Source organism: Mucilaginibacter sp. A3364, assembly GCF_059690715.1.
Map to the genome: position 1 here is coordinate 807,399 of NZ_JCAWED010000001.1, position 57,671 is coordinate 865,069.

The following is a 57,671-nucleotide window of genomic DNA, read 5'->3' on the forward strand; positions in this document are numbered from 1 at the left end:
AAAAGTTACAAAGGTTGATGATTTGTGTGCTGCACCTGGAACGATTGCGTTAAGTACGGAAGCCGATCCCGAATTATACAGCATTAGATATAATAATGCGATATATCGTATAAACTACACCTACTTTAATCTAAAAGCGGGTAAACATCAGTTCTTTGTTTTAAATAAAGCGGGATGTGAGATTGACGTGCTGGAAGTATTTTTGACGAAATGTGAAATCCAGCCTGAAGCACCCGACGTGCAACCGGAGTGCGATATGATATTTAAGGGAAAGGTAACCATAAAAACAAAGCCTCATAGCGCAGTGTACACGTATAAAATGGGTACTATCACAAACCAAACCGGTGTTTTTAATGGCTTGGGAAAAGGAACCTATAAAATTATCATAACCTCGCCCGACGATGAGAAGGAAGTGAACGTAGCAGTGCCCGATTACAAGGCCCTTGCACCGCAGGTTACGCATAATGTAGTTGATGCGATATGCGACATACCGGGCAGCGTGAAACTTACCGTGGAAGACGGCAATGCCGCTGCTTACACGGTAAAGTTGGATGGCACATCATATCCTATAGCTCATGCGTTTAAACTGTTTGAAGGCACTTACAACTTTACCGTATATAAGCCGGATGGATGTATATTAGATGTATACCCGGTAACGCTAAAAACTTTACCCTGCGAAAACTTGTATTTCCCTAACGCTTTTACACCTAATAATGATGGCGTGAATGATGTTTTTTTACCCAACCAGGACGCGACGGCCGCCAAATTTAAATGGAAGATATTTAACAGGTATGGCACGCCCGTTTTTTATTCAGAAGATCCACGTATTGGTTGGAACGGAGAGTACATGGGCAAGCCGGCCGGTATTGGGGTATATTACTGGCTAGCTACCTATCTTAATAACATAGGGAAACCGGCAAGCAAAAGCGGTAGTGTTACCCTGATCAGGTAGCACGGGAAAGCCTCGCTACAAACATCGTATCTGCCTTATTCTCATAACCTGTAAGCACTTTGGTTTCATTCAACTGCAGGCCGCACTCATTCACCAAATAGTTTACCACATCCTCATTTTCGGCCTTAAATGCCGAACAGGTGATGTATATCAACGGCTTGCCGGGCTTTAGGTATTTGATTACGTTGGTAGCTATGCTTTTTTGCAGGCGCTGAAAAAAATCGATCTTTTGCGATGCGAATTGGGCTATCATCTCAGGCGTACGGCCCCAGGTGCCCGAGCCGCTGCAGGGCGCATCCAGTATAATGCCGTCAAACTCGTAACTGTGCAGTTCCTGATCTACGTTCTGCAGCAGGTCTAGTTGCTTTTTCTGGTATTTTAATAATCCCGCTGCACGGAAACGTTCGTCCAGGTTGGCTAATATAGATTCGCGGATATCTGAAACCACCAGGCGGATGTTTGGCTCCAGGTCATGCAGTAACAGCGACTTACCGCCACTTGCCGCACACGCATCCCACCAGGCATCCCATTTTTCGGGTTTGAAATAGTTGGCTGTTTGTTGTGATGAATAATCCTGCACCTCAAACCAGTTTTGAATAGGGAAGATGGTTTCTAACCGGGTGCCGTTGGGCAAGGCAAAACAATTATTGCCTTCATCCCTAAAAATAACACCGGCTTTATTCAATTCGGCTTTCACTAAATGATCATAGCCGTTATGAACGCGGATAAACAGATCAGGCTGTACGAAGAAAGATTTAAGGAAAGCCTTTTTATCTATAGCTATTGATGTTTCGCTAACCCATGGAAATACATCTTCCAACTTAAAATCAGGATGTGTCTTTTTGATAAGCTCAATCTTCTCATCAACAGAAAAGCTGATGCAGGCTGCCCAATCGGGTTTAAAATGCTGGATGAAGGAGTTGGTTTGCGTGTTGCATAAAAACTCGGCCACCATCAGGCGGTCTTCTGCCGTCGCGTTAGCAATAGCATTACCCAGCCTGAAATAGTTGTACACCAACCTGCTGGCGACCCGCCTGTCGGTAGAGCCCATTTGCTTATTTTGGCGATAGAAGCCGGGCAGGAATTTACCCAGCGGGGTTTCGGCCGGGTACTCCTCCAATATACGTTGAAATGTTTTAAGCTGGTTTACCGCTTTCATTCTGCCTGTTTAAGTTCAAAATTAGCATACTTTAAAACATTTACGTGGGTATTTATCCAGCCCAGCCCCGGTTTTTTTATAAAATTAAAATGGTTATGTAAACCGCTGAAATCTTTTTTCTCAATATCAGCCTTATAACCATCTTTATCAGCACCCAAAAGTTTGCCAAAATATAAGCCTTCATCGAAACCTTTAATGGCATAATCTGATGCTTCTACGCGGTAAAGTTTGCGGTAATCGCGCAGGAAACTGACAGTGCCCGCGGCTTTATAGTTTACCTTATCGGCACTGGTAATATGGGCGTTTAAGTGTTGCAGCAGATCAGGCTTTAAAAAGCTGAACTTATCCCAGTTAGGATGCCCAAATAAGGTTACAGGGTATTTGTTGGCCAGCGTATCCAGCGATTTTAGTGTCACCATTAAAAATGCCTGGTTGGTTGATGGCACCACAAACACGTTTTGACTGATTTTAGTTAGTTGCTTAGCCAAAGGCGTTAAATTACCACGGCTAACTGTAAGCGGAATAACCTGAACCTGTTTTTTACCCAGGCTGTCGATAGCTTTTTTAAAGAAGTTGATATACTCGTTCTCTTCGCTATAACCCGATTTTAGGATGAATACTTTTTTAGGTTTCAACTTATCTTTAACGTAAGCGGCGGCGGCCCAGGCATGATACTCTAATGGCGGAATAGCCGTAATAACATTCTGGTTGTTAATAGTTGCGGGAGCGGCAGGAGACAGGGGCGAAACAATAGGTTTGCGCGCGCTTGGTAAAACACTCGCAAAAGCCTTCAGGTCGTCGGGGAAGATGGGGCCTACGATCAGGTCGCTTGCGCGTACTTTGGGGTTATTGGCAAGACTATGCGATTGTGCGGCCGAACCTTTGGTATCAAACACATTCAATTCGTAATTATAGCCCTGCGCGGTAAGCGAGTCCAACGCCAGCTTAAAGCCACGATAATAATCAAGCGCTATATCAGCTTGTTTTAAAGTGGTACTGGTGTAGCTTGAACCGGGATTTAATTGGTCAAGGTTAAAAGGTAGCAACATAGATATTGAAGCTACCACAGGTGCCGGTTTCACAGGCGGCTTGGTTTCGGTTACAGGAGGTTTTTCTGTATCAGTTTTTACCGGTTTTGCCGGAGGCTGTACTTTTGGCGAGCAGGCGCCCGCCAAAAGTATCATACCTAAAAATAATAACCGCTTATTCCCACTCAATTGTGGCAGGCGGTTTTGAACTGATATCATATACTACCCGGTTAATTCCTTTAACGTTGTTGATGATCTCGTTTGATATTTTAGCAAGCAAGTCATAAGGCAAATGGCACCAATCGGCGGTCATACCGTCAACCGATTCAACGGCACGTAAGCAAACTACGTTTTCGTAAGTACGCTCATCGCCCATAACACCTACCGATTGTACCGGCAAATAAATAGCGCCCGCCTGCCAAACTTTATCATAAACACCTGCACTACGTAAATTGTTGATGTAAATAGCATCGGCTTCCTGTAAAATAGCAACTTTTTCAGGCGTAATTTCGCCCAGTATCCTGATAGCCAGTCCCGGGCCCGGGAAAGGGTGACGACCTAAAATATTCGGATCAATACCCAGTGACGTACCCACACGGCGTACTTCGTCTTTAAACAAGGTATTTAAAGGCTCAACTACCTTCAGCTTCATAAAATCGGGCAAGCCCCCTACGTTATGGTGGGATTTAATAGTGGCCGATGGTCCTTTAACCGATAACGACTCGATAACATCAGGGTAAATAGTACCCTGGCCTAACCACTTAGCATCTTCCACTTCGTGCGAAGCATCATCAAATACCTCGATAAACACGCGGCCAATGGCTTTACGTTTTTTCTCAGGATCGGTAAGGCCCGCCAGCGCGTCGTAAAAACGTTGCTTGGCGTCGATGCCTTTTATATTCAGGCCCATGTGTTTGTACGAATCAAGCACTTGCTCGTATTCGCCTTTACGCAACAGGCCGTTATCAACAAATATACAATGCAGGTTTTCGCCAATGGCGTGGTGCAATAACACGGCAGCAACAGATGAATCAACACCGCCCGAAAGGCCTAACACTACTTTATCATTACCCAATTTTTCTTTAAGCGCGGCAACGGTAGTTTCAACGAATGAATCGGCTGTCCAATCCTGCGTGCAACCGCAAATGTCAACCAAAAAGTTTTGCAACAACTGGCGGCCGTCCAAACTATGCGTAACCTCGGGGTGGAATTGTATGCCGTAAGTTTGTGTGCCTTTTACATGGTAAGCGGCAACCTTTACGCTATCGGTACTGGCAATAACCTCATAATCATCAGCAATGCGGGCTATGGTATCGCCGTGCGACATCCATACCTGAGAGTTTGCGGGGATAGATTTAAACAACGGACTAGCTGCATCAACATACTGCAAATTAGCACGACCATACTCGCGGGTGCTTGACGGCAATACTTCGCCACCATTAAAGTGGGCCAGGTATTGTGCGCCGTAACAAACGCCCAACAAAGGTAATTTGCCATGAAACTGCTTAAAATCAACGTGCAAAGCATCATCCTGGCGAACCGAATACGGGCTGCCCGAAAATATTACGCCTTTAACGCTGTCATCAATTTCAGGAATTTTATTGAATGGGTGGATCTCGCAGTAAATGTTGAGTTCCCTAACCCGGCGCGCTATAAGCTGTGTAAACTGCGAGCCGAAGTCAAGAATGAGGATTTTTTCTTGCATGGGCAAAGATAGTTTTTTACGCGGAATTTGGGAAGGGGAATTTAAAAGACTTGCAAAGAACAGGTCCTTTGCAAGTCTTTAATATATTACAACATATGCTTAGGCACCGCATGTAAAGCTACCCGGTTACCTTCGGTGTCAATAAACACACACATAAAACCGTAATCATTTCCTATATCCATCGGTTCAACAATGATCTTTCCGCCGGCAGGTTCAATGCGGGCCGCTACTACTTCAATATCCGGGTTGGCGTTTAAGTAAACCAACGTGCCCGCATCGGCAGAAGGTTTATGAAATCCATCAGTTTTACATAACGTGCCGCCAATACCGTTCATTGGGTCTTCAATCGGGAACATGCGCATTTGCATATCGGGCATGTCCATCGGTATCATTTGCATCTCAAAAACGGCTTCGTAAAATTTTTGAGCACGGTCAATGTCAAGGGCAGGTATTTCAAACCAGCTAATAGCATTTTTAAAGGTCATGGCAATTGGTGTTTGGTTAATAGCTAATCTAAAGCTAAATAAAATAATTAAAACACCTATTGCGTTTAGGTTATATTTGAAACATGATAAAGCGAGCCGTCTTTTTATTTTTTGTGTTGATTGTAAGCGCAACTGCCCATGCCCAAAATGCCGGCGCGGTTTATGAGCAGTACCTTGATTTTAACTTCGCCCGTTTTGAGAACCAACAAGCCAAGGCGCTTGAAATAGGCGAGAAAATATTGCCTAATGCTGTTTTGCTGCCGGCTAAAAGTCGCGTTAGCTATTATAACGGCCTGGCGAAGGTTTATGAAGATGCCGAGCAAGCCGACAAAGCGATAAAGTATTACGAAATGGTGAGCAAAGCCGAGCCGGATTTTTACGTAGCGCACCGTGCCTTGGGCTATTTATATGCAGCGGTCGCTGATGAGCTATATGTAAAACGAAATGCAAGCAGCGATGCTAAAGAAAAAGAAACGCTGAGCACACAATATAGCGAAGCTGTGCGCAAAGCCTTACCTCACCTTGAAAAAGCCCAGGCCTGCGACGCAAGTGATGAGACCCTGGATCTGATCAAAACGCTTTATAGTAACTTGAAGGACAAGGCAGGGCTGGATAGCCTGAACGAGCGCCTAAAAGCCGCGAGCAAAAACTGCCTTGATATTTTAAGCGATCAATAACGCTATTAGACTTACGAAGTTTCGCAAACTTCGTAAGTCTGTCCCACAATTAACTACCATACTAATAGAGATTTTCTTAATTTCGCGGTTCAATACCCAAATAGTATACAATGGACTATCAATTTAAAGATATAGAGCAAAAGTGGCAGCAGTTTTGGGCCGATAACCAAACGTTTAAAGCCGAAGACAAAAGCGCCAAACCTAAGTATTATGTGCTTGACATGTTTCCGTACCCATCAGGCGCGGGCTTGCATGTTGGCCACCCGCTGGGTTATATTGCTTCTGATATTTTTTCGAGATACAAGCGCCTGAAAGGTTTTAACGTGCTGCACCCAATGGGTTATGATAGCTTTGGCTTACCGGCCGAGCAGTACGCCATACAAACCGGTCAGCATCCCGCGGTAACTACCGAAGCAAACATTGCTACTTATCGACGCCAGTTGGATCAGATAGGTTTTTCGTTTGACTGGAGCCGCGAAGTGCGCACTTCATCGCCCGATTATTACAAGTGGACGCAGTGGATATTTATGCAGCTATTTAACAGCTGGTATAATAAGGATGCCGACAAAGCCGAAAGCATTGCCAAACTGGTAGCTCATTTTGAGCAAAAAGGTTCGGCTGATGTTAAGGCGGTTGCTGATGAAGATACTTTAACTTTTAGCGCTGCGGAATGGAAAGCCATGAGCGCTGCCGACCAGCAGAACGAATTACTGAAATACCGCTTAACCTACTTGCGCGAAAGCACCGTAAACTGGTGCGCCGCTTTAGGTACCGTATTAGCTAACGACGAGGTAAAAGACGGCTTTAGCGAGCGCGGCGGCTATCCTGTTGAGCAAAAGAAAATGATGCAATGGAGCATGCGCATTACCGCCTATGCCGAGCGCTTATTGCAAGGTTTAGATAACATTGACTGGCCTGAACCATTGAAAGAAATGCAGCGCAACTGGATAGGGAAGAGTACCGGCGCGTCTGTAAAATTCCCTATCGAGAATCGTCAGGATCATATCGAAGTATTCACTACACGTGTTGATACCATTTTTGGTGTAACGTTTTTAGTTATAGCTCCAGAACATGAATTGGTTGCAGAATTAACCACGCCAGAGCAAAAAGCCGAAATAGAAGCTTACATCGCCCAAACCAAAAAGAAATCAGAACTGGACAGGATGGCTGATGCCAAAACGGTATCGGGTGCGTTTACGGGTAGTTATGTTGTTAATCCGCTAAATAACGAACGCGTACCTATCTGGATCGCGGATTATGTATTAGCAGGCTACGGTACCGGCGCGGTAATGGCCGTACCAAGCGGTGACCAGCGTGATTATTTATTCGCTAAACACTTTAACCTGCCGATCATTCAGATACTGGACGCCCAGCAAATGGAAACCGAAGCCGACCCGACAAAGGAAGGTAAATATGTAAACTCAAGCTTTATTGATGGCCTGGGTTATAAAGAAGCTACCGCCGCGGTAGTTGCCAAACTGGAAGAATTAAGCTTGGGCAGAGCCAAAGTGAACTTCCGCATGCGCGATGCCATATTTGGCCGCCAGCGTTATTGGGGCGAGCCGGTGCCTGTTTATTTTAAAGACAGTCTGCCGCATTTAATAACTGAGCAAGAATTGCCATTGCTATTGCCAGAAATTGATAAATATTTACCAACCGAAACCGGCGAACCACCGCTGGGCCGTGCCGAAGGCTGGAAACACCCCGAAGGCGAGTATGAATTAAGCACCATGCCGGGTTGGGCGGGGAGCAGCTGGTACTGGTACCGCTATATGGACGCGCAAAACGATAAGGAGTTTGCATCAAAAGAAGCTATTGAGTATTGGAAAGACGTTGACCTGTACATCGGAGGTAGCGAACACGCTACCGGTCACCTGTTATACAGCCGTTTCTGGAACAAGTTTTTAAAGGACCTTGATTTGGTAGTTGAAGAAGAGCCGTTTAAAAAACTGATTAACCAGGGTATGATACAGGGCCGATCGAACTTTGTTTATCGTTTGATAGATGAAGAGGGTAGAGGTACTAATAGTTTTGTTTCGCATGGTTTGATTAAACAGTATAATACATCGCCTTTACATGTTGATGTAAATATTGTAGAGAATGAGGTATTGAGTTTGGATAAATTTAAGGCATGGAGACCTGAATTTGCTGATGCTGAATTTATTTTAGAGAACGGAAAGTACGTTTGCGGTGTGGAAGTTGAGAAAATGTCGAAGCGTTATTATAACGTTGTTAATCCTGATGACCTTTGCCAACGCTACGGGGCGGATACCTTACGCATGTACGAAATGTTCTTAGGTCCATTGGAGCAGAGCAAACCTTGGAATACTAACGGTATCGAGGGTGTATTCAAATTTCTGCGTAAATTCTGGAAGTTGTTTCATAATAATGATGCCTGGGATTTCAACGTATCAGATGCTGAGCCTACCAAAGCCGAACTGAAATCATTACATAAGATCATCCGTAAGGTTGAAGAAGACATAGAGCGTTTCTCGTTCAATACTTCTGTATCAAGTTTCATGATAGCCGTTAACGAATTAACCGATCTGAAATGCAACAGCCGCGCGGTATTGCAGGATTTGGTAGTGGTGCTATCATCATACGCCCCGCACATTTGCGAGGAGTTGTGGAGTTTATTAGGGAATGATGCAGGCACTTTATCTTACGCACCATATCCAAAATTCAATGCAAGCTATTTGGTAGAGGACGAGTTTGCCTACCCGATATCTATCAACGGCAAAACCAAAATGAACTTAAACATATCGCTTAGCCTCGAACCCAAACAAATTGAAGAGTTTGTTTTAGCTAACGCAGATGTGCAGCGCTACCTTGACGGCAAAGCCCCTAAAAAGGTTATTGTAGTTAAAGGGCGCATAGTGAATATGGTAGTGTAATTACCACTCTCTCCTTTATTGTCATCCTGAGCGTAGCTAAGGATTTTATACGAGCGAAATGCATATTGTACAAGATACTTCGCTATGCTCAGGATGACAAATATTTTAGGCTGTTCCGTCATCCCAATCTCATCCCACTGTCACAAGCTTGTTCAGAACCATTCTAACTTAAAAATATTCCGGTTTCGCTGTAACAATTAAGGTATTTTCGCCTCCAATTACGAAAATTACTATTAATGAAAAGAATTGTTATACTTATTGCAATATTTTGTTCGGCAATCAGCGCGAAAGCACAGTTTGGCGTAGGCGGAGGATCAACCGTGGTTGGTCGTATCTCGGGTACGGTGATCGACTCACTGACCCAAAAGCCGCTTGACTATGCTACCGTAGGCTTATACCGTGCAACAGGTAAAGCTCCCATCAACGGTGTTGTTACCGATGAAAAGGGAAATTTCAAGATCGATAACGTAAAGCCGGGCAGCTATCGCCTGGAAGTGACGTTTATAGGCTACCCTAACAAGGTGGTAAACGGGGTTGAAACCACGCTATCAAAACCTGATAAAAACGTGGGTACTGTAGTGGTATCTCCGGGCGCTAAAGCGCTACAGGAAGTAGCTGTACAGGGCACCCGCTCGTTGATAGAAAACAAGATCGACAAGATCGTTTACAATGCCGAGAAAGACGTAACCTCAGCTGGCGGTAACGCCACCGACGTGTTGCAGAAAGTGCCATTGGTATCTGTTGATATGAATGGTAACGTAGCTGTACGTGGCGATCAGAATGTTCGTGTATTGATCAACGGTAAGCCATCAGGTGCTACATCAGCCAGTTTAGCAGATGTGTTGAAAACCATCCCAGCCGACCAGATCAAATCGGTAGAAGTTATTACTTCGCCATCGGCTAAGTATGATGCTGAAGGCTCGGGCGGTATATTAAACATCGTTACCAAGTCAAAAAACGCTTCGGGTGTTAGCGGTTCGGTAAGTGGTGGTGTAGGTACCCGTCAAAACAACGGTAACTTAAACTTTAATTATAACCAAAACAGGTTTAGCTTATCGGCAAACGTTGGCGGTAACTCAACCTGGCCACAAACTTCAACTACTATATTTGATCAAACTTTACCGGGCGCACATAACTACAGCAGCTCGCGTAGTCGTATTGCAAGGCATGGTGTGTTAGGCTCGGTAACTGCAGGTTATGAGTTTAATGCTTTCAACAGCTTAAACAGTACCATCAGGTTAAATGATGGTGGTTTTAATATTGATGGCTCGGGCGAGAGTTTTCGTACCAATACGGCAACTAATGTAACCAGTGCTTATACTAACAACAATGTTTCGCACAATAAATTTCAAGGTTTCGACTGGAATTTAGATTACACCCACAAGTTTAAAAAAGAAGGCCACGAGGTTATTGTTTCGGGTCAGTGGAGTCATAGTATCATCAATACCGATTATACCAACTTATACAGCGCGGTTAACCCTAGCCAAAAAGGTGGTAACGACGGTAAAAACAACGAGTACACCGCACAGTTAGACTATGCCTTACCTGTAAGCGCATTGTTAAAACTGGAAGCCGGTGGTAAAACTATCCAACGCCGTATTAACAGCTCGTACGACATTTTTAATACCGACCCGCAAGGTAACAATGCCGTTCGCGATGCGCTTAACTCAAACCTTTACGGTTATAACCAAAACGTATACGCAGGTTATACGGTATTAACCTTTACCTTACCAAAAAGCTACTCGTTGTTAGTAGGTGGCCGGTACGAGAATACCCGTATCAAAGGCGATCCGCAGAACCCGTATCAAAATCCAAGCTCGGGCAACTTCCAGGTATTGGTGCCGTTTACAGCAAGCTACAATACTTATATACCAAGCTTAACTGTACAAAAAGTATTTGGTGCTAATACGTTAAAACTAGCTTACAGCAAACGTATACAGCGCCCAAGTCTGCAGTTATTAAATCCGTTTATTAACCGTAGCCAGGCTCAAAGCCAGTCGGTAGGTAATCCAAACCTGTCGCCTGAGACTTCACAGACAATTGATTTGAACTTCAATACCTTTATCAAATCATCAGTTATCAACGTATCGGTTTTCTACAAAAAAACCGACAACATGATAGAGAGCATTGCTGAGAGCATTACCGAAACTATTAACGGTAACGTGATACAAGGCACACGCTCGGTATCTAAAAACGTTGCCGAAAATAATTCGTTCGGTTCAAGTTTCTTTGGTTCAATAAACCCGGTTAAACCATTAACTATCCGCGCCAGCATAAACGTGTTTACTTACAACCCAACCGTTTACCAGGCTTATACCAGCTATATAAACCCGGATGCGTTGAAAACCCGTGTAATGAGCACCATGTTTGGCAGCGCGTCATACAACCTGCCAAAAGATTTTGTGGTTGAGGCATTTGGTTTCTCAAACTCGGCCCGTCGTACTATACAAGGTACCAGCCCGGCGTTTGGTATTTATGGCTTTGGTTTGAAAAAACAGTTTGCTGATAAAAAAGCATCAATAGGTTTCAATACCATACAGCCGTTTGCGGTTAACAAAGCCTTTAACCAGGAAATATCAAGCCAAAACTTTAAACAAAGTTCACGTACGCAGTTCCCATTCCAATCGTTTGGTGTAACGTTTAGCTACGCGTTTGGTAAAATGAGCTTTAGCAACCCGCAGCAAAAGAAAAAAGGCGTTAACAACGACGACTTAAAACAAGGCGGCGATCAAGGCGGCATGGGCGGCGGCGGTGGCCAAGGTGGCCCCGGCGGTAACTAATTATTATTCTGTTTTTATTAAATACATGAAGGCTCCCCGAATTTCGGGGAGCCTTTTTTTACCCCCTCTAAATCTCCCCCGAAGGAGGAGGCTTTTCTTATCTTGCATCTATGGAACCACGTATCGAAATCTTACCGCAAAAGCACTTTATCGGTAAACGCATCAGCATGTCGTTCGCTCAAAACAGAACTGGTGAGCTATGGCGCAGCTTTATGCCGAAGCGGAGAGAAATGCAAAACGTAATAGGTATCGAGCTCTATTCTATTGAGCAATATCCACCGGGCTTTTTCGATAGTTTTAATGCTAACACGATGTTTGATAAATGGGCGGCTGTGGAGGTAAGTGATGTAGCTGTTATTCCTGATGGGATGGAAACTCTTATCTCTCCCGAAGGTTTATATGCGGTTTTTTTACATAAAGGCACGGCCAGCGAAGGGCCAAAAACCTATCAGTATATTTTTGGTGTTTGGCTGCCGCGATCGGGCTATGTGGTAGATGAGCGCCCGCATTTTGCCGTTATGGGCGACAAGTATAGTAATGATTCGGCTGATTCGGAAGAAGAGTTGTGGATACCCGTTAGGAAGAAACAATAAATTTGTCATTTCGAGCATAGCGAGAAATCTTATACGCGCGACAAATAGCGCGGCATATAAGATTTCTCACTCGTACCTCGTTCGAAATGACAAGAGGGATGTCGGTATATCACTCCGCTTCCACATCAACCCCAATTCGCTTTAGCAGTAAACTGGCATTAAAAGTTTTGCATTCGCCGTGTTTCATTTTATAGTCGAAAAGCATTTCGCCGTCAACTACCTGTATGTCGAAGTAAAAGTTGCGCACATAGTCGGGGTATTTTTGCTCCAACAGGGCAATCTGTAAGTCGTGCGTGGCAACCATACCTACGCAACGCTTTTTGATCAGCTGCTCAATAACCGCTTTCGATCCCAGGTATTTATCTACCGAATTGGTGCCTCGTAACATCTCATCAATCAAAAAGAAAACTTTATACTCGTTCTCCACCGCTGCCAGTAGCATTTGCAGGCGGTCAAGCTCGGCTTTAAAGGTTGAAGTGCTTTCGTTCAGCGAGTCTTTAATGCGCATATAGCTCACTATATTCATAACTGACACCTGCATCGCGCCGGCACAAACAGGTGCGCCACAAAGCGCCAAAACAGTATTAATGCCGGCTGTACGCAAAAAGGTACTCTTGCCCGCCATGTTTGATCCTGTGATGATATCTATCTTGAAAGTATCGCTTAGCTCGTAGTCATTTTCTACACGGTTAGCAGGGTTGATCAACGGATGTGCCAAACCTTTTGCCACCAGGGTATAGCTTTCACCATCGGCAATTTGCGGTAAAACCCACTCCGGGTAGTTTACACGTAGACCTGCCAAACTCATGGCCGCTTCAAAATCGGCAATCACCTCAAAAGCACCTTCAAGGCTTTCCTGGTTGTCGCGTTTCCAATCTTCAATAGCGATGATCTGCTTAAGCGCCCAAAGGAAAAACACATTGAGTACAAAGCCAACTATCATGATCAGATTATACCCCAGTTTGTTGATGAGCCGGGCCAGTTGGGCTATGTTTTTGGATGTTTGCTTGTCCTTTATCTGTTTAGCAAGCGCGGCAGTATAATCGCTTTGCCAATCTTCATTTTCTATCTTATTAAATACGGCGGCATACCCGGCAAGTACCTCGCTGATCTTATCGGCAATAAAAGATGATTTAACAATATAACTCCCCCTGGTAGAAATGATGATCAAATTCGCGGCAGCTGCTAAAATGGCGATAAGCCTTAGCCATGGCGAGAAAAAACTGCCTGCAATAGCCGCGGTTAACAGGTAAGGTGCAACCTTAATATAGCCACGCAACCAATTTTCGCCGGGCAGGTTAAGCGGTGTTTGCAGGTAGGTAAACAGGCGCTGTAGCTGGTTAATATCGCTGCCATTAGCGAACAACAGCAGGGTTTGGGCTTCCAGCTTCCATTGGTTTTTAGCGGCAATTTCTGTTACGGCTTGCTGACGGGATAGGATAACGTCCTTTTTAGCAGGAGCGCTTAACCACGCCGCCAGTTTATTATTACCTAATGATGTGGCGGCACGATTGATTAGTTGAAACAACGATGCCGTACCGAATATATCCAGATCGGAAGTATAAAAATGTTTCTCATTATTAAAGCGCGAGCCGTTATCATACAAATTACCTCTAACGGTAATGCTGGCTATCTCGTTCTCGTTAACACGTTGCAGGTTTTGATAGTACTTTTTTTGCTGCTCGTATTTACTCTGGCGGGATACCAACCAGGCGAAGGCAAATAAGAGTATAATTAACCCCACAGCAATAACACTAAAATCATCCTTAACGGCACCCATGTAAACAACAATGGCCATCAAAAAAAATACGCCGAGGCGCATCAAGGAATATTCATTAGCCTGCTTTCTGTACTTCTCGGCTTCGGTTGCGGCTGCTTCGGCGTTTTGTTTATAGGTATTAATAACGTTGCTTTCCATCTAAAATAAACTCAACTCCAAATAAACGCTTATATTTTATAATTGCCGTATTTTTGTGCCATGAAGATCACTTTTTTAACAGTTGGCAAGACCGAAGACGCTTACCTGAAGGATGGTATTGACAAATATGTAAAGCGCCTGAAGCATTACACCAAACTGGAAATGCTTGATCTGCCCGAACTGAAAAACACCAAGGCCCTTACCCAGGATCAGCAGAAAGCCAAAGAGGCTGAGATGATCCTCAAGAAGATAACACCGCTGGATCATGTTATCCTGCTGGATGAAAAAGGAATGGAGTTTAGCTCCAAACAATTTTCGGCCTATCTAGATAAAAAATCCATCAGTTCAACATCAAGTTTGGTGTTCATCGTCGGCGGGCCTTATGGTTTTGATGATTCTGTTTACAGCAGGGCTAATGATAAACTTTCGCTGTCGCGGATGACATTTTCGCACCAGATGATACGCCTGTTTTTTATGGAGCAGTTGTACAGGGCGTTCTCGATCTCGAAGGGGGAGCCGTATCATCATGAATGATCCGTGCTATAGACTTACGAAGTTTTTAAAACTTCGTAAGTCTGATACTTATACCGCATTTCCAATTCCCCCAACTAAGCCGTAACTTTACCCTATGTCAGGTCACGACCATTCACACCACGGGCACCATCATCACGACCACGCCCCTAAGCTTGATCATCTAAACGCAGCCTTTATTTGGGGTATTATACTTAATTCGGCTTTTGTTATTGTTGAGTTTGCTGCCGGATTTATAACCGGTTCGTTATCCTTGATGACCGATGCCGGCCATAACCTGAGCGATGTAGCCAGCCTGGCCCTTGCACTGCTGGCTTTTAAAATGACCAAAGTGGCTTCAAGCGCAAAGTATACTTATGGCTACAAACGCTCAACCATATTGGTATCTTTCTTTAACGGGGTGATATTGGTGGCTACGGTAGGCATCATCATCTATGAAGCCATTATGCGCTTTATGCACCCCGAACCTATATCCGGCACTACGATGGCCTGGGTAGCGGGCGTGGGTATCCTGATCAATGGCTTTACAGCTTATCTGTTTTTAAAGGATAAGGACAAGGATTTGAATGTTAAAGGCGCCTACCTGCACATGGCGGTAGATGCGCTGGTATCATTAGGCGTAGTGATCTCGGGCCTGATCATTTACTATACCAATTTATACTGGATAGATAGCGCCGTGAGCCTCATCATCGGCATCATTATATTAAAAGGCACCTGGGGATTGCTAAAAGATAGCCTTCGTCTAGAAATGGACGGCGTACCTGTTGCCATGGACGTTGATAAAATACGCGTAGAATTGCTTAAAGCTAAGGGGGTGGTAGATATCCACCATATGCACGTTTGGGCCCTTAGCACTACCGAAAACGCGCTGACAGCCCACGTAGTTATCGCACAAACAGATATCCATCAGTTTGAAACCATCAAACACGATCTGCGCCACAGATTACTGCATTTGGAGATCAGCCACTGCACATTCGAGCCGGAGTTTAGTACGGAAGAGTGCGAACAGAAGGTGTGTTAGTTGATGTGCAAATATGCGGATGTGCAGATATGCAAATGTTTTGATCAACTAATACCAACAAAAAAGCCTGATAGTAAAACTATCAGGCTTTTAATATCATCTGCACATAAGCACATCTGCATATTTGCACATCTACTTATCCGCACATCCAAAAACCTATCCTTTTTTAGATGGATTTTTTACCGCTGCTGCTTTTGGTGCAGTAGCTTTAGGCGCTTTTGCAGGTGCTGCGGCTTTCTTTGGTTTTTCGGTTACCTTAACGGCCTGTTTTTCGGCTGGGGCCTCTTCAGTAGCAGTAGCTGCCGCTTTAGGCTCCTCGTTAAATAATGGCATATCTTTTAAGATGTTGTACCAGGTAATGATCTTCTTCATATCAGAAGCATAAACCTTCTCCTCGTCATGGTCAGGAGCAACAACTCTGAAAAACTCTCTCAGGACTTTACCGTCAGCTTTAGCATCTGGTACGTTACCTGCAGTTTTAATGCGACCGAATACATCAGTCAGCTTAATATCTTCAACATCGCCAAAAATGGTTATCTCCTCCAAAGCAGCAAGCTTAGCAGTTGACAAGTTGGCAATTAATTTAGTTTTTTGCGCATCAAGGCTTTCCAGCACGAAACCGGTTTTGTTTTGTACCAAAGCTTTCCATAAGCCCGGTTTGCCCGATACGGCTACTATTCCGCTTAAATTCATATTTTATGTAATAAGTTGTACGTGATACGTTGTAGGTTATACGTATTCAACGTACAACTTATAACGTACAACGTCAAACGTCAATTAATCTTCAGTTACTTCAATTGATAAAATTCTGTCGCCCTGGCGGATATCGTCAACCACGTCAACGTTCTCGATCACTTTACCAAAGCAAGTGTGGTTACGATCAAGGTGAGCAGTGTTAGTACGGCTATGACACACAAAAAATTGTGAACCACCGGTATTACGGCCAGCATGTGCCATTGAAAGTACTCCACGATCGTGATATTGCAGTTCGCCGGTAAGCTCGCAGTCGATATGATAACCCGGGCCGCCGCTGCCTGCACGGTAAGCCGTAGCATCATCCTTTGAAAACGGACAACCACCTTGTATTACAAAGTTTGGTATAACCCGGTGAAAGGTCAATCCGTTATAAAAGCCTTCTTTGGCTAGTTTTTTAAAATTAGCTACCGTATTTGGGGCGTCTGTATCATAAAATTCAACAGTCATGTCGCCCTTTTCAGTTTTAATAATCGCTTTACTCATTGCCTTTTATAGGGTTGTTATTATTTTTAATGGGACAGCAAATGTACTGTTTTTAGGGTTAAAGGCAAAAGGTAAAAGGCGAAAGGTTTGGCAGGCTTTTACCTTTCCCCTCAAAAACATACTTCGTTTAAAAATTATTCGTTAATTTGAGATAATGATGCGCTTAAAATACCTTTTAGCTTTCGCCTTTCTGCTTTTACCTTTTTTAGGCAAGGCGTCTTCTATTTTAATACCGATGGATGAGGCGCAAAAAAATCATCTTAAATCATACGGCATTGCTTTTTGGGTGTTAAAGAATGGCGAGGATGTGGACTGGCTGCTTAATTACCGTGGCGGCAGCTTTATGGTTAAGTACGCAAAAAACACCGAGGAAGAATGTAAGATACGAGGTATAAGCTACGAGGTATTGGCCGATGCCGCGGTAAGCGAGGTTATAGCCACCGTAAGCGATCCATCTGTTAATATGGACCTGGTGAAACTGCAAAAAGCCCCTAAAATTGCCGTGTACTCGCCAAAAAATAAAATGCCCTGGGATGACGCCGTTACCCTGGTGCTTAAGTATGCCGAAATACCTTTTGATGTAGTATACGACGAAGAAGTTATCCGTGGCGATCTGCCCAAATACGACTGGCTGCATATGCACCACGAGGACTTTACCGGCCAGTATAGCAAGTTTTACGGCAGCTTTGCCGGCGCGCAATGGTATGTAGAAGACCAAAAAGTGCAGGAAGCCATGGCCAAAAAGCTGGGCTTTAAAAAAGTATCCAAAATGAAACTAGCGGTGGCCGAAAACATCCGCGAATTTACTGCCGGCGGTGGTTTCTTGTTTGCTATGTGTAGCGGTGCCGAGACTTTTGATGTGGCGCTGGCTGCTGCCAATACCGATATCTGCGAAGCTATGTTTGATGGCGACCGTGCCGACGCCGCCGCGCAATCAAAACTGGATTTTACGCAAACTTTCGCTTTTCAAAATTTTACTTTAAACACCGATCCATACTCACATCAGTTTAGTAATGTTGATGTGAACAATGTGCGGGTAATAGACCAAAGTTCAGACTTTTTTACGCTGTTTGATTTTTCGGCGAAATGGGACGTGGTGCCAAGCATGCTTACCCAAAACCACGACAAGGTTGTGAAAGGTTTTAAGGGCCTTACCACAGCTTTCAATAAGAGTGTGCTTAAACCCAACGTTACCGTAATGGGTGAGCTTAAAACCGCCAACGAGGCCCGTTACATCCACGGCGAATTTGGCAAAGGCCAATGGACTTTCTACTCGGGCCACGACCCGGAGGACTACCAGCACCAGGTAAGCGATCCGCCTACTGATCTGAACCTGCATCCTAACTCGCCGGGGTATCGGTTGATATTGAATAACGTGTTGTTTCCTGCTGCTAAAAAGAAAAAGCAGAAGACCTAGGCACTGGCTATCATCATTGTTACCAACCTACCGCTAATATCTTAATCCTTTGTTTGTTATATTTGGTATAACATGAAGCGTTTGTTTTACCTCTTAGCTTTCGCTGTTTATCTTTTACCTTCTGTAACGAGGGCAAACTCCATATTGATACCTATGGACGAGTTGCAGAAGGATCACCTCAAATCGTACGGCATCGCTTTCTGGATATTAAAGGCCGATGCCGAGGTTGACTGGCTGCTTAACTACCGCGGCGGCAGTTTCATGACCACTTACAGCAAAAAGGTTGAGGACGAGTGCAAAATACGTGGTGTTAGCTACGAAGTATTGAACGATGCCCGCGTAAGCGAAGTAATAGCCACTGTTAATGATCCATCAGTAAATATGGACCTGGTGAAGCTGCAAAAAGCACCCAAAATAGCCGTGTATTCACCAAAGGATAAAGGGCCGCTGGAGGATGCCGTGGTGCTTGTATTAGATTATGCCGAAATTCCTTTTGATTACATCTACGACGAGCAAGTTATAAAAGGCGACCTGCCCAAATACGACTGGCTGCACCTGCATCATGAGGATTTTACCGGGCAATACGGCAAAAACGGCAATGGCAGTAATATGGAATGGAACCTGCGCAACCGCAAAATGCTGGAAGAAACTGCCACAAAACTCGGCTTTGCCAAAGTATCAAAAATGAAACTGAAGGTAGCGCAAACCATACGCGAGTTTTGCGCCGGCGGCGGATTTTTGTTTGCTATGTGCAGCGGTGCCGATAGCTTTGATATTGCCCTCGCGGCAGCAAATACCGACATTGTTGACAGCAATAATGACGGTGACCCGATAGACCCCGCCGCGCAATCAAAACTGGACTTTACCCAAACTTTCGCTTTTCAAAATTTTATAGTTCCTACCTATCCGCGTTCGCGCCAGTTTAGTAACATCAACACCCGCGAGGGACGTCGCATGAACCAGGCTGATGATTTTTTTACGCTGTTTGATTTTTCCGCTAAATGGGATGTGGTCCCCAGCATGCTTACACAAGATCATCAACGGGTAATAAAAGGTTTTATGGGTTTGGCTACCGCCTTTGATAAAAGCCTGCTCAAATCATCGGTAACCGTAATGGGTGAGATGAGAACCGAGAACGAGGTACGCTACATCCACGGCGAATATGGCAAGGGCCAATGGACCTTTTACGGCGGTCACGACCCCGAAGACTACCAGCATCGGCCCGGCGATCCACCAACCGACCTGAAACTGCATCCCAGTTCACCGGGCTATCGCCTTATTCTGAATAACGTATTATTCCCCGCCGCGAAGAAAAAGAAACAAAAAACTTAAGAGGCTGATAGGAACTAATCTCTATTGATAGAATATCCAGCTCACACCAAACTTTAACTGCGCTTCCTGTTGCGGGTAGCGGTTTACGGTGTAGTAGCCTTTGCTAAACATGTTTTGGTTAGCATAATCGTAGGCTACAAACAGGTTGGTGTTTTTTAATGTCGCTTTAGCAAAAACTGTGGCTACGGGGTATGAAGAAAAGGTTACATCCGGCCCGTTATAAAACTGGCCCAAGCCGATAGCGTATGAAGGCGCCACGTATGAGGTATTGAAACGCACATTAGCACCTGTAGTTAAACGCAGCACTTTAAACAGGAACGAGTTATAGTATAAACTGCTGTAGGTATAAACCTCGGGTACGCGTAGTGTGTTCTGGTAGTCGGTTTTTTCGTAAACCACAAAGTTATCAAAATGGAAATTACCCAGCGCCAGGTTTTTGCCCAGGCTAACTTTAAGCAGATTTATCGGGGTTGACAGCTGTACCGGGTGGGCGTCAATACCATTAAGGCTGGCTTCGTAGTACAGGTAGTCGGTAATTAAAAAGTACTCGGCCTTCAGGTCAAGCTCCAACGCATTGTTAATGTAGTTGAACGACAGGCTGGTAGTTTTTGTATTGCTGAAAGTATTATTAAACTTAAAGTGGTTTGATACCCAATTGGTAGCCACCAAGGGCGGCGAGCTGCTTTGTATGTAGCCGTTCAAAATAATTTTACCTGCTTTGTTGCCACCGGCCAGCAATAGCTTGGCATCATATAAAAAGTCGCCAAAGTTACGGCCGAGGGCTATTTGGTTTACCGCAAAATCCAGGTTTACCCTGTCGCTAAAGCGATAACTCATTTTGCCTTTCAGGGTGATGTTTTGGAAAGCCGCGTGCTGCATCCTGTCGGGGCCTACTACTTTGTAGCCAAATTCGCTCAGGGTGGTATCGCTTACGTATTGATCGTAATTGTATAGCTCGTGCAACAAGCCCACGTCCAGCTTAAATTCGTTTTTTACAAACTGTTTGGCTTTTCCCCTTAGGTAAAAACTGTAGTTAAAATCGTTAGCTATGCGGGTAACACTCAGCGAGTCGCGCGAGCGGTTTGAGCTGTAGTAATAGTCTGGGAAAACGTTGTACAGGTCCTGCTCGTTCTGGATAAAATTAAACTTGCGCCTGCCTATGTTTAAGGTGTGCGATACACGTTGCGTTGGTAATATATTGGCCGCCTGCTTACCTTTTTGTATGGTGGTATCAATGCGACCGATGTAGTAAAACTGCTTTAAGTAAAAATCCGAACTACCATAGTTGGAGTAAGTGGTTTTAAGCCTTGGAGGCTCAGTTGTAGGGTCAAATGATCCTAGTGCGCTGGTGTATATCGAATCATTTAAAATACCGCCGGTTTCGGGTGCTTTAAGGTTATTAAACACCAGGTTGGCCAGCATGTTGTAACGCTTGCTTTTTGATTCGTACCAGCTAAAAACGGCCGCGTTAAGATGGCTTACGTTTTGCGTTAACACCCGGTTGCTGCTATAAAACCCGCGCGAACCGGAGAAATTAAGGTTAAAGCCCATATTCCAGTTAGGCTTTATGTTTTGGGTATGCAGCATTTTAAAGATCTGCTCGGCAGCCCCACCTGTGTAAAGTGTTAGTAGGGTATAAGGTACACGGGCGTTGTAATATTGCACGTCCTGCGGTAATAGCATATAAGTATCCAGTGCGTGCAGGCCCACATCAAAGCCGATGGTTTTGGGCGGCTCAAATAACAAACTTCGCGCCGCGCGACCTGATGCCGCGCTCAAACTTATTTTAGGCGTGCGCGGTTGAAACAGCGGACTATAATTCTCAAAATCCCGCAGGGTGGTGTCCAAAGGCGATAACTGCGTGCTGTCTTTCAGCAAGCCTTCGTTGGTGATCTTAATAAACTTGGTGGTAAATATCACAGAGTCTTGCCGGCGTTCTTCCTGCTTACGCAAGGTATCTATCATTTGGCTGCCGGTAAGCGATTGACGAGGTACCGTATCACGGCCATACCTGTCGGTAACACCGGTACGCTGATTGGGGTAACCGCCATAACCCGATTGGTTGGTACCCGACCCCGTAGTAAATTGCGCTACCGCAACCTGCGCCGAAAAACATATCAGCAATAAAAAAATGTATTTAAGCTTATTGCGCATTTAGTCCGGCAATCAATTCTTTAAGTATCAACGTCAATTTAGGCTCGGCAGCTTCGGCTACAGCCAATATCTCTTCTAACGAAACAGGCACCAGTTCGTCAGTAAACCCTTCGTCTGTTAAAACCGAAATGGCAAATGTAGGCAGGCCCATGTGGTTGGCCACAATAACCTCGGGCACGGTGCTCATGCCTACAGCGTCGCCGCCAATAATACGTAGGTAGCGGTATTCTGCACGGGTTTCAAGGTTAGGGCCCGTAACGGCTACGTAAACGCCTTTATGGCAAGTAATGTTATTTTTTTTGGCGATGTCTAATCCCTTTTTGATCAGGTCGCGCTTGTAAGGCTGACTCATGTCCGGGAAACGCGGACCCAACTCTTCCTCGTTACGGCCCACCAAAGGGTTTGCCGGCTGCAGGTTAATATGATCTTCAATGATCATCAGGTCGCCCTTTTTAATGTCAGGATTCAATGAACCGCTGGCATTTGATACAAACAGCGTTTTAATACCCAGCATTTTCATCACCCTAACCGGGAAGGTAATTTGCTGCATATTGTAACCCTCGTAATAATGCAGGCGGCCCTGCATGGCCACAACTTTAACGCCTGCCAATGTACCAAATATCAGCTTACCTGAGTGAAATTCTAAAGTTGAAATAGGAAAATCGGGGATGTTAGAATACATCAACTGTTTTTCGACCTCAATTTCTTTAACCAAACCGCCAAGGCCGGTGCCTAAAATAATCCCTACTTCGGGCTCAAAATCACCGATGCGGCTTTTTATATAATTAGCGGTGCGTTCTATGTTCTCTAACATATGCTGTTACTATTTTATCAAACTGCTGTTTACTGTTGTTCAAAAAGTTAATGCCAATGGGTAGTACCCAAACCGGCATTTGTTTAACAATAGTAAGCAGTTCATGTTCTCCTAAACGTTGCGCATCCTTTTCTGTTGTGATGATCAATTTTTTTTCTGCCGGATGCGCTGCGAATTCATCGGCAAGTTTAGCGATATTTTTTAAGCTAAAGCGATGATGATCGGGATAATTGTGGTGCACAATGCGCGATGTATGCTTTTTGATATAATCCAACATCGGCGCGGGCTTGGCAATACCGGTAAGCACAAATACAGTAGTATCAGCGTCTATCACAGTAATATCATTGCCGCCACCCATTTTTTGTAGTGGCTGATAATTTATCGATGTGAAAAATACCTGCTGATAGGGCAGTGGCGATATATCAGCGGTTATGTTTTCTTGTTCGGCAACATTTAATTGTTCCGGGCATTTGCTGATGATGATCACATCGGCCCGCCAGCGGCCGCTAAATGGTTCGCGGTAATTTGCTGCCGGAAGCACTACGCGTGGGTTGTTAAGGTTGTTATAATCAAACAATAAAATACTTAAACCGGGTTTTACAGCGCGGTGCTGATAGGCATCATCCAGTAAGATGAGATCATGACCGGGTAGTAATTGCTCAATGCCATCAACCCGTTTCTCGCAAACGGCAACCGTAATATCCGGGAATTTGTGTTTGAATTGGGCGGGTTCGTCGCCTATCTGTGTGGCTGTAGTATTCTCATCAGCCAAAACAAAACCTTTCGTTTGCCTACCGTAACCGCGGCTTAGCGTGGCCAGCTTATATTCGGCTTTTAGCAGGCGAACCAGGTATTCGGTCATCGGGCTTTTTCCGGCCCCGCCAATTTCTAAATTACCTACGGCTATAACGGGGATGTTGAAATACCTGGCCGTAAACAACCCCGCGTCATAACACCAGTTGCGTATCAGTACGATCAGGCCGTATATTAACGAGAACGGAAATAAAAGCAGGCGCAGGTATTTCATATTTTTGGTAAAGATAAGAAAAGGGTGGGGAAATGATGCGAGAGGGGGCTGTCATCCTCAGCTCCGTCGAAGGGTGAGCGTAAAGGCCTTTGCCCACATGCTTCGAGTGCCTCAGCATGACACCCGTTGTTTAAAATCGTAAAGCGCTCCCCTGCACCGGGTAAATAAAATTCAAGCCCAATGTGTTCCCTGCCTTCAGCTGCGCTTTAATTTTGACTATACTGCTGTAAGGTGGCTTTAAATGCGTTACCACCACATTGAAATTTTTTAACGCCGATGTGCCCGTTAGCTTGCTTAAGTTAGCCATCTCGGTCATTAGCCATTTTGGCGTAAAGTGGCCGAAAAGTGTTTTGTCGGGCTGTTCGTTGGGGAACGATACCTCTATCATGATAGCTTTTAGGCGCTTGCTTTTAACAAGCGGGGCGATACTTTGCCAAAGCTTTTGCAGGTTTTGGCTTTTCTCAACTTCGTCAGGTCCGGTATCGCCAAAATATAAAATGTAATTACCCTTGTTGTTCACCAAAAAGGCAGTGCTTTGCAGGTTGCTGTGGGCAAGCGGGTAGGCTGTAACTTTTAACTCAGTGTTGAGGATGGTGATCTCTTCGCCTTCGGTTAGTGGCTGATAGGTATACTTTTTTAGCGCCGGCGCTTCGCCTTCATTGGCGAAATTGGCCCAGCTATCCCAGGCAAAATAACGGTTTTTAAAGGTCTCGATACATTTTGGGAAAGCATAGATAGGCTTGTTGCTGTCCTCGGGCGAATTGATGATCAATCCCGCCAGGTGATCTAAATGCGAGTGGGATATAAAATAAGCTTTGATATTGTCTTTAAGCACCTTTTCTGCCGAAACGGTGAACACTTTATTGGTGATGGCTTTTTCAATACCGTAATGCAGGGTGCCTGCATCTAAGCAGATATAATTTTTGCTGCCCGGTGGCGCTATCATATAAGCTGATAGGTTGCTTTCGTCAATGCCGCCTAATACGCCTAAAGGCACTACGGTAAAACTTTTGTTTTGCTGCGCAGATGCACGGTTAAGCTGCGCGGATAACAGTAGCAAAAGGAAGAGTTTGATGTACCGCATGGCTATTCGGTTTTCATTTTCTTTTTGGCCGATCCTTTTTCTTCGTAGTCACCACCTAACAGGTAACCCCAGGCTTTGGTGCTTTCCACACGGTCGAAAATTATTTTAAATATAGCTAGTACGGGGATAGATAGGAACATGCCCGATAGACCCCACATCATTTCGCCTACGATAATGCCTATAAAGGTGATGAGCGCGTTTAACCGAACCTTTGATCCTACGACAGTAGGCAACAGCAAATTTGAATCAACAGCGTGAATAATAACCACGCTTATACCTACGGCAACGGCATTATTGATTGGCCCGGTGGCAAATGTTATCACTACACTTAAAACTAAGGCCGTAAATATGCCCAGGTAGGGGATAATGTTAAACAAGCCGACGATAATACCCAGCAGGGCAGCATATTTGATGCCTATCATCCAAAACGCGGTACAAGCAACAGCTGCTACTATAACCATCTCAAATATTAACCCCAGTATGTATTGCCTTAGTATACGCTGAATGTTTTGTACAATATCGGCCACTACAGGTTCATTTTCATGCCCAAACGCGTGCACAATAAACTTGTATAACAAACGCCTGTAAAACAGCATGAAAAAGGTGAATATAAGTATGAATGTATAAAATAATAGTAACGATGATATGGCCCCAAAAGTAGTACCCAACACCGCCGTGCCCGACGACATGATCTTTTGCGTGGTATCATGCACATAGATCTTTTGCCGCTCCATGTTAATGTTGAACGATGACTGTATCCACTCGGAAACGCTGTTTAATGACTGAGTGATCTGGTTTTGCAGCAGCGGCCAGTCGTTTGCCAGTTTTGATATTTGCGAACCTACCAGATATAGCACGCCGCTAATAAAGCCCACCAATAACAATATAGATATAAACGAAGCGATACTGCGCGGCAGGCGCAGTTTTCGCTCCATAAAACTGCAAATGGGTAGCAGCAGTATGGCAAACAAAAAACCAAATAGTAGCGGGCTCAAAATTTCTTTACCCTGAATTACAAGGTAGCCCAATACCACAAGGCCTATCAGTATCAGCGCCAGGCGCTCGTAAAAAGGTGCTATCAGTTTTTTTGCTGTCATTTATACCGGGTGCTCAAATTTTGTTTAGGTAACGTAGCTATGGGTGTTATGTTTTACAGATATCAAATTGTGACCAGTTGTTGCAAAATGTGTTGAATATATTTATCCATAACCTTGCCCGGCTGCGTGCTAAAGGTATTGGTAGCGCGGTTGGCTAGTATAACATTGCATGATATGGCATTGTGGCCAAGGCTGGCAGCTAAGCCGTATATGCCCGCGGTTTCCATTTCAAGGTTGGTTATTCGCTTGTTTTCAAAGCTGAAGTTTTGGAGCAGGCCCATTAAAGCCGGCACGGTTGCAATAGCGCGAACCTGCCTGCCCTGCGCCGCGTAAAAACCCGGCGCCGTAACCGTTATGCCTTGTTGTTGCCCCGTAGCCAACAGGTTTAATAAACGCGCACTTCCTGAGGCAAAGTAGGGGTTAAAGTTTGCTGGCAGAAGCGTTTTAAAGGCGGCGAGCAATTGTTGATCGGCTTCGCTTATTGTTTGTTCATAATAGTGCATCAAGGGATCCAGGCCAATGGCAGCTTCTGAGAATAACAGGCTATCCACAGGAATATCATGTTGTACAGTTCCCGATGTGCCGATGCGGATGATATCAAGACTTTTAAGCGACGGATTAATAGTGCGGGTTTTAAAATCGATGTTTACTAAGGCATCCAGTTCGTTAAATACAATGTCAATATTATCGGTACCAATGCCGGTTGAAATGACAGTTAATCTTTTTTTTCCGATGAAGCCGGTATGGGTAATAAACTCGCGTTTACCCTTCTTCAATTCGATGGTATCAAAATAGCGGCTCACTTCGCTAACGCGATCGGGGTCGCCAACGGTTATCACCGTGTCGGCAACATCGCCGGGTAGCAGGTTTAAATGGTAAATGCTGCCATCAGCATTTAAAATCAAATCAGTTTCTGATATCCTGTTCATCCATGTAAAATTGGCAAATTATTTGTATCAATCTACATCATTTACTAAAAGAAAAACATCATGGCAAAGTATTCAGAAAAAGCAAGCGAGAAGGTTGAAGAAACCATGCACGAAATGAAAAAGGGTAAACTAAAATCGGGCAGCGGTAAAAAAGTCACCAGTAAAAAACAAGCCATAGCCATCGGCTTATCCGAAGCCAGAAAAGAGGGCGCAAAGGTGCCGAAGAAGAAGGATTAGTGTGCGCCGCTAAGGCGCACACATTAGTGTTTTAGTTGCAGTTCGGTAAGTTTTTTCTTTTCGCCGAAAAGCCTGTTAGCAACAATATTTATATAGGCATTAAGGGCCTGGGATAATACCATTAAAGCAGGCTCGATATATACCGGGTTGTTAAAGTAAACCCATTTTTTTGAAAGATATTCTTCCAGGTGTTTCTTTTGTTCAGGGGTGATGTATGGCGCTGCGTCGCTATCATCTAACAATGCCTGTAGCTTTGGCTTAAGTTCTTTTTCCTTGTCGTAGATATTCTCGATCGTAATTTCAATATCTGCAAATTTCATGGTTGTATAAACCGGGTTAACAACCGTGGTAAATTCCTGGTGATAACTGAAATGCGCTGTCGATTCCTCTTGTAGCTTAAAGAATGCGCTGTAAGCCGATTTGAGAGCTTCCGGATCTGGAGACTGGTGATAAAACATTTGAAATGCTTGTTTATCCAGCAATGCTAATTGTTCTTCGGCTTTCTTAAGTTCAGTTTCCAGTGTGGTTTTAATTTCGGCAGCATCAGCCTTTTTGTGGCGGGTCCCGTTATAATCAAAGCTTTTTACGTCCTTGCCGGTAATTATATAGTCAAGCAAACCGATATCGGTTTGCAGAACACTAATTTTGTTAGGTGTATTGCAATTGTCTGTTGAAAAAATATCGTTAAAATCAGCGCGTTGCCACTCCTGGGTGGCAGCCTCATCAATATCAAATGCAGTTATCAACCGGCCATTATAAAAACCTTTGTAAACGCTGTTCAACGAATTTTCTGAATTGAACTTGGTGTATTCACTATCAACCGTTTCTTTATCGGCTATGTTATAAGGTTCGGGCGTGTAGGCGTAAATAATATCGGTTAAGGCTACCTGTAACTTCTCCGCATCATCAAAAATAGACCATGCCGATAAATTAGTGAGCGGTGCTGTAAAGCTGATCTGTTTTAACTGATCTTCCCTATCGGCCATTGACGGATGCGACGCCCATTGGTTTTCGATGTTAATTTGGGTGTTATTTAAGGCTGCCAGCTTTTTATCTATCACAGGGATGCCTAAGTCATCGCAGACTAGCTGTTGTGTTTCGCCAAAAAACTTCATGGCGGCGAAGTGATACGGATAAATATTTTCGGGACGTTTCTTATCCTCAGCCAGTTTGTTTAAAAAAGAGAACAGCTCGGTATAACATAAATGCGAAAACTCGATCCTGCGTAAGCAACTAATGCTATGGTTTGATCCTGCAACGCATGCAGCCATCGAATCGGCATGAAATTCCATTTCGCGAGATAAACGCATGTAATCTTTATTTACGATGTTGTAAATAAAGAGCATCAGTTTCCTTACCTGTTTTACTAAAAATATGTTGACATAGATAGGGATACTCAATATGCCATGAATTTGTCCTACAGATCGTAATACGTTGTCATAGCCATCATTTTCATAAAGCATGTTATAAATAACGCGGTGCATGTTATGGCTGTAGATACCCACTTTCATACTACGTTGCGAAAAATGGCCAAATTCATGCGCCATAACCGCTTTAAACTCTGATAAATTGAGCGCGTTAACTAAGCCCAAACCTATTTGCAAATTCTTTTTTGCGGGGAAAAATATATTCCAGAATGATGAAGAATCATAAGAAACCGCTGCGTTAACATCGGCTGTAAGGAATATTCTTTTGGGGAAAGGGCATTCGGTTTCGCGTGTTAGCTCCCTTATAAATTGAAACACCCGGGGTTGTTCATCCTCCGTTATTTCTAACTTGTCCGAGTTGTCTACCACATTTCGTTTAAAAATAAACTTCACCAGGAAGTAACACAACATCACCGCCGATAGTACCATGCCTAAGCTCAACACCACCACCCAAAAATTGTGCACCGCGCTAACCAGTGCCATAGCACCTATGCCGACAATAAAAACCAGCCCTAAAGCCGCGCCCAAAATCAACAGGTAAATTAAAATAAACAGCAGCATAGATATGGCCACCTTGGCTACACTTTGTTTAAAAGTGTTAGATGGTTGTACAAAAGAGAGCTGCGCCCCATCGGGCATAGGTGGATAGTTTAGATCGATATTCATTGGTTTAGGTGCGTTGCGTACTATTCAACAGTATTAAAATCGTTTTTGATCCAGTTTTCCAATTTGCCGGTTTGGTCAAAACGGGCCAGGCGGTCAACGTTCTTGTCTTTAACATGATGGCTTTCGGCCCGGTACTTGGTAATAAGGGCACGTATACCGGCTATGTAGGCCTGGTTTACATCGTATTGGTTCCTGCTGTCCTTGTTTTGCAGGGCGTACTTTAAATAACCGCCCATGAAAATATTAAGAAGTTCGGGGTTCCTGTCGCTAATATTTAATAAGGTTTGCGAGTTAAGTACGAGGGTGATCGTCGGGCTTTCGGTAAGCCAGGTCATTAAAAAGGTATTGGCAACTTTGCGTTCTTCTTTGTTAGTATCCCAAGGAGTTTGTTCAAGCCAGTTAATGGTATTGATCACATCTTTTTCGTATTTCGTGAAATCGGCACCGGTTTTAAGCGTGTAATACGGAGGCACCGGGAAATTTTGCGCCCGGGCACCGGCACTTATGGCGAAGCAGAGAATACAGCATAGGAAAATGATCTTTTTCATACTTAAACTTACAAATAATTCTTAATTATCTGTGTGTAACAAAGGCGTCCATGATGTCCATCAACGGTATGGCATCTTCAATGGCGCAAGGGTTGTTTTGCTGTGCGCCCCTGAAATAATTTACCACCTGCTCAACCATAAAGTATGATACATGTTCGGGATGCTGAAAAGTATAGCTGTTATCGCCTTCGCTATTTTTAACATTCACGTCAAACCCAAAAAACGGAAAGCTGATACTGCCTTCGCTGCCTACTATCTCGCAGCTATCTACATTATTCTCGGGCGAGACATTAAATGTCCATGAGCCATTTACCACTACTTTGTTTTTAAATACAATGTGCCCGCTAACGTTATCATCAGCGGCTGTTGCGCCGTCCTGATTCAGGGCCGAGCCATTAAAGTACAATGGTTCGCCAAAATAAAACAACATCAGGTCGAGCTGATGAGGGGCAAGGTCATGGAAATAGCCTCCGCCCGACAGTTCGGGTTGTACGCGCCAGTTGTCGGCCAGGTGGGTTACCAGCTGCGGTTTGCGGGGTTGCCACATCTTTATTTGCACGGTACGTACATCGCCAATAGCGCCGTTGTTGATCTGGTCACGCACGTACTGAAACATAGGTAACGATCGGCGATAATGCGCAACAGACACCTTACCACTACTTTTTGCAGCCGCTTCGGCTATAATGCGGGCTTCGGCGGCGTTTAGGGTTACCGGTTTTTCAATATATACGTTTAGTCCCCGCTCAAGGGCTGCCACGGCGTAAGGTAAGTGCGAAGCGGGTGGCGTGGCAATATATACCGAGTTGATATCCGGGTTGTTTAATATTTTGTCAGCATCGTTATACCATTGTGGTACATTATGACGGCGGGCATAGTCGGCGGCCTTTTCGGCATCGCGGCGCATTACGGCTACTAAACTGCTGTGCGGAACTTTGTACATGGCAGGGCCGCTTTTCTTCTCGGTTACGTTGCCGCAACCAATTATGCCCCAGTTTATATCGGTCATTTTATGTAATTAGGTTTGAACGTAAAAATATAACTTTTTATACAACTTCGGCAACAACAAAAGTGCTGCCGCCAACAAAAACCAGGTCGGCCGTTTTGGCCGCGTTTTGGGCTGCTGCAAGGGCCGCTTTTACTGATGGATATACATCGCCCTGCAAACCGAAATCTGCTGCCTGCTGCTGCAGGTTTTCGGCATCCAGTCCGCGGGGGATATCGGGGCGGCAAAAGTAATAGGTGGCGGTTTTGGGCAGCATGGAAAGCACCTTGCTGCTGTCTTTGTCGTTCACTATGCCCATTACGAAATGCAGGTGATCATACTTTACCGCGGCTATGTTTTTCAGCACCTCAGCTATGCCATCAGGGTTGTGACCAGTGTCGCAGATGGTGAGGGGTTGGGGGCTTAATACTTCCCAGCGGCCATGTAAACCGGTTAAGGTTTTTACCTGGCGGAGGGCGGTTTTGATATGTTCATCAGTAATGGTGAAACCTTGGCGGCGTAATTCTTCTACAGCGGCTATGACGGTTTTTATGTTTTTGAGCTGATAGGTACCGGTAAGGTCGAGTTGGGTTTTGAGTGGCGGGTTTTGAGTTTTGAGTGGGCGAATGTCTATTTCTAACAAGTAATCTGCTCTTTCACTTTTAACCTCATACATGTCCGACGCAAAGCTGATCTCCGCACCAACCTCATTCGCTTTACTTTCAAATACCTCAGCCACCTCATCCTGCCGTTCGCCGATGATGGCGGGGATGCCTGCTTTGATGATACCAGCCTTTTCGCCGGCTATTTTGGGCAGCGTGTCGCCGAGGATATTCATATGGTCCCAGCCTATATTGGTAATAACGGACAATAACGGCGTGATCACATTGGTGGAATCCAGCCTGCCGCCCAGGCCGGTTTCGATGATGGCTATGTCTACCTTTTCTTTGGCGAAACTATCGAAGGCCAGGGCTACCGTCATTTCGAAAAATGAGGGTTGGATATCCTCGAAATCCCGCTTATGATCGGCCACAAAATCTATCACCATTTGCTGGCTGATCATCTGGCCGTTTACCCTCACGCGCTCACGGAAATCTTTAAGGTGAGGGGAGGTGTACAGACCGGTTTTATAGCCTGCCGTTTGTAATATGGCTGCCAGCATGTGCGAGGTTGAACCCTTGCCATTGGTGCCGGCTATGTGCACCGATTTAAACTGCTCCTGCGGCTGGCCGAGGCGCCTGCATAGTTCAAGAGTGTTACTCAGATCGGCTTTATAGGCGGTTATGCCAACGCGGGTGAAGACAGGGAGCTGAGAAAAAAGGTAATCTATCGTTTCTTGATAGTTCATGGTGGATGGCTATTGCTGCCGTAAATTTATGAACTAATGCTTTTTGTTCAAACTAAATTAATGCAAGTGTAGCGGTGTATGCGTAGCACGCTACGGTGCTACACCAGGTGTAGCGCGCTACAGGGTTCGTTGCCAGGTAATTATATTTTTTGGTGGCGGTGTTTTGTCAGTAGTAGTTGCTACACCCAGATCCGTTATTTATTCACATGTATTAGTTCTTGTCCCCGACTTCTGAAATTATTCCTTGTCGCTTTTAGAGGCCCTTCACCCACGTACCTTGTCGCTTGTTATCTTTTACAAACATAGGAGTAACCAAAAGGCCTATTCGGCCCGTAGGCTTCTTTGCCGCACAAGGCCTCTGCGCTGCAAAGCGGACAGAAGCACGGGCTGCATTATTTGCCCGCCTGCGCTGAGGCCTGACCCACATGGGCAAACAACGCTATGCCCTTCCGGCGCACAAGGCCGGCTTCTTCTGCCCGCTTTCGCCCGAAGCTTGGGGCCGAGGTTTCGTAAATCACCGGACATCGTCGTGCAAACAAGGATTAGTAAAATTATATCATCATGATAATCCGCCAATCCTACAAATCATGGTTTAAAGTAGAGCGGGGCAAGGTACGTGCGTGAAGGGCCTCTGCGTGTACTTGGCTACGTAGAGATTGCTTCGTTCCTCGCAATGACGCGCGATGGGGAAGTGGGTTAAGAAAATGAGATTATTGCGCTTTAAACACAAATACTACAGATCCTCTTTGAATCTCGGGAGCACTTTCTGAAGCATTTAACCGGGAATTTCTTACCGCTTCCTCGCATTTCCTGTACAAAGCGCCATCTACCAAGGTAGTGCCTCTGCCGCCAGCTGTTATGCGGGTTATGTTGCCGGATTTGTCGACTTCAATATCTACTACAATCTTGCCATTTTGAGGGCCACTATGATTCAATATTGGTCTGCTAACAAAGTTACGTTGCTCCATAGCCAGTGAGCTGCCGCCATTGCCTGAACCTGTACCGTTATAATTATTAGTAAGCGTACTACCCGTAGTTTTGCCTTGGTTGCCCGGTTTATTACCTGTACCATCACCCTCGCCTGATGCGCCGTTGGTTGGGCCTTTGTATAGGGCGTTTGAATTTACGGTTGGCTTTTTATCGGGTTTGGTAGGGGTTGTGGCTACCGTATTGGTCGGTTTTTTTGCGCTTGGGGTAACTTCGGGCGCGTCCTCGTTGTTTTGGGTCAATACGTCATCGCCGTCGTCGGTTTGGCTTTTTTGCTCGGTTGGTGGGGTAGGTGTAACCTTGTCGGGTTTGGTGTTGTTGGCGTTTTCGGCCATGGATGGTTCTTCTACGTTCATGTAGTCGTTACCCATGCCTTCGTCAACCGTACCGTAGTTAACCAATATACCGCCGGTGCCGTCCTCTTGCGGAGGTGGCGTATGAAACACTATAAAATAACACAAAAGCATTATAGCAGCCAGTATTACGCCGGTTGCCGCAAATGCTTTAGGATAGTTATTTTCTTCGTGGTGGTAATTCATTTCATTGGTTATTGAGTCATTGGTCATTAGTCATTGTCTTTTATGGTTTGACAAGCCTAATCACCAATTGACTAATCTCTAGTCACTATTTATTTCTGGTAGCTAAGGCCAGTTTAATGTTCAGCTGCTGGGCTATGTCAAGCACGTTCACCAGGTCTTTCACGGCTACGTTCTCGTCGCTGTGCAGCATAATGGTTAGGTCGGTAGCCAATGATTTGTAGCTCTCCAGGTTAGCTTTCAGGTCGGCTACTGGGATCTCTTTTTTATCGATGTAGTAGCGCAGATCTTTGGTTATAGATACGTTAATGGTTTTTTTAGATACCGCCTGCCCGCTTGATGCTTTGGGCAATATCAGTTTAATAACGTTTGGATTGGTAACCGTTGAAGCTATCAGGAAAAACAAAAGCAGGAAGAACATGATATCGTTCATTGCCGAAGTATGTACCTCAGCCGATGCACCTCTATGTCTTTTTCTCAGGTTCATTATTTGCTCGGCTCCTCTAACAGGTCAATAAATTCAATGGCGTCGGTCTCCAGCTTTAAGATCACTTTATCAACCATCATATTTAAAACGTGGTAGCATACATAAGCCACAACACCTACAAAAAGGCCCGCTGCCGATGTTACCATCTTTACGTATAAACCACCTGATATGGCGCCCATACTAATGTTATCGGTTTTAGAGATGTTGTAAAATATCTGGATAACACCCGCAATAGTACCCAGGAAACCAAACATGGGCGCAATACCGGCCACAATGCCCAATATGCCTATGTTTTTTTCCAGCTTTGATACTTCCAGCTTGCCAATGTTTTCAATAGCGCCTTCAATATCTTTTATCGGGCGACCGATACGCAGCAAACCTTTTTGCAACATACGGCCCAGCGGGGTGTTGCTGTTACGGCAAATAGCAATGGCCGAATCCAGGTTACCGGTTAATATGCTGGCGCGTACCTGCTGCATCAGGTTACTTTCGTCCTTAGCCGCTTTGCGGATGGTGAAATATCTTTCAAAAAATATAACTAAGCCTAAAACGGCCAAAATACCAATGGGCAGCATTATCCAGCCACCTTTAAGCAATAAGTCGCCAAAACGTAATTCTTCGGTTGGCAGGGCTACTTGCTGTGCGGCCTGTTGTGCTGTGTCTACAATTCTCTGTACGGTGTCTGCTTGCATTCCTTATTATGGTTGTTGTACTGGTGTTATTTTTTGCGGATAGGTATCCAGCGTTTTTAGTTTTTTCTCGTCTACTAATTTGGCAACGGCGCTTTCGGCTTCCCTAACGGTTTTGTAGGTGCCCGCGGTTAATTTAATACGCTGGCCCGGTGCGTCGGTCACTATTTTGGCATCAATGCCTTTTTTCTTAAATTCCTGTATCGCTTTGTTGGCGGCGCCAATATCTTTACAGCTTGCTATAATCACTTCATAACGGCTAGCGGTATCAACCGGTGTAGCAGCCAGGGTATCCTTTACAATACTATCAACGGCTGCTGTAGTATCTTTCTTTAACGTATCAACAGGGCTTATTAGTGTGGTGTCCTTATCAGTTGGTAAAGGCACTGTAACACCTTTATTATTCCAGAACTGTAATTTTTGGAATGTAGCAGGCGCGTAAGTTTTTAATGCAAATACACCTACAACCAATATTAACACAATGGCCGCTACTATAATAATAGTCCGCATAGGGCCGCGGCGCTCTTCTTCCTCGTATTCTTCGGTATTTAAAAACTCTTCGTCGTAACCGTACTGATTCTCGGTTTCGGTGCTGTTGGTTTCATGTTCGGCATCGGTACTGCCGGTTTCATATACCGCTTCATGTTCATATTCCGGTTCGGGTTCCGGCTTATTTTCAGACTCGGGTTCCGGTTTCGGGTAACGGGTTGGATAGATGAGGTCGGGACGGGTAATAACCGGTTTTTCGGGCTCAGGCTCGGGTGCAGCATCGGCTTTACCCATTTTAATGGCTTGATAACCGTAAAATATAGTATCGTCAATCAACTTATCCGCAGGGCGAAAAGTAAGCTGACCCTGATCGGTATAAAACCAACCCAGGTTGCCAATGCTAATTTCGCCAACCAGGGCTTGTTGTTTTAAGTTGGTGATGTATTTTTCGCAGAAATAACGGGCGGATGCCAGCGAAATGTTCTTTTTATCAGCTATATACTGGGCCAGCGCATCGTCGTCTATCGACTGTACGTCAAATTGTACCTGGTGATAAGGCGGGTAAAACTTACCATCCTGCTCATCATAATACCCGCTCATACGTGCCTGTACGAAGTAACCCAGTCCGGGTACACTCACTTCGCCAACCTGCATCAGCAGTTCGCCCAAATAAAAGCCTACATCCATGTGCTAAAAGTAACGGTTAAAATATTAACATCAAAAAGCTAGAAGCTATAGCTTGCTCCGCCAAAGATATTAAATCCGTAGTTAGAATAGTACAACCAGGTTTGATTTGAAGTGTTTAAAATATTATTAACCTGCCCAAACACTCCTAAGCGCTTATTGATCTTATATTGCACGCCGCCGCTTATATCGGTAAAGGTGGCTATAGTAGTTGGCTGACTGGTGTTAGGGTTTATCCTTGGGTCCTTGGCATCGCCACGTATCAATAACGAACCGTTAATGGTCACTTTATCATTGATATGCACCGCGGTACCGGCTGTCAGTTTAAATTTAGGCAGGTTCCAGGCTTGCGCCGCGGTAGCCATTTTATAATCAATAAACTCAACGCGACCGAACAGGTTCACGTCGTCAGAAGTTTTGTAATCCAACTCGCCGGTGAAACCGCTTATGCGCGCATCGCCATCATCATACAAAACATTAAACTTATTATAGCCTGTCGTGAAGTTAAAGTTGCTTACAAACAGCGGCATGTTTTTAACCGTATTGCGATAGATGCTTGCTTTAAAGCCCAGGCCCGGTGCTAAGGTACCTTTTACGCCGGCGGCGATGTCCAGCTTATCAACCGAGTTACGGATCTCCAGGTTTTCGCCCAGGAACGGGTTAACCTCGCTCCAGTCTTTTAACGATGTTTTGTTTACATCGCCTTTGGCTTCAACAAAAATACGCACGTATTTAGGTATTACCTGGAACTCGGCTTTAGCCGCCGGGAAGATGAATACGCGTGATGAAAAGCCAAACTCGGCAGCTATGTTAATACCCGCGTCAATTTTATAATTAAGGCCCTGAAATTTGATGTAAGGGTTTGCACGGGCGATGTTGTTGCTGATAGAATAAGCCACATCTTTCTGCGTGCTCATATCTAACGACGCACCTAAACCTGCATAAAACTGTTTGATGGTTTGGTTAAGGAAACCCGATACAACGATATTGCTCTCTTTACCGCTAAAGCCGTTTGAAAAAGTATAACCTTTAATTTTGGCAGCATAAGTAAAGTCGTTCTCTACATCGCGGTATTTTTTAGCTATTTCGCCTTCGGCACCTAAAACATTAAACTGCTGTTTAGCAGGATTGGCAATAACTGTTGTAGGGTCAAGCGGGTTAAAGCCATAGAAATAATTGCTGCGGTTGCTAAAATCAATACGGCCGGTCAGCGTAAAATCATCCATAATGCTTTTGCCCGATACACCTATCTCATTCTTCATGGCGTTTTGTTTGTAGATAGTGCCTTGCTGGCCCAGGTGCCTTACATAGCCGGCTACCTGCAAAGCCTCATCGCGGCCATTACCAAAATAACCTTCGGCGAAGGTAGTTTTCAGGTTGCCAACACCCGCGCGTACCCAATTGTTTAGTGGGATAGAATCACGTTCTAACGGCATTTTCATGGCTTCCAGCTGGCGGATCTCGGAGTTACGCTCCAGGCGTTTATCAACAGGCGCGTAGGTTAGGGGCGCTTTAAAAGGCGCTTTATCTTCCAGATCGGGGTTGCGGCGAATTTTTACCGCATCGGCCAATACCGGTTTGTAAGCTGTAGTTACTACAATCTCTTCGGATAAACTGCCGCCGTTTTGACCGTTAGCACCTGCGCCGCCTTTACCTGTGGTATCTTTAGGCGCCACTTTAGCAGCGGCATCGCCCAGGTTTTGGGCATCGGCTTTTTTTACAGGCGTAGCTGGTTTGGTAACCGGTTTTTTCTGCGCCACAGCCGGAACAAAGTATAATGCTATGATTAGGGTAAGCAGCGTACTGGTGTATCTTAATTTCATTTTGCTCGTCTCTATATATCTGTATCCTTTGTTTCTCACTTAGTTTTTCTGGGTGGTATCCTGTAAGGCCTGGGTAGGAGCCGGCTTGGTTACTTTCCCCGTTAACCTGTCCAGTTTTTGCTGGGCAGTTGGCAACACATCGTCCTTGCCTTTGTAGTTTTCTAAAACACTTTGCAGCGTTGCTTTGGCCTGGAAGGTATCTTTTAAACCTATGTAGTTATCAGCCAAAAGTATAAAGGCTTTGGCCACCCAGTAATCATAGTTTGGCATTTCTTTAGCCAGGTCAAAACAGGTTTTTTGCGATGTTTTATACTGTTTGTTGTTATGCTGAATAACAGCCAGGTTATATTTAGCTTCGGCTGCCGCGATGGTTTTGGTGTTGGCTACCGTGTAATCCAGTTCCTTAACCGCGGCGGTAGTATCGCCCAGTTTCAAGTGAGCTAAACCGGCGTACAAGCCTGTTTTAAACTTGTCTTCCTGCGCGGTTTTCTCGTTCTCGCGCACCAGTTTTACATACTTCAGCACATCATCAGCCATTTGCATTTGCGAGTAGCATAGCAGCAGGTTGTTTATGGCGAAAGTATAGTCGGCTTTATATTCTGAGGTGATCTCCAGTTTTTTCAGGAAAGGGATAGCATCGTTATATTTCTTTTGCGAGATATATAATTTAGCCATGCTGATCAATGATTGCTCGGTATAGGCGCTGGTCCAGTCGTTCAGTATGTAGTTGTAATCAATTACCGCCTCGTCAGTTCTGCCTAAATTAACGAAAGACTGCGCGCGGATAAAACGTGCCTGCTTATCATAAATAGGCTTGGTTGGGAACTTATCGTAATAAGCATTAACGGCTGATGCTGCGCCCTGCCATTCGCCACGCAGGTACAGGTTGTTGGCGGCGGTTATCATCAGGCTTTCCTGCTGCGATGTGGTGTAGTTACCAATTGGCGTGCTGCCTGCGTAGCTGATGAAAGTATTCGCGTCACCCTTATCGGTGTAGATCTTTTCTATCTGTTTCAGAGCCTGTTTAGCTTCGTCGGATGATTGGTAATCCTTAATAACCGCTTTGAACGATTCGATGGCCAGATCGTCATTGTTGGCGGTGTAGTCAATAAAACCAATGGTCATCAGCGCGCGCGGGATATAGCTGCTGCGCGGATATTTCTGGATCATGGCCTGTAAGCCTGTTTTAGCGGTAGGGCCATCGTTTTTCAGGAAGTAGGTGTAAGCGATCTCAAAATCGGCATCATCCGCGTAATCTGAATTAGGGAATTTGGCCAGCACATCCTGCAAAGTGCTGATCTTGGTATCCAGTGAGCCTTGCAAACCCTGGATCATGCCACGTTGAAACAGCGCGTAATCCTCGCCATGGATGTGCATGTCAATAATGCGGTTGTAGTATTGCAGGGCCTGTCCGTAGCTTTTTAGTACGAAGTAGCTGTCGCCTATACGGGTGATGGCATCATTAACGCTGTTTTTATCTTTCTCGCCACCCTCTATAAAACGCTCGAAGTAGGTAGCGGCTTTTTTGTATTTCTCGTCGTAGAAAGCAGCGTAAGCTAATGCGTAGTTAGCATAGTTGGCCACGTTGGTTTCTTTGGCTTCCGGCATATCCAAAAACTTCTCAAAGTTATCAACCGATTCGCCGTATTTGCGCACTTCGTACATGGCTTCGGCCATCCAGTAGGTGGTGAGGGCTTTAATGTTCAGATCAACCGGGTTTTTCAACGATCGCAGGAAAACGCCGATAGCATTCTCGAACGCGCGCTCGTTATAAAACTCTAAACCGCGATAGTAAGTAACTTTTTGATAAGCGATCTTGGCGCTTTGGGTTTTGTTGGGGATGGGCTCTAACACTTCTAACGCTTCTTTATAATTGCGCGAGTTTAATAACACCTCGCCCAAAAGCACTTTAACCTCGGTAAGGCGGGCGGCAGGTGCGCTTGGGTAGTTTTTTAAGTATAAGCGGGTAGCTTCCAAACCGGCCTGGTAAAAATCAAGCTCGTAAGATAGTTTGGCGTATTGGAATAAGCCGTCTTCCTGCAATTGTTTATCGAAGCTTAAGCGAGAGGCTACCATGAAGGCATTGCGGGCGCTTTGCTTGTTGTTCATTTTCAGGAAAACCTCGCCTAAGGTATAGCTACCGTATTGGCTGTACGAGTCGGTTTGGTCAACCAGTTTTTCCAGTTCCATAGCGGCTTTGGCGTAGTTGCCTACTTTGTAGTAGGCGTAACCCATTTGGTAGCTATCCTGCGTGTTTTGGGTTTTACCATTGTCGCGGGCTTCAAAGCGGTCGTAATATTTTACAGCGTTATCGTAATCTTTTTTAGCGAAGTAAGAGGCGCCGATGATCCGCAGCATCTCGGTTTCGTTTTGCTGCTTGGTGCTGTTAAGTATAGGGATGGCATAGCTTAAAACATCATCATAACGCTTATCTAAAAAGTAAACAGCAGTAATGTAGTACGGGTAGCTGCTGATGTATTTTTTAGAGTTTTTTAGCCTTTCGAAGTTTACTAATGATAGCTGATAGTCTTTATTCAAATAAGCTATGTAAGCGAAATAATAAACAGCATCATCCGTATACGGCGATTTTTTATTCTTAACCTCGGCAAACTGCAACTGGGCATTCTTCATATCGCCGGTAGCGAAGTAAGCATAACCCTTGCGGAATTTATATTCGGTATTCTCGCGACCGTTCAATTCGCCGGCAGTGATTTTATCAAACCAGTAAAGGGTTTCTTTATACTTCTCGCGTTTGGAGTATGATTTGCCTATCTGGAAAAAGGCCAGCTTGGTTAGCGGGTTCTCCGGGTGCTCTTTGATAAATTTTAGGAAAAGGCTCTCGGCATCGTCATTCTCCAGTTCAAGTGCGCAAAGGGCTATATAATATTCTGAGTTTTCTTTCAGCAAGCTAACCTCGGTTTCAAACTTGGGCTGGTTGGTGGTTTTAAGCCTCGAGTTGTGTACCAGGCGAAACTGCTCGGCGGCGGCTACGTATTTGCCTTTGTCAAGCAGGTCGGCGGCGGTGTGGTAGGTGCGGTAAATATCAAACGATGGGCTTTGTTGTGCGTACAGGCCCAAGGCCAAAATGGATAAGAACAGCGAGAGGTAGAATTTTATTTTGATCATAAAACGCGTGCAATGATGATGCTAAATTAGCTAATCGCAAAAATGCAATTCACATTAGTAATTAACAAATGTGAATATCACGTTGTTAACGCCCCTATAAGGGTAGTTGTTATGGGTGTGGAAAACTTTTGAACTTAATCAACAGTAATTGAAGCCGAAACAGCTTCGCGACAGCAAAACACTAAGCAGCAAGCTGGCGCTGTATACAGTTTAATAATGCCGAAATATCAAAAGGTTTGGCAATGAAATCGTCGGGGTTGCCGTTTTGTTTGAAGCCATCTTTTACCACGTGGCTGGCAGATAGTAATATCACCGGAATTTTGCTGGTTTCTAACCTGGTTTTAATGTCGCGGCAAAGCTCACGGCCATCCATATTACCCAGCATAATATCCAATATAATAAGATCGGGGTTGGTTTCTTTTATCTTATCGAAAAGGTATTGGCCATCTTCAAGTGTATCTACTTCGTAGCCGGAATCTTCTAAAACGTATTGTAGTATTTCAAGGATGTCTTTGTCGTCATCAACCGCTAATATCCGTTGCATCTTGTATGTTATATAAAAACTGTATATCTTCCTAAATAAAAATGGTATAGGGTTTCATTGTCGTAACAACAATTCCTATACCATTTTGCCGCTAAAGGGCTAATTATTAAATATTAATTAGAATTATACAGTAAATATTTTTTTGCGAAAGCTGATATTGATCATATTACTCGCCTTATACTGTACTTATAACGCATCAATATCCAAATAGTTGGGTCAGATCCGGTTTTACCAGGTCGCCGTATTTTTTCAGATCTTCCTCGCTCACGCGCTTGTCCGAAGCTACCACGCAGTAAGTGAATGGTTTGTTCTGCAGGTTAGCGTTATGGAAGGCTTTTACGGTAGCCAGGTTCATTTTATTCAAACCTTCGTAGGTTGATTTACGGATATCATAGTTAATGCCTTTACGCTGCGCGCTCAGGTAAGTAAACAGGATATCGTCCTGGGTAATACGCTCGGTTTCTATCGACTTGCGGATGTTCACCTTAGCAGTTGCCATTGTTTTCTCCGACTCAGGCATTGTGTTTAACAGATCGTTCATGCCTTTAACAGCTTCCTTCAGCTTATCGGCCTGGGTGCCTATGTAGGATACGAACAGGTCACGCTCGTCCTTTTTGCCCGGGGTAACATACTGCCCGAAAGCCGAATAAGCCAAAGCCTTTGATTCGCGCAGATCCTGGTAAAGCACACAAGTAAAGCCACCGGCGCCAAAGTAGTTGTTAAATAATTCAATTTCGCCGGTTTTAGCCGGGCTGTACACATCTTCATTGCGTACCCAGTATAACTCGGCTTGTACCATATCGTAGTTAGCAAACAACACGCGGTTTTTGTCGGTGTTTATTTTTACGAATTTGGTTAGCGGCGGGTAAGCGGTAAAGCTTGCCGGGGTTTTGTGCAGCTTTGTTAATTCGGCAGCGGCAAGTGCGGCGGTTTTAGGGCCGTAATAAACCTCAATATGTTTATAGTTATTTAGCTCGTGCAATACTTTTACCAGGTCCTCGGCTTTTAAAGCGTCAATTTCCTCGTTGGTTAGGCCGTAGTTGAAAGGATTTACCGAACCATACTGCGCATAAGCCAGCAAGCCCTGCATAATGGCGCCTTTGTTGATCTTGTAGTTCTCTCTTGATTTTTTCAAGCGGGCTTTCAGGCCGGCCAAAGCTTCCTCATCAGGTTTGCAATTGGCAACGAGTTCTTCGTAAAGTTTTACAGTAGCTGCAAAGTTTTCCTGCAAACCGCTTATAGATACGGTTGTGATATCGTTGCCTGCGCTAATACTGTATGATGATGCCAGTTTGTAGAAAGCTTTGCTATAATCTTCGGATGTTTTGGTGCCGGTACCTAAAAACTGCAGGTATTGCGCGGCAATAGGCAACAGTTTATTATTCCAGTTACCCATATCAAAACGATAGTATAATCTGAACAGGTTGTTGTCTTTATTCTGTACAGACATCAGGTCGATATTGCCTGACTTAGCACGCTGAATATCTTTATTAAAATCAACCCAAACCGGTTTAATATCGGTCATCGGCATGTCGTTCAGTTTCTCCAAATAGGCTGATTGCATGCCGGGGTTCAACTCAACAGGCGTAATAGGTGGTTTTTCAACCTTAACAATGTTTTTGTCTTCGCCCTGGTGTTTATAGATGATGACGTAGTTGTTAGTGTTCAAATATTTATTGGCGAAATCAACAATCTGTTGTTTGGTGATCTTTGAATACTCGTTAACCAGGCCCGATTGTACTTTCCAATCCACCCCGCTGGTAAAGGCGCTCATCAGGTTGTTGGCACGGTCAACGTAGCTTTCGTTTTCCTGTATAATGCGTTTTTTTTCGTTGTTGACGATAGCCGGGATCAGGTCGGCGCTAAAATCGCCGCTTCTTAGTTTGGCCAGTTCGGCCAGCATCAGGTCGCGCACTTCATCAAGCGTTTGGCCTTTAATAGCATTGCCGCGTGCTAGTAACACGCTATAATCTTTCAAAGCATAGCTACCTGCGCTGGCGCTCAGTAATTTTTGTTTTTTAACCAGGTCAAGGTCAAATAAACCGGCTTTACCGTTGGTTAATATCGAGCTCATTACGTCCAATAAACGTGCATCGCGGGTTGATGCGCCCGGGAAACGGAAGGCCAGTGTAACGTTCTCAGCATTCGGACCATAAATATCACGTTTTACAGGGCTGGTTATCGGCGTTTCAGGCTCAAATTTATAAGCAGGCACCGGCTTATTTTTAAGGTAAGCAAATGCTGTCGCGATTTTTTTGATCATCACATCCGGGTTAAAATCGCCCGAAAAAATAATGCCCATATTGTTTGGCACATAATACGCGTAGTAGTAATTGCGTATGGCGTTTAACGATGGATTTTTCAAATGCTCTACCGTACCAATGGTGGTTTGTTTACCGTAGTTATTGTTAGGGAACAGTGCGGCAAACATAGCTTCGTTCACTTTGCGGCCGTCGTCATCCAATGTGCGGTTTTTCTCCTCATACACGGCTTCCAACTCGGTGTGGAATATACGCATGATAGGGTTGCGGAAACGCTCGGCCTGCAGGGTTAAAAACCTGTCTACAGCGTTGCTTGGGATATCTTCGGTGTAAACGGTTTGCTCGAAAGAGGTAAAGGCGTTACTATTTTGGCCACCCATGGCGGTCATCATTTTATCGTACTCGTTACCTATCGAAAACTTAGCGGCTTCGCCCGATGTTTTGTCTATCTCTTTGTAGATCTCTTTACGCTTAGCCTCGTCGGTAGTTGAGTTATACTGCTCGTAAAGGGCATCTATTTTATCCAGTAAAGGTTTTTCTTTAGCCCAGTTGTTTGATCCGTATTTATCGGTACCCTTAAACATCATGTGCTCCAGGTAGTGGGCAAGGCCTGTATGGTCGGCCGGGTCGGTTTTGCTGCCCGCTTTAACCGCTATAAAAGTTTGTATACGCGGTTGTTTTTTGGTAGGGCTTAATATTACGGTCAGGCCATTCTTCAGCGTGTAAAAACGCGAGTGGGTAGGGTCGCCGGTAACATATTTGTAAGTGTATCCGCCCGCTGTTGCCGTTTTCCAGGCGTTGGGCGCTTGCGCGATTAGGTTGGTTGTTGCAGACAGTAGTAGAATGCCTGCTAAAAACATTTTTTTCATGTTAATGGATTTGACGACTAAATGTATTCAAAATCCATCATAAATAAAAAAGCCGGTATAAATTTATACCGGCCTGTATGATGTTTGATAAACAATTAATATTCGTTATCGTCAAATTTGCTTTTATCGCGATAGCCACCACTGTTGCCACCGCCACTGTTCCTGTCGCGATAACCACCGCCACCACCACTGTTGCCTCTGTCGCCACCGCCGTAACTGCCGCCACCGCTGTTTCTATCACGGAAACCGCCGCCACCACTATTACCTCTGTCGCCGCCGCCGTAACCGCCGCCGCCGTTACCACCTCGGTAACCGCCGCCGCCACTACCACCGCGGTAGCCACCGCCACCACCGCTGCCACCACGGAAACCACCGCCACCACCACTGGTGCGTTCTTTTTCCTTGGCCTGGCTTACTGCTATCTCTTTATCCAGGTAGGTTTTTCCGTCCAGGCTGTCAATAGCTGTTTGGGCTTCGTCATCATTAGGCATTTCAACAAAAGCGTAGCATTTACTCCGACCGGTTTCACGGTCCATGATCAGGTTAACAGATGCGATATCGCCAAATGGGGCAAACAGCTCTGTGATCTCAGCTTCCTTGTATTGGTAAGGTAGCTTGGCGACAAAAATTTTCATTAATTTTTAAGTATAGTTAAGTTAAAACAATTATAAGCATTAATAATTAACAAACAGCGTGTTGCAAAAAATATAACATACTTTTTGCAAAGCGGGTTTATCGCTTAAAATAAGACAACATGAAGTATGTTTTTATTGTTTTAAAAAATGGATGGAAAAAGGATTTATTTTTCGGTAACTAGTTAATAAGCTTATTTACCTTTTCAACCAGCTCGGTTAAATCAAAAGGTTTGTTAATTACGGCATCACAGCCATAATTGGTTAGCTCGTCATCGTGGTTAATATAGGCTGAGAAAAGTATCACCGGCACATCCTTAAAATCAGGGTGCGCTTTTAGCTGACGGCATAGCTCGCCGCCATTTGTTCCCGCTACGCGGAAATCAAGTATCACCAGGTCTGGCGTAAAATCTTTCATTAAAGGCATTACTTCTGCGCCTTCCGATGTGCTTTTTACGTCAAACTTTTCATACGATAATGTTTCATGAACAATCTCGAGTATGTCCTGGTTGTCGTCTAAAATTAAAATACGTTTTGACATTTTTTGAAATTAACGTATTCGCGAAAAAATTATAATACTCGATGCAGGTTAATGCTTTTAGGGTGTATTGGTTTGGGCTAAATACTTTTTTCCGAATTGACGCTTCAAAAGTAGACTATATATTTCACATAAAACGTTATTGTGTAATATATGGCGATTATTTATTGCAGTTTGTAATTGTTTTTAATAAAAATATTGTCAAACATTAAAAAGTTTCGCCCAAATTAATGCTCCAGGACGAGTAATTGGCGCTTCGGCCATAGTCAATGCTGATGTTAGTGTCTGATCGTTTATTGAATTTAACGCGCAGGCCCGCGCCACCCGCCGGGGTAAATGTTTTAAAACTATGGCTGTTAGGTTGCGATGCCGAATTGATGTTGGCAAATACCACGAATCCAAGCAGCCCGTTATCGGTCAAATCGCGGCGGTATTCGGTTTCAAAATAAAGCATGCTTTCGCCACGGTAGCGGCTTTGCTCAATACCACGGCCCGAACGCTGGTCGGGATCCATACCTATAGAAGGTAGATTTAAATAAGGGGCACGTGGCGTTAATGTTGTCCAGTAAAAGGCCCAAAAAGCCAGCATATTTTTCTTCGGCCCCGCCGTACCTAACGAATGATACTTACGCACATCCAGGTATAGCGAACGCCAGTTATCAATACTTCCCCAGCTTTTGGTATTTAAGCGATAGATAACATTGCCATACCAGCCCGGCAGCGGATTGGTGGAGTTATTGCGGCTATCATACAGTAAATTTACGCTTGGGCCCGATGAGAAGGAGTTTTTACCGGCCTCGGTACCATACTCGTAATTGGTGAATTTACGCAGGGTGGTGCGCATGCCGTCGTCGGTTTCCATGTTAAAATAGTAATCCAGGTTGTAGCCAATACCCGCGTACAGGTATGAGGTGATGCGCTTAACCACGCTCTGGTAAAACCGAACATATTTATAATCAACCAAAAACTTCTGATCATTAGGCTGCCCGCCGCCCAGGCCCCAGGTGTATTGCGGGTAAACCAGCAAACGGGTATCGCCCTGTATATTAAAGGTGTTATTTTTTAGCCAGATGTTTGAGCGGATGGGTAAACCATATCGCCCCCGAAAATTTAAATAAGGCGTAAAGTTTACGCTTGACAGGTTGGTGGTAGCTTTATCGCCTAAATAAAAACCCGCCGTGGTTGATGTGATAGATAAAGCACCGTTAGAGGTACCATTGGTTGAAAAGGGAAGGATAGAGAAGTAGATCTTCTTTTTACCGGTATCTGCAGACGGGCGTGGTTTGATGTTTATCACCGAGCCCAATACGTCTATCAGGTCGGTTTTGTTAATCGTATCGGGCGTAAGCTCGGTGGTTCCCTTATCAATACTTTGGGCAAAGCTAGTCGCGTTAGCAAAACACAAAAACAGAATCAGCAAAAACTTACGCATTAAAACCCCTTTGCACAATTGTGAGTAGTACTTTTAAGTATAGCAAGAATATGCAAAAAAACACTAAACATTGCTATGCGCAGGTAAAAAAAGACGAGATACAACCTTGGGCTTGTGCCGTCGGCGTATCTCGTCTTTATCATCTACCTGTAGGTTAAACAGGCCTGTACATCCTTAAAGCGGGGACTTTAAAGAAAGCCTGTTTAGTTTTTTGGTTTTTTATAAACCCAGGCATTAGGGTAGTGCCCGTGTTTTTTATAATATGCTTCGCGATAAGCGGCACGTTCTCTTTTTTCGCGGGCTTTACGGGTTTCATTACCAATAACGTAACCGCCGCCTGCGCCAATGGCACCGCCAATTAAGGCACCGCCCACATTTTTGCCGGCAATACCGCCTATAACCGCACCGGTAGCGCCACCAATAATGGCACCTTTACCTTGGTCGCTTATCTTTTTTTCCTGAGCTTGTGCTGTGTTACCTGCTGTAAATAACAACGAGGTAATGATTCCGGTATATACAATTAACTTTTTCATAGTAGTATTTTGATGTTATAAGTTATAAGGCAAATAATAAGCCAGTGTTAAAATGTGCTTTTAAAAGGCTTATAAGGCTAATAGCGAAGCTGGTATTTGTACAGAAAAGTAGTCAGGCCCCAACAGCTGTTTTAAAATTTACCTTATTTATACTTATGATAAACCGCAAAAACCGATATTTGCCCGCGAACGCGAATTATTGGTTTTTCGCGCTGTTTGTATGACGAAAAAACGTTATTTCTTCACCGTCCTGATACTGGGATCGCTTACTGCCTTAGGTCCGTTTTCGATAGATATGTATTTGCCGGGCTTTCCGGCTATAGCCAAGTCACTTAACACGACAATAGCTCAGGTGGCGCTATCGCTATCCAGTTTTTTTGTGGGACTATCAGTCGGGCAATTATTATATGGGCCTTTACTGGATAGATTTGGCCGTAAAAGACCATTATACGCCGGGCTTACGGTTTATATCATTGCATCGGCTGGTTGTTTTATGGCAACCAATATTGAAAGCCTGATATTACTACGCTTTATACAAGCGGTAGGCAGTTGCGCCGCCGGTGTTGCCGCTATGGCTATGGTGCGCGATATATTCCCACTGGAAGAAAACGCCAAAGTTTTCGCGCTGTTGATACTGGTGCTGGGTGCTTCGCCGATGATAGCACCGACAGCGGGCGGTTATATTACAGAAGCTTATAACTGGCATTTAATATTTGTGATACTGGGGCTGATGGCGTTGGCTATATTGCTTACTGTTATATTTTTCCTGCCGGAAAGCCACAAACCCGATCCAACCTACTCGCTCAAACCTAAGCCTATCATCAACAGCTTTTTAGCCGTGCTGAAAGAGCCACAGTTTTATACCTATGCCCTTACCGGAGCCTTTGCCTTTATGGGGTTATTTGTATATGTTTCGGCATCGCCAATGGTGTTTATGGAGGTATTTAAGGTAAGTGCCAAAACGTATGGATGGATCTTCGCCGGGCTTTCTATTGGCTTTATCGGCGCCAGCCAGGTAAACAACATCCTGCTTAAAACCTATAAAAGTGAACAGATAGTTTGGGTAGCGCTGCTGATACAGGTAAGCACGGCGCTGGCATTTTTAATAGGGTCGTACTTTAACTGGTTTGGCTTGTACGGCACTATCGTGATGGTATTTATTATGCTTTGCTGTGTGGGTATTACTAACCCTAATGCGTCGGCTTTGTCGCTGGCTCCGTTTGAGAAAAACGCGGGTACGGCATCGTCATTGCTAGGCGCCCTGCAACTGGGCCTGGGCGCCGTAGCCACGGTTAGTGTAAGTTTTTTTAACAGTGATTCGCCAATGCCTATGGCCGCGATTATGGAGGTATCGGCATTGATAGCTTTAATTGTGCTGTTAATTGGCCGCAGGCAGATCAAGACTAAGGTTGAGGTGAGTGGGGCGGCGGTTGTGGGTCATTAGGTCATTAGTCATTGGTGATTGGATCAAATAGTATAGAGACGCAAAATATTGCGTCTCTACATTTACCGACATAAAATTCGAAATCATTCCAGTACTTCATCAATCAATCCAAACTCCTTCGCTTCGTGAGCTACCAGCCAGTGGTCGCGGTCGCATACTTCTTCAATTTTATCGTAGGGTTGGCCGCTGTGTTTGGCTATGATGTCGTTCAGTTCCTTTTTCACCTTAAGCACCTGGCGGGCGGTTATCTCAATATCCGATGCCTGGCCCTGCACGCCACCCAGTGGTTGATGTAGCATAACGCGGGAGTGGGGTAAGGCACTACGCTTGCCTTTGGCACCACCCACCAACAGTATCGCTCCAAATGATAAGGCCATACCGGTACAAATGGTAGCCACATCGGGGCTTATTAGCTGCATGGTATCATAAATACCAAAGCCGGCATACACCTCGCCGCCGGGTGAGTTGATGTACATGTGGATATCCTTCTTCGGGTCGGTGGATTGCAGGAAGAGCAATTGTGCCTGTACGATGTTAGCGATATTTGCCTCAACCGGCGCGCCCATAAAAATGATACGGTCCATCATCAGACGCGAGAATACATCCATTTGGGATACGCGCAATTCGCGCTCTTCGGTAATGTAAGGCGTCATGGCGGTGGGCACTGTAGTGTTGCGTTCCACGGTCGTAATGTAGTTGTCAACCCTATCTTTTTGGGCATGGCAATGCCCCACCGCAAATTTGCGGAACTCGTTTTTGTCGATATTCATAAGTTTAGTTTTTTATTTTTTGCCGAATAGCTTGCGTATGCGCGCGCTGAAACTCAGATGTTGCGGCTGTGTGAATAGCTCCTGGTGTACGGCCTCAATTTCTTGCTTCAATTCGCGGCGGGCGTAGTTTTGTACTATAGCGTATGTTTTTTGCTGCCATTGTACTTTGCCGGCCAGGCTAGGATCGAGCAGTAGTTTGGCTTCTAAAAGCAGCGCGTTACCGGTATCGTTGTGGCCCAGCAGGTGCGCTTCAATTTGTTGGGTTTCATTCCATGAAGTCGTCATATACCAGGGCTTTTTGTTTAACGGTTTCTCTTACTTTCTCCAAACATTTATATTTCTGCACGGTAACCGAGCGTACACCCGAGTAACCGAACAGCTGAGCCATATCCTGCAGGGGTAATTTATCATAATAAAAGCCACGAAGCAGGTCCATACATTTTTTACCGGCGGTGGCCAGGTAGCGCATCAGGCGTTCGTCTGAAGGGTGAGTGTCGGCTTCTTCGGCGCTAAGGTCGATATTGTTGAGCGGAGTATTCCTGTCATTATCTTTATAGCGCTTCAACCAAAGGTGCTTGGCAATGCCGAATAAGTAGGCGATATCATTGTCGGGCTTTTCATTAGCCATTGTTTTTTCATAGTAAATAACCAACGCATCCTGGAAAACGTCTTTCGCTTCCTCAAATGAGCCGCCCTTGTTGCTCACATACTTTGCTACCGCCGGGAAAGCTTTTTTATAAAGCCCGGTAAACAGTTCGTGGCGTGTGGCAGCGTAATTTATGATGGTGCTAACTGGCATAATGTTGCTTTTATTACTATGTGCCGGTTTGGCGGCAATTATCACCCGCCAGGTGAAAAATTATTTTTGTTTAGTGGCTTCTACTCTGGTGCCATCAACGCCCAAGGTTTCAAAAGTGATATGCTCGCCATCAAATTTGGATACAAAGAAGGGAAACGTGCGTGTTTGGCCTGCGGCCCATTCCTCGGTAAACTGGATATTGCTGCCATCAACCGTAAACGTGCCGTGGGATAGTACCTTGCCGCTCCATACAATTTGCATGGTATTGTCTTTTAAAAACTCCACATAAGGTTGCTGGGTTTTAATATCTTCCTTGGGTACATGTGTTGGCGGGTTGGCATTGGGGTTATCTACTTTTATGTATTTCCATTTGCCATATAATTTATCCGAACTAACGCCCGAACCACAAGCGGCAAACAGTAAACAAGAAACAAGCAGTAACCAGGCGTATTTTTTCATGCGGATAATATTGATTGCCCTAAATTATGAAATTAGGAAGGAGACGCAAAATATTGCGTCTGTACGCGAGGCCTTAAAATGATAAGAGACGCAATACTTTGCGTCTCTACAATTATAATCCGTCCTTACCCTGCGCTTCGCGGAGCTTTCGCTCAGCTTCCTTTACCTCGTCCTTTTCGCTGAGCGGGTGTGGGTTTTGAATTTTATCGTCGCCGGCCGGGGCGGGTTTTGTTTTGGGTGCTTTATCGCCTTCGACGGGCTTTTTGGGTGCATCGCTATCTTTCATGACTTCGGGAGTTAAATGTTAAAGAGTGTGTATAATTTAACTTCGCGCACACCAAAAGGTTTTAAAAAAATAAAGCGCCTGTTTGGTGACAGGCGCTTTAGCTTATTTGTTTTTGTTAGCGTTCTTGATACTGTCCGCCTTAGCTTTCTCGCGTTTCTTAAAGAATCCGCGCAGCAGAAAATTGCTTTGAGCCGCTTCCAGATCGTCGTTTAGTTTGATGGAGCTTTCCTGCAGCTTATCTATAGTGTTTTGTACTTTCACCGCGGCTTTTTTATCGTTCAATAAAATACCTAAAGTATTATCGGTTTGGTTAAGCTTTTCGCTGGCCTTGTTCAGGTTGTTGGTTAAGGTTGATGCGTTTTGTGCTACGGCCTGTAACTGTGTTACCGCGCCTTTTATACGGTTGAAGGTAGCGGTATCGGTAAATAGTTTATCTGCCAGGCCACCTTTGGTATTCATTTTATTGCTGAAGTTATCCAGTTGTACAGCCATGCGTGCCGCGCTGCCGGTAGCAGCTTCCAGGTTACGCATAGAGTTGCGTAGCTGTACCGCCATCAGGCTATCGGCCATTAAAGTGCCTACGGTACCTTTGCCTTGTAGTATTTTACGGCTTAATAGCTTAAAGTCGCCGGTTATGGATAGTAGGTTTTGGTTGTTTTGTTGTAATACTTTCAGCATGTCATCAGTTGATGTTACTTTTTCTGCCAGTAAAACATCGCCATCGGCAACAACAGGGGCTTGCAAACTACCGCCATCAATTACAATGATCTTGTTACCTATCAAACCATCGCTGCCTATACGTACACCAGCGTTACGACGGATGTATTGCTGGCTGGCTTCGTCTATATTCATGATCACATCAACCTGGCCCGGGCCAATAAATTTTATTTTGCTGATGCTACCCACTTTAACGCCCGAAAACCAAACGCTGTTACCGGTTTTTAAACCCGAAACATCATCAAACACCGCGCTTATTTTAATGCTTTTTGAAAAGCTTTTCGACTGGTTTCCCAACGTAAAAACGCCCAGGATGAATATGATCAGCCCCAGGGCTAAAAATATCCCAACCATTAATCCGCGTTTATTTTCTGCTGCGTCCATATATCTTATTGTGTAAATCTATTTTATAAAGTTGTAATCATAAAAAGGAGTAACCCTTTCGTCAGTAGTATTAAAAACATCCTCAAAAGCACCCTGGCGCTGAAACTGGCCGTCTAATAGCATGGCTATGCGATCTCCGGTTTGCTTAGCGCAGGTTAAATCGTGTGTTATAATGATGGATGATGTATTATATCGCTCCTGAACCTCGTTTATAAGTTCGTTGATCTCGATACAGGTAATGGGGTCCAAACCTGCCGTAGGCTCGTCATACAGCATAATTTCGGGGTTCAATATCAGCGTGCGGGCAATACCAATACGCTTACGCTGACCGCCCGAAAGCTCAGACGGCATTTGGTTGATGGTTTGGCTCAGGCCAACCGCATCTAGCACAGTTTCTACCGCTACGTCAATCTCCTTGCGGGTGAGGGTGCGCCTGTTACGTACCAGCGGAAACTCCAGGTTTTTACGCACGGTCATACTATCGTACAAGGCACTGTTTTGAAACGAGAAGCCTATCCGTATGCGCAGGGCCTGTAATTCTTTATCAGTGATGGCATTGATATCATGGCCCAGTACCTTTACTATACCCTCATCAGAAGTTAGCAAACCGGCAATAATTTTGATCAACACAGATTTACCGGTACCCGAGCGACCCAGCACCACCAGGTTTTCGCCCTGGAACAGCTCCAGATCGATACCACGCAGTACATGATAATCGGCAAAAGATTTTTTTAACCCTTTGATGCTGATCACCGGGTTTTTATAATCTATAGGTGCTTTTGGTTTGTCCATATCAATTCTTAGCGGAACCAGTTATTGGTTATCTGTACGATAACAATTTCTTCAATAAATATTAAAAACATGGCGGTTACCACCGCGCCATTGGCCGCCTTGCCCACGCCCTCGGTGCCCTTACTTGAGTAATAGCCCTGGTAACTTCCCACTATACCAATAGTGAAGCCAAACACGATAGATTTGATCAACGATGCACCAAAATCTGTAAAACTCAAAGGATCGAACACCTGCTGCATATATGTAGCGTAGCTGGTACCTTCGTTGGTAGCCACATTAATATAGCCGCCCAGTATGGCAATAAAGCCGGTGTAAGTAGCTAAAATGGGTATAGTTAGTGTAGTTGCTAAAACACGTGTGCAAACCAAAAATTTAAATGGTTTGGTGCCCGATACTTCCATGGCGTCGATCTGTTCGGTTACGCGCATCGAACCTAATTCGGCACCAATGCTCGAACCCACTTTACCCGCCGCTATCAGCGCCGTTACCAAAGGTGCCAAGGCGCGCATTATGGCGATGGATACCAGTGACGGCAACCATGATGTGGCACCAAACTGACCCAATGACGGGCGCGATTGTTTGGTGAAAATTAAGCCCACAATAAAACCGGTCAATGTTATCAGTGTAAACGAACGCACACCTACTTCATAACATTGCCTTACTATCTCCTTAAACTCATAAGGGGGTAAAAAGGCTTCCTTAAAAAAGCGGATGATGAACTTATTGATATCAGAAAGGCTTACAAAAAAGTCTGTAACCTTTTTTGCAAACTTTGATTGCTTTTTTTTAACCGGAAGATTGCTAATGTTTTCAGTTTCCATTAATGGCGGCAAAGGTATTACTTATGTAAGATATTCCTGACTTTATTGTTCAAAAAGTTATTAATGATGCCTGATATAAGAGCAAAACTAATCAATCGATTAACAGCGCAAAGGTACATTTGTTAGTGTTACAGAAAAGTAAAATTTAAGCAGCTGCAATCAGCTCCTTTAAGTCAAAATCCTATTACATTAAAACTGTTTGGAATGTTTATTGCTGTTATAACATTAATTAATTGCAAATACCTATGAATGCCTACCAACAGAAATGGTTAGACATATTGCAAGCTGCTAATTTAAAAGGATGGAAAATTCGTGCTTTTGACAATAGTATTTATGTGGATATGCCAACCATAACCGACTTGAAGTTGATACGCGACAATGTGCCCGCAACCCTGGCGGCCTTGTCGTTAGATATCGACTTACCGAAAACGCGCTTGAAATTTATTTTTCATAACGGATTTGAAACTTTTGAATACGTTTTAAATCCGGAGGCTAAGGACCTCACCAGCGAGTAGAAACAAAAAGGCCTCCCGAATTTCGGGAGGCCTTTTTGTTTGTTAGCAATTGCCATCTATATCGCAGCTATCGCCTTTTATCACGTCCAGTTTTACGGGCGCGTTATTTTCGGCCCATTCTCCATATGCTTTATCCAGTGTTTGCAGGAAAGTGGGCACCCCCTGCGCGCCAGATACGCCGTATTTGTTATCCATCACAAAAAACGGCACGCCGCTAATGCCATAACGTTGTGCTGTCGCGATATCCAGCTGTACATCGCCCGCGTAATCGTCGCTTGCTAACGTTTGCTCAACTTCAGCTTTATTCAGGCCGATGGATTCGCCCAGTTCGGCCAACGTAGCATGGTCGGCTATATTTTTACCTTCGGTAAAATAGGCATTAAATAGTGCTTCTTCGGCTTCGTCGCCCTTGCCCTTGTGTTTGGCCAGGTGTGCAAACCGGTGCGCGTCGAAACTATTGGCCACAACGGCCTTATCAAAATCATAAGCCAGGCCAACTTCGGCAGCCATTTGGGTTACATGGTCTGTCATTTGTTGGGCATGATCTATGGTCCAGCCTTTTTTATCGGCCAGGTGTTGCGTTACGTTTAGCGATGGATCGGTAACCAAAGTAGGGTCAAGCTGGAAACTTTTCCATTCTACTTCAATTTGGTCTTTATTATCAAATTGCTCCAATGCCTGCTCAAAACGGCGTTTGCCGATGTAGCAGAAGGGGCACATTACATCGCTCCAGATTTGTACTTTCATGATGTAAAGGTAGTTTAGTGATTTTTGCAAGCGGTAAGCGGAAAGTAAAATTCACCACCCATTACGTCATTACGAGCGAAGCGTAGTAATCCCCGATTGTCAGGTCAGCGCGTGACCGTTCTCAAGGGGATTACTACGCTCGTACCTCGCTCGTAATGACGTGTGTGGTTGTTATGTTTAATTACTCCTCCCTTTCCACCAATTCCATCCCGCACTTACTGCAAGTGCCGGGCTTATCGGCACCAATATCGGGGTGCATGGTGCATACGTACTTATACTTTTTGGCTTCGGGTTTGGCTCCATCGCCGCAGGCACTAAAGCTTAACATTAAGGTGGCCAGTGTTATAGTGATGACAGATCTCATGCTTATTTATTTTTAATGAAAGATACAAAGCCCAGCAGGGAAACGATCAATATCCCTAACGCGCTTATAATACTTACTATGTCCCTAATATTTTTACCGGCCCAGGTCATCCAGAAAAACTTATGCAGGAATATGAACGACAGCCCTTCGGCACGATCAAGGCCGGTTACTTTGGTGGCCAGGTGCGATGTGGTGGTTTCTACATACCAATCGCCATCGGCAAATTTTACCTGTTGTACCGGCAGGCGTTTGTTGATGAAGCCGTAATCGTTGGTAAACTGCCCGATGCGGGTGGTGCCTAAAATAAGATTGTTTGCCGGGTGATAATATTTAGCCAGGTAATTAGCGTACGCAATATCGCCGTCGGGTAATTCACCACCATAGGTGGCATCAATATAGCGCACTTCCTTTTTATTGGTTTGTACCTGGTAATAGGTGTGGCCGTTTAATTTTACCAACGCGGTGCGGATGATGGATGAATCAGGAATAAGCAGTTTCAAGTTGGAGATGCTGAGGTCTTTTCTGTCGATCAACTGCTCCACATTAGCTTTAGCCGATTTCGATCCGCGGAGCGCCATGTATAAATGGAAACCGCCGCTCAGCAAAAACATCAGCATAATGGCCGACATGATCAATCCCAGTTGCCTGTGGTAACGATGGATAAAGCGTTTATCATCCGTACCTTTGGCTTTGCGTTTTTTGGTGATCTCTTTAAATCGGTCCCAAAACAAACCATAAACCGTCAAGCCGCTTAGCAACGATAACAGCATAATGCTTACAATAACCAGCAGCACCACCACCCGGAATTGCTCGCCGCCCCAATCTGCCAGAAACTGCCATGTATGAAACTGCTCAAACAACCATAGGAAAGCCTTACGGGTGTTGTTGTTAAAAGTGCCCATGCGGCTTTGGGTGGTTTCTATGTAGATATCCATGCCATCGGCCCTGTTTAAAGACACTTTCCAAACCGGCAGTAAGCGGTTGATGGGTTGATAGTGACTATCAAATTGTGTTTGCAGGGTGATGCCTTTAATGGCTGATGTGCTATCCTGTGTAAAAAAGCGGGCCAGGTACGCGGCATATTTTTTATCGCCATCGGGCAGGGGAGCACCATCGTTGGCTGAATAGTATTGATAAGTACTATCCGCCAGTAAAACCTGGTAAAAGCTACCCGCGTCAAACTGCACCATCCCGAAATTACGGATGGTGCTGATGTTGTTTTTATCTAATACTTGCTGGATAGAAAGCGCCGGTTTAACCTTGCTCAAGGTAGCAGGCTTATAACTTTCCTGCGGTATGGCCGGCCTGAACCAGTTTGACATGAAAGGGTGCGAAAGCCCGCTCAGGCTCCAAAATATAACCGGCACCAGGGCAGTTAGCCCTAGTATGCGGTGCCACTTGTAAAACAGGCGCCGTGCTGCCGATCCGTTTTTTTCTGATGCTGTTTTCATATCAATTTTTGGCGAATGAATAGCTAATGCCTAATGTACAGGTGCGTGGTGGCGCGGCTGTGTAGGTATCGCCATACTGGTTACTCACCACCGTAGTGGCGTAGAGTTTATTGGTTAGGTTAAGCACATTAAACCACATGCCCAGGCCTTTTAACGATGTTTGCTTTAACTCGTAACCCAAACGCAGGTTATAAATATCATAGCCGCCGTAGGTTTTGGTATTGGCCGGGTTGGTAAAATACGTGTCGATATGCTGCCACTCGCCCGCTATGCGGAAACCCGGGAAGTAGCCCGGTTTGTAGGTTATCTCCGAGTTGGCTATCCATTTTGGCGCATTAGCCATTCGGTTGCCCGCGTAGCTGATGTTGGCTCCCGAACGGATCTCGCTGTAATCAACGTAGGTGTGTTTGGCGTTGGTACCGTTAAAACGGATGCTCAGGGCTTTAAC

At 44.8% G+C, this 57,671-nt stretch carries 53 protein-coding genes (2 of these 53 cut by a window edge); 12 read left to right on the plus strand and 41 right to left on the minus strand.

Annotated elements, in window-relative coordinates:
* Positions 1-952 carry the 3' portion of a T9SS type B sorting domain-containing protein gene (locus AC59JT_RS03485; RefSeq protein WP_497396172.1) on the plus strand. The gene continues 584 nt to the left of window position 1, outside the view, so only the last 952 of its 1,536 coding nucleotides appear in the window; its start codon lies beyond the left edge, outside the window; the stop codon is at positions 950-952.
* On the opposite strand, the gene AC59JT_RS03490 is transcribed toward AC59JT_RS03485, so the two are convergent.
* The 4 genes from AC59JT_RS03490 to AC59JT_RS03505 form a co-directional block, all read right to left on the minus strand.
* Positions 945-2,111: an RsmB/NOP family class I SAM-dependent RNA methyltransferase gene (locus AC59JT_RS03490; protein WP_497396174.1), complete on the minus strand. Its 1,167-nt coding sequence runs from the start codon at positions 2,109-2,111 to the stop codon at positions 945-947. The two genes, AC59JT_RS03485 and AC59JT_RS03490, sit on opposite strands and share 8 nt — an antisense overlap.
* Entirely contained in the window at positions 2,108-3,358 is a 1,251-nt protein-coding gene (locus tag AC59JT_RS03495) for an ABC transporter substrate-binding protein (RefSeq protein ID WP_497396175.1), read from the minus strand. Before AC59JT_RS03495 ends, AC59JT_RS03490 begins: the two co-directional genes overlap by 4 nt.
* On the minus strand, positions 3,315-4,844 hold the full coding sequence (gene guaA, locus AC59JT_RS03500; RefSeq protein WP_497396177.1) for a glutamine-hydrolyzing GMP synthase: 1,530 nt from the start codon (positions 4,842-4,844) through the stop codon (positions 3,315-3,317). Before guaA ends, AC59JT_RS03495 begins: the two co-directional genes overlap by 44 nt.
* A gap of 86 nt (positions 4,845-4,930) precedes the next feature.
* Positions 4,931-5,329: a VOC family protein gene (locus AC59JT_RS03505; RefSeq protein WP_497396179.1), complete on the minus strand. Its 399-nt coding sequence runs from the start codon at positions 5,327-5,329 to the stop codon at positions 4,931-4,933.
* A gap of 83 nt (positions 5,330-5,412) precedes the next feature.
* Here AC59JT_RS03505 and AC59JT_RS03510 point away from each other — a divergent pair, with 83 nt between their 5' ends.
* From AC59JT_RS03510 to AC59JT_RS03525, 4 genes are all read left to right on the plus strand, one after another.
* Positions 5,413-6,006, plus strand: a complete 594-nt coding sequence (locus AC59JT_RS03510; RefSeq protein WP_497396181.1) for a hypothetical protein — start codon at positions 5,413-5,415, stop codon at positions 6,004-6,006.
* A gap of 110 nt (positions 6,007-6,116) precedes the next feature.
* Complete coding sequence (gene leuS, locus AC59JT_RS03515) at positions 6,117-8,900, plus strand: leucine--tRNA ligase (protein ID WP_497396183.1); 2,784 nt, start codon at positions 6,117-6,119, stop codon at positions 8,898-8,900.
* Positions 8,901-9,136: 236 nt separating this feature from the next.
* Complete coding sequence (locus tag AC59JT_RS03520; RefSeq protein WP_497396185.1) at positions 9,137-11,680, plus strand: TonB-dependent receptor domain-containing protein; 2,544 nt, start codon at positions 9,137-9,139, stop codon at positions 11,678-11,680.
* Between the two features lie 110 nt (positions 11,681-11,790).
* Positions 11,791-12,273, plus strand: a complete 483-nt coding sequence (locus AC59JT_RS03525; protein WP_497396187.1) for a GyrI-like domain-containing protein — start codon at positions 11,791-11,793, stop codon at positions 12,271-12,273.
* Between the two features lie 109 nt (positions 12,274-12,382).
* Here AC59JT_RS03525 and AC59JT_RS03530 read toward each other — a convergent pair whose 3' ends face one another.
* Positions 12,383-14,191, minus strand: coding sequence for a MutS-related protein (locus AC59JT_RS03530; RefSeq protein WP_497396189.1), 1,809 nt, complete (start codon positions 14,189-14,191; stop codon positions 12,383-12,385).
* Positions 14,192-14,251: 60 nt separating this feature from the next.
* Between AC59JT_RS03530 and rlmH the strand changes: the two genes are divergently transcribed.
* On the plus strand, positions 14,252-14,725 hold the full coding sequence (gene rlmH, locus AC59JT_RS03535) for a 23S rRNA (pseudouridine(1915)-N(3))-methyltransferase RlmH (protein ID WP_497396191.1): 474 nt from the start codon (positions 14,252-14,254) through the stop codon (positions 14,723-14,725).
* A gap of 94 nt (positions 14,726-14,819) precedes the next feature.
* Complete coding sequence (locus tag AC59JT_RS03540) at positions 14,820-15,743, plus strand: cation diffusion facilitator family transporter (protein WP_497396193.1); 924 nt, start codon at positions 14,820-14,822, stop codon at positions 15,741-15,743.
* A gap of 156 nt (positions 15,744-15,899) precedes the next feature.
* Here AC59JT_RS03540 and AC59JT_RS03545 read toward each other — a convergent pair whose 3' ends face one another.
* The gene (locus tag AC59JT_RS03545) at positions 15,900-16,436 is read right to left on the minus strand and encodes a DUF5606 family protein (protein ID WP_497396195.1); all 537 of its coding nucleotides are present in this window, start codon (positions 16,434-16,436) and stop codon (positions 15,900-15,902) included.
* Positions 16,437-16,520: 84 nt separating this feature from the next.
* On the minus strand, positions 16,521-16,982 hold the full coding sequence (locus AC59JT_RS03550; RefSeq protein ID WP_497396196.1) for a peptidylprolyl isomerase: 462 nt from the start codon (positions 16,980-16,982) through the stop codon (positions 16,521-16,523).
* A gap of 154 nt (positions 16,983-17,136) precedes the next feature.
* Between AC59JT_RS03550 and AC59JT_RS03555 the strand changes: the two genes are divergently transcribed.
* Both AC59JT_RS03555 and AC59JT_RS03560 read left to right on the plus strand, forming a co-directional pair.
* Positions 17,137-18,399, plus strand: a complete 1,263-nt coding sequence (locus AC59JT_RS03555) for an asparagine synthetase B (protein ID WP_497396198.1) — start codon at positions 17,137-17,139, stop codon at positions 18,397-18,399.
* Between the two features lie 153 nt (positions 18,400-18,552).
* A complete protein-coding gene (locus tag AC59JT_RS03560; RefSeq protein ID WP_497396200.1) occupies positions 18,553-19,731 on the plus strand; it encodes an asparagine synthetase B in 1,179 nt (392 codons plus the stop codon).
* A gap of 21 nt (positions 19,732-19,752) precedes the next feature.
* Here the strand turns inward: AC59JT_RS03560 and AC59JT_RS03565 are convergent, their stop codons facing one another.
* From AC59JT_RS03565 to AC59JT_RS03590, 6 genes are all read right to left on the minus strand, one after another.
* Complete coding sequence (locus AC59JT_RS03565) at positions 19,753-21,885, minus strand: putative porin (protein ID WP_497396202.1); 2,133 nt, start codon at positions 21,883-21,885, stop codon at positions 19,753-19,755.
* On the minus strand, positions 21,875-22,699 hold the full coding sequence (locus AC59JT_RS03570; protein WP_497396203.1) for a purine-nucleoside phosphorylase: 825 nt from the start codon (positions 22,697-22,699) through the stop codon (positions 21,875-21,877). The genes AC59JT_RS03565 and AC59JT_RS03570 overlap by 11 nt, the downstream gene beginning before the upstream one ends.
* A complete protein-coding gene (gene lpxK, locus AC59JT_RS03575) occupies positions 22,671-23,726 on the minus strand; it encodes a tetraacyldisaccharide 4'-kinase (RefSeq protein WP_497396205.1) in 1,056 nt (351 codons plus the stop codon). Before lpxK ends, AC59JT_RS03570 begins: the two co-directional genes overlap by 29 nt.
* 130 nt (positions 23,727-23,856) lie before the next feature.
* Positions 23,857-24,810 carry an MBL fold metallo-hydrolase gene (locus AC59JT_RS03580; RefSeq protein ID WP_497396207.1) on the minus strand — a complete coding sequence of 318 codons (954 nt, stop codon included), beginning with the start codon at positions 24,808-24,810 and terminating at the stop codon, positions 23,857-23,859.
* Positions 24,811-24,812: 2 nt separating this feature from the next.
* On the minus strand, positions 24,813-25,907 hold the full coding sequence (locus tag AC59JT_RS03585) for an AI-2E family transporter (protein ID WP_497396209.1): 1,095 nt from the start codon (positions 25,905-25,907) through the stop codon (positions 24,813-24,815).
* Positions 25,908-25,969: 62 nt separating this feature from the next.
* Positions 25,970-26,836: a nucleoside phosphorylase gene (locus AC59JT_RS03590; RefSeq protein ID WP_497396211.1), complete on the minus strand. Its 867-nt coding sequence runs from the start codon at positions 26,834-26,836 to the stop codon at positions 25,970-25,972.
* Positions 26,837-26,896: 60 nt separating this feature from the next.
* Here AC59JT_RS03590 and AC59JT_RS03595 point away from each other — a divergent pair, with 60 nt between their 5' ends.
* Entirely contained in the window at positions 26,897-27,073 is a 177-nt protein-coding gene (locus AC59JT_RS03595; RefSeq protein WP_497396213.1) for a DUF6496 domain-containing protein, read from the plus strand.
* Positions 27,074-27,096: 23 nt separating this feature from the next.
* Here AC59JT_RS03595 and AC59JT_RS03600 read toward each other — a convergent pair whose 3' ends face one another.
* From AC59JT_RS03600 to AC59JT_RS03675, 16 genes are all read right to left on the minus strand, one after another.
* Positions 27,097-29,166: a M48 family metallopeptidase gene (locus AC59JT_RS03600; RefSeq protein ID WP_497396215.1), complete on the minus strand. Its 2,070-nt coding sequence runs from the start codon at positions 29,164-29,166 to the stop codon at positions 27,097-27,099.
* A 20-nt stretch (positions 29,167-29,186) separates the two neighbouring features.
* Complete coding sequence (locus AC59JT_RS03605) at positions 29,187-29,714, minus strand: hypothetical protein (RefSeq protein WP_497396217.1); 528 nt, start codon at positions 29,712-29,714, stop codon at positions 29,187-29,189.
* Positions 29,715-29,739: 25 nt separating this feature from the next.
* Positions 29,740-30,720, minus strand: a complete 981-nt coding sequence (locus AC59JT_RS03610) for a Gfo/Idh/MocA family protein (protein WP_497396219.1) — start codon at positions 30,718-30,720, stop codon at positions 29,740-29,742.
* Between the two features lie 37 nt (positions 30,721-30,757).
* Entirely contained in the window at positions 30,758-32,044 is a 1,287-nt protein-coding gene (locus tag AC59JT_RS03615; protein ID WP_497396221.1) for a bifunctional folylpolyglutamate synthase/dihydrofolate synthase, read from the minus strand.
* A gap of 710 nt (positions 32,045-32,754) precedes the next feature.
* Positions 32,755-33,570, minus strand: a complete 816-nt coding sequence (locus AC59JT_RS03620; RefSeq protein WP_497396223.1) for an energy transducer TonB — start codon at positions 33,568-33,570, stop codon at positions 32,755-32,757.
* Positions 33,571-33,655: 85 nt separating this feature from the next.
* On the minus strand, positions 33,656-34,054 hold the full coding sequence (locus AC59JT_RS03625) for an ExbD/TolR family protein (protein WP_497396225.1): 399 nt from the start codon (positions 34,052-34,054) through the stop codon (positions 33,656-33,658).
* Positions 34,054-34,746: a MotA/TolQ/ExbB proton channel family protein gene (locus AC59JT_RS03630; RefSeq protein ID WP_497396227.1), complete on the minus strand. Its 693-nt coding sequence runs from the start codon at positions 34,744-34,746 to the stop codon at positions 34,054-34,056. The genes AC59JT_RS03625 and AC59JT_RS03630 overlap by 1 nt, the downstream gene beginning before the upstream one ends.
* Positions 34,747-34,752: 6 nt before the next feature.
* Entirely contained in the window at positions 34,753-35,919 is a 1,167-nt protein-coding gene (locus AC59JT_RS03635; RefSeq protein ID WP_497396229.1) for an HU domain-containing protein, read from the minus strand.
* Positions 35,920-35,957: 38 nt separating this feature from the next.
* On the minus strand, positions 35,958-37,739 hold the full coding sequence (locus tag AC59JT_RS03640) for a TonB-dependent receptor (RefSeq protein ID WP_497396231.1): 1,782 nt from the start codon (positions 37,737-37,739) through the stop codon (positions 35,958-35,960).
* Positions 37,740-37,778: 39 nt separating this feature from the next.
* Positions 37,779-40,865, minus strand: coding sequence for a tetratricopeptide repeat protein (locus tag AC59JT_RS03645; protein WP_497396233.1), 3,087 nt, complete (start codon positions 40,863-40,865; stop codon positions 37,779-37,781).
* A 181-nt stretch (positions 40,866-41,046) separates the two neighbouring features.
* A complete protein-coding gene (locus AC59JT_RS03650) occupies positions 41,047-41,409 on the minus strand; it encodes a response regulator transcription factor (protein WP_497396234.1) in 363 nt (120 codons plus the stop codon).
* Between the two features lie 196 nt (positions 41,410-41,605).
* Entirely contained in the window at positions 41,606-44,539 is a 2,934-nt protein-coding gene (locus tag AC59JT_RS03655; RefSeq protein ID WP_497396236.1) for a M16 family metallopeptidase, read from the minus strand.
* Between the two features lie 95 nt (positions 44,540-44,634).
* Entirely contained in the window at positions 44,635-45,174 is a 540-nt protein-coding gene (locus tag AC59JT_RS03660) for an RNA recognition motif domain-containing protein (RefSeq protein ID WP_497396238.1), read from the minus strand.
* Between the two features lie 178 nt (positions 45,175-45,352).
* A complete protein-coding gene (locus AC59JT_RS03665) occupies positions 45,353-45,712 on the minus strand; it encodes a response regulator (protein ID WP_497396240.1) in 360 nt (119 codons plus the stop codon).
* Between the two features lie 205 nt (positions 45,713-45,917).
* A complete protein-coding gene (locus tag AC59JT_RS03670) occupies positions 45,918-47,141 on the minus strand; it encodes a BamA/TamA family outer membrane protein (protein ID WP_497396242.1) in 1,224 nt (407 codons plus the stop codon).
* A 203-nt stretch (positions 47,142-47,344) separates the two neighbouring features.
* Entirely contained in the window at positions 47,345-47,674 is a 330-nt protein-coding gene (locus tag AC59JT_RS03675) for a YMGG-like glycine zipper-containing protein (protein WP_497396244.1), read from the minus strand.
* 220 nt (positions 47,675-47,894) lie between these two features.
* Between AC59JT_RS03675 and AC59JT_RS03680 the strand changes: the two genes are divergently transcribed.
* Complete coding sequence (locus tag AC59JT_RS03680) at positions 47,895-49,118, plus strand: multidrug effflux MFS transporter (RefSeq protein WP_497396246.1); 1,224 nt, start codon at positions 47,895-47,897, stop codon at positions 49,116-49,118.
* Between the two features lie 83 nt (positions 49,119-49,201).
* Here AC59JT_RS03680 and AC59JT_RS03685 read toward each other — a convergent pair whose 3' ends face one another.
* The 8 genes from AC59JT_RS03685 to AC59JT_RS03720 form a co-directional block, all read right to left on the minus strand.
* Complete coding sequence (locus AC59JT_RS03685) at positions 49,202-49,888, minus strand: ClpP family protease (RefSeq protein WP_497396248.1); 687 nt, start codon at positions 49,886-49,888, stop codon at positions 49,202-49,204.
* A 12-nt stretch (positions 49,889-49,900) separates the two neighbouring features.
* Entirely contained in the window at positions 49,901-50,173 is a 273-nt protein-coding gene (locus tag AC59JT_RS03690) for a hypothetical protein (protein ID WP_497396249.1), read from the minus strand.
* Positions 50,154-50,687: a sigma-70 family RNA polymerase sigma factor gene (locus tag AC59JT_RS03695; RefSeq protein ID WP_497396251.1), complete on the minus strand. Its 534-nt coding sequence runs from the start codon at positions 50,685-50,687 to the stop codon at positions 50,154-50,156. Before AC59JT_RS03695 ends, AC59JT_RS03690 begins: the two co-directional genes overlap by 20 nt.
* 60 nt (positions 50,688-50,747) lie before the next feature.
* Entirely contained in the window at positions 50,748-51,146 is a 399-nt protein-coding gene (locus tag AC59JT_RS03700) for a hypothetical protein (RefSeq protein WP_497396253.1), read from the minus strand.
* Positions 51,147-51,258: 112 nt separating this feature from the next.
* Positions 51,259-51,432 (minus strand): hypothetical protein, encoded by a 174-nt coding sequence (locus AC59JT_RS03705; protein WP_497396255.1) that lies wholly within the window; start codon positions 51,430-51,432, stop codon positions 51,259-51,261.
* Positions 51,433-51,534: 102 nt separating this feature from the next.
* Complete coding sequence (locus AC59JT_RS03710; RefSeq protein ID WP_497396257.1) at positions 51,535-52,533, minus strand: MlaD family protein; 999 nt, start codon at positions 52,531-52,533, stop codon at positions 51,535-51,537.
* Between the two features lie 18 nt (positions 52,534-52,551).
* Entirely contained in the window at positions 52,552-53,325 is a 774-nt protein-coding gene (locus AC59JT_RS03715; RefSeq protein WP_497396259.1) for an ABC transporter ATP-binding protein, read from the minus strand.
* Positions 53,326-53,333: 8 nt separating this feature from the next.
* Positions 53,334-54,146 carry an MlaE family ABC transporter permease gene (locus tag AC59JT_RS03720; RefSeq protein ID WP_497396260.1) on the minus strand — a complete coding sequence of 271 codons (813 nt, stop codon included), beginning with the start codon at positions 54,144-54,146 and terminating at the stop codon, positions 53,334-53,336.
* Between the two features lie 245 nt (positions 54,147-54,391).
* Here AC59JT_RS03720 and AC59JT_RS03725 point away from each other — a divergent pair, with 245 nt between their 5' ends.
* Positions 54,392-54,661, plus strand: a complete 270-nt coding sequence (locus AC59JT_RS03725) for a hypothetical protein (RefSeq protein WP_497396262.1) — start codon at positions 54,392-54,394, stop codon at positions 54,659-54,661.
* A 42-nt stretch (positions 54,662-54,703) separates the two neighbouring features.
* Here the strand turns inward: AC59JT_RS03725 and AC59JT_RS03730 are convergent, their stop codons facing one another.
* The 4 genes from AC59JT_RS03730 to AC59JT_RS03745 form a co-directional block, all read right to left on the minus strand.
* Positions 54,704-55,408 carry a DsbA family oxidoreductase gene (locus tag AC59JT_RS03730; RefSeq protein WP_497396264.1) on the minus strand — a complete coding sequence of 235 codons (705 nt, stop codon included), beginning with the start codon at positions 55,406-55,408 and terminating at the stop codon, positions 54,704-54,706.
* Positions 55,409-55,589: 181 nt separating this feature from the next.
* Positions 55,590-55,772, minus strand: coding sequence for a heavy metal-binding domain-containing protein (locus tag AC59JT_RS03735; RefSeq protein WP_497396266.1), 183 nt, complete (start codon positions 55,770-55,772; stop codon positions 55,590-55,592).
* A gap of 2 nt (positions 55,773-55,774) precedes the next feature.
* Positions 55,775-57,223: a PepSY domain-containing protein gene (locus tag AC59JT_RS03740; protein WP_497396267.1), complete on the minus strand. Its 1,449-nt coding sequence runs from the start codon at positions 57,221-57,223 to the stop codon at positions 55,775-55,777.
* A 1-nt stretch (position 57,224) separates the two neighbouring features.
* Positions 57,225-57,671, minus strand: partial view of a TonB-dependent receptor domain-containing protein gene (locus AC59JT_RS03745; protein WP_497396268.1) — the end only. Its footprint extends 1,866 nt past the window's final position; the window shows 447 of its 2,313 coding nt (coding positions 1,867-2,313); its start codon lies beyond the right edge, outside the window; it ends in the stop codon at positions 57,225-57,227.

Coding starts and splice junctions, on each gene's coding strand:
- AC59JT_RS03560 (WP_497396200.1), top strand. CDS start 18,553: ATGGACGAGTTGCAGAAGGATCACCTCAAATCGTACGGCATCGCTTTC.
- AC59JT_RS03545 (WP_497396195.1), bottom strand. CDS start 16,436: ATGAATTTAAGCGGAATAGTAGCCGTATCGGGCAAACCGGGCTTATGG.
- AC59JT_RS03590 (WP_497396211.1), bottom strand. CDS start 26,836: ATGAACAGGATATCAGAAACTGATTTGATTTTAAATGCTGATGGCAGC.
- AC59JT_RS03710 (WP_497396257.1), bottom strand. CDS start 52,533: ATGGACGCAGCAGAAAATAAACGCGGATTAATGGTTGGGATATTTTTA.
- AC59JT_RS03510 (WP_497396181.1), top strand. CDS start 5,413: ATGATAAAGCGAGCCGTCTTTTTATTTTTTGTGTTGATTGTAAGCGCA.
- AC59JT_RS03550 (WP_497396196.1), bottom strand. CDS start 16,982: ATGAGTAAAGCGATTATTAAAACTGAAAAGGGCGACATGACTGTTGAA.
- leuS (WP_497396183.1), top strand. CDS start 6,117: ATGGACTATCAATTTAAAGATATAGAGCAAAAGTGGCAGCAGTTTTGG.
- AC59JT_RS03565 (WP_497396202.1), bottom strand. CDS start 21,885: ATGCGCAATAAGCTTAAATACATTTTTTTATTGCTGATATGTTTTTCG.
- AC59JT_RS03680 (WP_497396246.1), top strand. CDS start 47,895: ATGACGAAAAAACGTTATTTCTTCACCGTCCTGATACTGGGATCGCTT.
- guaA (WP_497396177.1), bottom strand. CDS start 4,844: ATGCAAGAAAAAATCCTCATTCTTGACTTCGGCTCGCAGTTTACACAG.
- AC59JT_RS03645 (WP_497396233.1), bottom strand. CDS start 40,865: ATGATCAAAATAAAATTCTACCTCTCGCTGTTCTTATCCATTTTGGCC.
- AC59JT_RS03585 (WP_497396209.1), bottom strand. CDS start 25,907: ATGACAGCAAAAAAACTGATAGCACCTTTTTACGAGCGCCTGGCGCTG.
- AC59JT_RS03490 (WP_497396174.1), bottom strand. CDS start 2,111: ATGAAAGCGGTAAACCAGCTTAAAACATTTCAACGTATATTGGAGGAG.
- AC59JT_RS03635 (WP_497396229.1), bottom strand. CDS start 35,919: ATGGATGTAGGCTTTTATTTGGGCGAACTGCTGATGCAGGTTGGCGAA.
- AC59JT_RS03665 (WP_497396240.1), bottom strand. CDS start 45,712: ATGTCAAAACGTATTTTAATTTTAGACGACAACCAGGACATACTCGAG.
- AC59JT_RS03650 (WP_497396234.1), bottom strand. CDS start 41,409: ATGCAACGGATATTAGCGGTTGATGACGACAAAGACATCCTTGAAATA.
- AC59JT_RS03700 (WP_497396253.1), bottom strand. CDS start 51,146: ATGAAAAAATACGCCTGGTTACTGCTTGTTTCTTGTTTACTGTTTGCC.
- AC59JT_RS03725 (WP_497396262.1), top strand. CDS start 54,392: ATGAATGCCTACCAACAGAAATGGTTAGACATATTGCAAGCTGCTAAT.
- AC59JT_RS03520 (WP_497396185.1), top strand. CDS start 9,137: ATGAAAAGAATTGTTATACTTATTGCAATATTTTGTTCGGCAATCAGC.
- AC59JT_RS03630 (WP_497396227.1), bottom strand. CDS start 34,746: ATGCAAGCAGACACCGTACAGAGAATTGTAGACACAGCACAACAGGCC.
- AC59JT_RS03580 (WP_497396207.1), bottom strand. CDS start 24,810: ATGCGGTACATCAAACTCTTCCTTTTGCTACTGTTATCCGCGCAGCTT.
- AC59JT_RS03685 (WP_497396248.1), bottom strand. CDS start 49,888: ATGAATATCGACAAAAACGAGTTCCGCAAATTTGCGGTGGGGCATTGC.
- AC59JT_RS03695 (WP_497396251.1), bottom strand. CDS start 50,687: ATGCCAGTTAGCACCATCATAAATTACGCTGCCACACGCCACGAACTG.
- AC59JT_RS03615 (WP_497396221.1), bottom strand. CDS start 32,044: ATGAACTATCAAGAAACGATAGATTACCTTTTTTCTCAGCTCCCTGTC.
- AC59JT_RS03705 (WP_497396255.1), bottom strand. CDS start 51,432: ATGAAAGATAGCGATGCACCCAAAAAGCCCGTCGAAGGCGATAAAGCA.
- rlmH (WP_497396191.1), top strand. CDS start 14,252: ATGAAGATCACTTTTTTAACAGTTGGCAAGACCGAAGACGCTTACCTG.
- AC59JT_RS03620 (WP_497396223.1), bottom strand. CDS start 33,570: ATGAATTACCACCACGAAGAAAATAACTATCCTAAAGCATTTGCGGCA.
- AC59JT_RS03670 (WP_497396242.1), bottom strand. CDS start 47,141: ATGCGTAAGTTTTTGCTGATTCTGTTTTTGTGTTTTGCTAACGCGACT.
- AC59JT_RS03525 (WP_497396187.1), top strand. CDS start 11,791: ATGGAACCACGTATCGAAATCTTACCGCAAAAGCACTTTATCGGTAAA.
- AC59JT_RS03655 (WP_497396236.1), bottom strand. CDS start 44,539: ATGAAAAAAATGTTTTTAGCAGGCATTCTACTACTGTCTGCAACAACC.
- AC59JT_RS03530 (WP_497396189.1), bottom strand. CDS start 14,191: ATGGAAAGCAACGTTATTAATACCTATAAACAAAACGCCGAAGCAGCC.
- AC59JT_RS03540 (WP_497396193.1), top strand. CDS start 14,820: ATGTCAGGTCACGACCATTCACACCACGGGCACCATCATCACGACCAC.
- AC59JT_RS03740 (WP_497396267.1), bottom strand. CDS start 57,223: ATGAAAACAGCATCAGAAAAAAACGGATCGGCAGCACGGCGCCTGTTT.
- AC59JT_RS03720 (WP_497396260.1), bottom strand. CDS start 54,146: ATGGAAACTGAAAACATTAGCAATCTTCCGGTTAAAAAAAAGCAATCA.
- AC59JT_RS03505 (WP_497396179.1), bottom strand. CDS start 5,329: ATGACCTTTAAAAATGCTATTAGCTGGTTTGAAATACCTGCCCTTGAC.
- AC59JT_RS03625 (WP_497396225.1), bottom strand. CDS start 34,054: ATGAACCTGAGAAAAAGACATAGAGGTGCATCGGCTGAGGTACATACT.
- AC59JT_RS03640 (WP_497396231.1), bottom strand. CDS start 37,739: ATGAAATTAAGATACACCAGTACGCTGCTTACCCTAATCATAGCATTA.
- AC59JT_RS03595 (WP_497396213.1), top strand. CDS start 26,897: ATGGCAAAGTATTCAGAAAAAGCAAGCGAGAAGGTTGAAGAAACCATG.
- AC59JT_RS03660 (WP_497396238.1), bottom strand. CDS start 45,174: ATGAAAATTTTTGTCGCCAAGCTACCTTACCAATACAAGGAAGCTGAG.
- AC59JT_RS03690 (WP_497396249.1), bottom strand. CDS start 50,173: ATGACGACTTCATGGAATGAAACCCAACAAATTGAAGCGCACCTGCTG.
- lpxK (WP_497396205.1), bottom strand. CDS start 23,726: ATGAAATACCTGCGCCTGCTTTTATTTCCGTTCTCGTTAATATACGGC.
- AC59JT_RS03735 (WP_497396266.1), bottom strand. CDS start 55,772: ATGAGATCTGTCATCACTATAACACTGGCCACCTTAATGTTAAGCTTT.
- AC59JT_RS03715 (WP_497396259.1), bottom strand. CDS start 53,325: ATGGACAAACCAAAAGCACCTATAGATTATAAAAACCCGGTGATCAGC.
- AC59JT_RS03570 (WP_497396203.1), bottom strand. CDS start 22,699: ATGTTAGAGAACATAGAACGCACCGCTAATTATATAAAAAGCCGCATC.
- AC59JT_RS03730 (WP_497396264.1), bottom strand. CDS start 55,408: ATGAAAGTACAAATCTGGAGCGATGTAATGTGCCCCTTCTGCTACATC.
- AC59JT_RS03600 (WP_497396215.1), bottom strand. CDS start 29,166: ATGAATATCGATCTAAACTATCCACCTATGCCCGATGGGGCGCAGCTC.
- AC59JT_RS03555 (WP_497396198.1), top strand. CDS start 17,137: ATGATGCGCTTAAAATACCTTTTAGCTTTCGCCTTTCTGCTTTTACCT.
- AC59JT_RS03605 (WP_497396217.1), bottom strand. CDS start 29,714: ATGAAAAAGATCATTTTCCTATGCTGTATTCTCTGCTTCGCCATAAGT.
- AC59JT_RS03495 (WP_497396175.1), bottom strand. CDS start 3,358: ATGATATCAGTTCAAAACCGCCTGCCACAATTGAGTGGGAATAAGCGG.
- AC59JT_RS03675 (WP_497396244.1), bottom strand. CDS start 47,674: ATGAAAAAGTTAATTGTATATACCGGAATCATTACCTCGTTGTTATTT.
- AC59JT_RS03610 (WP_497396219.1), bottom strand. CDS start 30,720: ATGACCGATATAAACTGGGGCATAATTGGTTGCGGCAACGTAACCGAG.